General features: G+C 59.1%; 51 protein-coding genes and 1 riboswitch (2 of these 52 running past the window's edge). Of the genes, 23 read left to right on the forward strand and 28 right to left on the reverse strand.

Going from position 1 to position 57,277, the window contains the following annotated elements; genetic code table 11:
* A protein-coding gene (locus F3J41_RS17520) for an SDR family oxidoreductase (RefSeq protein WP_166711907.1) crosses the window boundary here: on the reverse strand, positions 1-78 show its 5' portion. 744 nt of this gene lie to the left of the window's left edge; 78 of the gene's 822 nt are visible here — the first part of the coding sequence; it begins with the start codon at positions 76-78; its stop codon lies off the left edge, out of view.
* 95 nt (positions 79-173) lie between these two features.
* On the opposite strand from F3J41_RS17520, the gene F3J41_RS17525 reads away from it, so the two are divergent.
* Positions 174-1,076: a LysR substrate-binding domain-containing protein gene (locus tag F3J41_RS17525; RefSeq protein ID WP_166711908.1), complete on the forward strand. Its 903-nt coding sequence runs from the start codon at positions 174-176 to the stop codon at positions 1,074-1,076.
* A gap of 1 nt (position 1,077) precedes the next feature.
* Here F3J41_RS17525 and F3J41_RS17530 read toward each other — a convergent pair whose 3' ends face one another.
* A complete protein-coding gene (locus F3J41_RS17530; RefSeq protein WP_021508093.1) occupies positions 1,078-1,719 on the reverse strand; it encodes a hydrolase in 642 nt (213 codons plus the stop codon).
* Positions 1,720-1,972: 253 nt separating this feature from the next.
* On the opposite strand from F3J41_RS17530, the gene F3J41_RS17535 reads away from it, so the two are divergent.
* Entirely contained in the window at positions 1,973-2,890 is a 918-nt protein-coding gene (locus F3J41_RS17535) for a bestrophin family protein (RefSeq protein ID WP_166711910.1), read from the forward strand.
* Between the two features lie 281 nt (positions 2,891-3,171).
* On the opposite strand, the gene F3J41_RS17540 is transcribed toward F3J41_RS17535, so the two are convergent.
* The 4 genes from F3J41_RS17540 to F3J41_RS17555 all read right to left on the reverse strand — a co-directional run bounded on the left by F3J41_RS17540 (position 3,172) and on the right by F3J41_RS17555 (position 7,215).
* Entirely contained in the window at positions 3,172-4,068 is an 897-nt protein-coding gene (locus F3J41_RS17540; RefSeq protein WP_136548029.1) for an alpha/beta hydrolase, read from the reverse strand.
* Between the two features lie 161 nt (positions 4,069-4,229).
* Positions 4,230-4,577, reverse strand: a complete 348-nt coding sequence (locus F3J41_RS17545; protein ID WP_021507870.1) for a hypothetical protein — start codon at positions 4,575-4,577, stop codon at positions 4,230-4,232.
* 26 nt (positions 4,578-4,603) lie between these two features.
* On the reverse strand, positions 4,604-5,953 hold the full coding sequence (locus F3J41_RS17550; protein WP_125310610.1) for a sodium:proton antiporter: 1,350 nt from the start codon (positions 5,951-5,953) through the stop codon (positions 4,604-4,606).
* Positions 5,954-6,006: 53 nt separating this feature from the next.
* Positions 6,007-7,215, reverse strand: coding sequence for an MFS transporter (locus F3J41_RS17555; protein WP_031279767.1), 1,209 nt, complete (start codon positions 7,213-7,215; stop codon positions 6,007-6,009).
* A 93-nt stretch (positions 7,216-7,308) separates the two neighbouring features.
* Here F3J41_RS17555 and F3J41_RS17560 point away from each other — a divergent pair, with 93 nt between their 5' ends.
* Entirely contained in the window at positions 7,309-8,238 is a 930-nt protein-coding gene (locus F3J41_RS17560; RefSeq protein ID WP_104094185.1) for a LysR family transcriptional regulator, read from the forward strand.
* A gap of 162 nt (positions 8,239-8,400) precedes the next feature.
* Here F3J41_RS17560 and F3J41_RS17565 read toward each other — a convergent pair whose 3' ends face one another.
* From F3J41_RS17565 to F3J41_RS17600, 8 genes are all read right to left on the reverse strand, one after another.
* Positions 8,401-8,901, reverse strand: coding sequence for a TIGR00645 family protein (locus F3J41_RS17565; protein WP_021507874.1), 501 nt, complete (start codon positions 8,899-8,901; stop codon positions 8,401-8,403).
* A 54-nt stretch (positions 8,902-8,955) separates the two neighbouring features.
* Positions 8,956-11,631: a two-component system sensor histidine kinase KdpD gene (gene kdpD / locus F3J41_RS17570; RefSeq protein ID WP_059012530.1), complete on the reverse strand. Its 2,676-nt coding sequence runs from the start codon at positions 11,629-11,631 to the stop codon at positions 8,956-8,958.
* A gap of 141 nt (positions 11,632-11,772) precedes the next feature.
* Entirely contained in the window at positions 11,773-12,345 is a 573-nt protein-coding gene (gene kdpC, locus F3J41_RS17575; protein WP_021507876.1) for a potassium-transporting ATPase subunit KdpC, read from the reverse strand.
* Between the two features lie 11 nt (positions 12,346-12,356).
* On the reverse strand, positions 12,357-14,405 hold the full coding sequence (gene kdpB / locus F3J41_RS17580) for a potassium-transporting ATPase subunit KdpB (protein WP_166711912.1): 2,049 nt from the start codon (positions 14,403-14,405) through the stop codon (positions 12,357-12,359).
* A gap of 7 nt (positions 14,406-14,412) precedes the next feature.
* The gene (gene kdpA, locus F3J41_RS17585; protein WP_166711914.1) at positions 14,413-16,092 is read right to left on the reverse strand and encodes a potassium-transporting ATPase subunit KdpA; all 1,680 of its coding nucleotides are present in this window, start codon (positions 16,090-16,092) and stop codon (positions 14,413-14,415) included.
* On the reverse strand, positions 16,092-16,181 hold the full coding sequence (gene kdpF / locus F3J41_RS17590; RefSeq protein ID WP_021507879.1) for a K(+)-transporting ATPase subunit F: 90 nt from the start codon (positions 16,179-16,181) through the stop codon (positions 16,092-16,094). Before kdpF ends, kdpA begins: the two co-directional genes overlap by 1 nt.
* Positions 16,182-16,289: 108 nt before the next feature.
* Positions 16,290-17,453, reverse strand: a complete 1,164-nt coding sequence (locus F3J41_RS17595; RefSeq protein ID WP_021507880.1) for an HD-GYP domain-containing protein — start codon at positions 17,451-17,453, stop codon at positions 16,290-16,292.
* Positions 17,454-17,594: 141 nt separating this feature from the next.
* Positions 17,595-18,989 carry an MFS transporter gene (locus tag F3J41_RS17600; RefSeq protein ID WP_021507881.1) on the reverse strand — a complete coding sequence of 465 codons (1,395 nt, stop codon included), beginning with the start codon at positions 18,987-18,989 and terminating at the stop codon, positions 17,595-17,597.
* Between the two features lie 435 nt (positions 18,990-19,424).
* Between F3J41_RS17600 and F3J41_RS17605 the strand changes: the two genes are divergently transcribed.
* Positions 19,425-20,339, forward strand: coding sequence for a sugar ABC transporter substrate-binding protein (locus F3J41_RS17605; protein ID WP_021507882.1), 915 nt, complete (start codon positions 19,425-19,427; stop codon positions 20,337-20,339).
* 373 nt (positions 20,340-20,712) lie between these two features.
* Here F3J41_RS17605 and F3J41_RS17610 read toward each other — a convergent pair whose 3' ends face one another.
* Positions 20,713-21,207, reverse strand: coding sequence for a GNAT family N-acetyltransferase (locus tag F3J41_RS17610; protein ID WP_166711916.1), 495 nt, complete (start codon positions 21,205-21,207; stop codon positions 20,713-20,715).
* A gap of 63 nt (positions 21,208-21,270) precedes the next feature.
* Between F3J41_RS17610 and F3J41_RS17615 the strand changes: the two genes are divergently transcribed.
* A complete protein-coding gene (locus tag F3J41_RS17615) occupies positions 21,271-23,103 on the forward strand; it encodes an ABC transporter ATP-binding protein (protein WP_166711918.1) in 1,833 nt (610 codons plus the stop codon).
* Here F3J41_RS17615 and F3J41_RS17620 read toward each other — a convergent pair.
* A complete protein-coding gene (locus F3J41_RS17620; RefSeq protein ID WP_104094192.1) occupies positions 23,100-24,224 on the reverse strand; it encodes a GNAT family N-acetyltransferase in 1,125 nt (374 codons plus the stop codon). The two genes, F3J41_RS17615 and F3J41_RS17620, sit on opposite strands and share 4 nt — an antisense overlap.
* Before the next feature lie 185 nt (positions 24,225-24,409).
* Between F3J41_RS17620 and F3J41_RS17625 the strand changes: the two genes are divergently transcribed.
* The 3 genes from F3J41_RS17625 to F3J41_RS17635 all read left to right on the forward strand — a co-directional run bounded on the left by F3J41_RS17625 (position 24,410) and on the right by F3J41_RS17635 (position 26,966).
* The gene (locus F3J41_RS17625; RefSeq protein ID WP_058759361.1) at positions 24,410-25,309 is read left to right on the forward strand and encodes a LysR family transcriptional regulator; all 900 of its coding nucleotides are present in this window, start codon (positions 24,410-24,412) and stop codon (positions 25,307-25,309) included.
* Between the two features lie 98 nt (positions 25,310-25,407).
* On the forward strand, positions 25,408-26,349 hold the full coding sequence (locus F3J41_RS17630; RefSeq protein WP_166711920.1) for a glutathione S-transferase family protein: 942 nt from the start codon (positions 25,408-25,410) through the stop codon (positions 26,347-26,349).
* Positions 26,350-26,360: 11 nt separating this feature from the next.
* Positions 26,361-26,966, forward strand: a complete 606-nt coding sequence (locus F3J41_RS17635) for an alpha/beta hydrolase (protein WP_104094194.1) — start codon at positions 26,361-26,363, stop codon at positions 26,964-26,966.
* On the opposite strand, the gene F3J41_RS17640 is transcribed toward F3J41_RS17635, so the two are convergent.
* Together F3J41_RS17640 and crcB are read right to left on the reverse strand one after the other, a co-directional pair.
* The gene (locus tag F3J41_RS17640; RefSeq protein WP_058759364.1) at positions 26,963-27,760 is read right to left on the reverse strand and encodes a sugar phosphate isomerase/epimerase; all 798 of its coding nucleotides are present in this window, start codon (positions 27,758-27,760) and stop codon (positions 26,963-26,965) included. The two genes, F3J41_RS17635 and F3J41_RS17640, sit on opposite strands and share 4 nt — an antisense overlap.
* 106 nt (positions 27,761-27,866) lie before the next feature.
* On the reverse strand, positions 27,867-28,244 hold the full coding sequence (gene crcB, locus F3J41_RS17645; RefSeq protein WP_021507890.1) for a fluoride efflux transporter CrcB: 378 nt from the start codon (positions 28,242-28,244) through the stop codon (positions 27,867-27,869).
* A 91-nt stretch (positions 28,245-28,335) separates the two neighbouring features.
* Positions 28,336-28,410, reverse strand: a riboswitch (Fluoride riboswitch).
* A gap of 107 nt (positions 28,411-28,517) precedes the next feature.
* On the opposite strand from crcB, the gene F3J41_RS17650 reads away from it, so the two are divergent.
* Positions 28,518-29,435, forward strand: coding sequence for a nucleoside hydrolase (locus tag F3J41_RS17650; protein ID WP_166711922.1), 918 nt, complete (start codon positions 28,518-28,520; stop codon positions 29,433-29,435).
* Positions 29,436-29,443: 8 nt separating this feature from the next.
* Here F3J41_RS17650 and F3J41_RS17655 read toward each other — a convergent pair whose 3' ends face one another.
* The gene (locus F3J41_RS17655; protein ID WP_166711924.1) at positions 29,444-30,472 is read right to left on the reverse strand and encodes a zinc-binding alcohol dehydrogenase family protein; all 1,029 of its coding nucleotides are present in this window, start codon (positions 30,470-30,472) and stop codon (positions 29,444-29,446) included.
* A gap of 135 nt (positions 30,473-30,607) precedes the next feature.
* Here F3J41_RS17655 and F3J41_RS17660 point away from each other — a divergent pair, with 135 nt between their 5' ends.
* The 6 genes from F3J41_RS17660 (at position 30,608) to F3J41_RS17680 (ending at position 38,336) form a co-directional block, all read left to right on the forward strand.
* Positions 30,608-31,510, forward strand: coding sequence for a GntR family transcriptional regulator (locus F3J41_RS17660; RefSeq protein WP_166711926.1), 903 nt, complete (start codon positions 30,608-30,610; stop codon positions 31,508-31,510).
* Positions 31,511-31,681: 171 nt separating this feature from the next.
* A complete protein-coding gene (locus F3J41_RS17665) occupies positions 31,682-33,034 on the forward strand; it encodes an MFS transporter (RefSeq protein ID WP_125310452.1) in 1,353 nt (450 codons plus the stop codon).
* Positions 33,035-33,434: 400 nt separating this feature from the next.
* A complete protein-coding gene (locus F3J41_RS23330; protein WP_211075305.1) occupies positions 33,435-34,808 on the forward strand; it encodes a glycosyl transferase family 2 in 1,374 nt (457 codons plus the stop codon).
* A 13-nt stretch (positions 34,809-34,821) separates the two neighbouring features.
* Positions 34,822-36,096, forward strand: coding sequence for a glycosyltransferase (locus F3J41_RS23335; RefSeq protein WP_211075306.1), 1,275 nt, complete (start codon positions 34,822-34,824; stop codon positions 36,094-36,096).
* Positions 36,096-37,502 carry a radical SAM protein gene (locus tag F3J41_RS17675; protein WP_166711928.1) on the forward strand — a complete coding sequence of 469 codons (1,407 nt, stop codon included), beginning with the start codon at positions 36,096-36,098 and terminating at the stop codon, positions 37,500-37,502. The genes F3J41_RS23335 and F3J41_RS17675 overlap by 1 nt, the downstream gene beginning before the upstream one ends.
* Before the next feature lie 48 nt (positions 37,503-37,550).
* Entirely contained in the window at positions 37,551-38,336 is a 786-nt protein-coding gene (locus tag F3J41_RS17680; protein ID WP_058759370.1) for a hypothetical protein, read from the forward strand.
* A gap of 52 nt (positions 38,337-38,388) precedes the next feature.
* Here the strand turns inward: F3J41_RS17680 and treC are convergent, their stop codons facing one another.
* From treC to mntP, 5 genes are all read right to left on the reverse strand, one after another.
* Positions 38,389-40,053 carry an alpha,alpha-phosphotrehalase gene (gene treC, locus F3J41_RS17685; protein ID WP_166711930.1) on the reverse strand — a complete coding sequence of 555 codons (1,665 nt, stop codon included), beginning with the start codon at positions 40,051-40,053 and terminating at the stop codon, positions 38,389-38,391.
* On the reverse strand, positions 40,037-41,479 hold the full coding sequence (treB, locus tag F3J41_RS17690) for a PTS trehalose transporter subunit IIBC (protein ID WP_058770908.1): 1,443 nt from the start codon (positions 41,477-41,479) through the stop codon (positions 40,037-40,039). Before treB ends, treC begins: the two co-directional genes overlap by 17 nt.
* Positions 41,480-41,749: 270 nt before the next feature.
* A complete protein-coding gene (locus F3J41_RS17695) occupies positions 41,750-42,586 on the reverse strand; it encodes a fumarylacetoacetate hydrolase family protein (RefSeq protein ID WP_104094200.1) in 837 nt (278 codons plus the stop codon).
* Between the two features lie 190 nt (positions 42,587-42,776).
* Complete coding sequence (gene azuC, locus F3J41_RS23690) at positions 42,777-42,854, reverse strand: stress response protein AzuC (protein ID WP_125310475.1); 78 nt, start codon at positions 42,852-42,854, stop codon at positions 42,777-42,779.
* 119 nt (positions 42,855-42,973) lie between these two features.
* Positions 42,974-43,546 carry a manganese efflux pump MntP gene (gene mntP, locus F3J41_RS17705; RefSeq protein ID WP_021507902.1) on the reverse strand — a complete coding sequence of 191 codons (573 nt, stop codon included), beginning with the start codon at positions 43,544-43,546 and terminating at the stop codon, positions 42,974-42,976.
* 285 nt (positions 43,547-43,831) lie between these two features.
* Here mntP and F3J41_RS17710 point away from each other — a divergent pair, with 285 nt between their 5' ends.
* Positions 43,832-44,077, forward strand: a complete 246-nt coding sequence (locus F3J41_RS17710; RefSeq protein ID WP_010615729.1) for a DUF1158 domain-containing protein — start codon at positions 43,832-43,834, stop codon at positions 44,075-44,077.
* A gap of 526 nt (positions 44,078-44,603) precedes the next feature.
* Positions 44,604-46,214, forward strand: a complete 1,611-nt coding sequence (gene mqo, locus F3J41_RS17715) for a malate dehydrogenase (quinone) (protein WP_166711932.1) — start codon at positions 44,604-44,606, stop codon at positions 46,212-46,214.
* Between the two features lie 277 nt (positions 46,215-46,491).
* On the opposite strand, the gene F3J41_RS17720 is transcribed toward mqo, so the two are convergent.
* Complete coding sequence (locus F3J41_RS17720) at positions 46,492-47,079, reverse strand: LysE family translocator (protein WP_166711934.1); 588 nt, start codon at positions 47,077-47,079, stop codon at positions 46,492-46,494.
* A 135-nt stretch (positions 47,080-47,214) separates the two neighbouring features.
* On the opposite strand from F3J41_RS17720, the gene F3J41_RS17725 reads away from it, so the two are divergent.
* Positions 47,215-48,705: a PLP-dependent aminotransferase family protein gene (locus tag F3J41_RS17725; protein ID WP_166711936.1), complete on the forward strand. Its 1,491-nt coding sequence runs from the start codon at positions 47,215-47,217 to the stop codon at positions 48,703-48,705.
* Here F3J41_RS17725 and F3J41_RS17730 read toward each other — a convergent pair.
* Positions 48,672-49,295, reverse strand: a complete 624-nt coding sequence (locus tag F3J41_RS17730; protein ID WP_058780243.1) for a glutathione S-transferase family protein — start codon at positions 49,293-49,295, stop codon at positions 48,672-48,674. The genes F3J41_RS17725 and F3J41_RS17730 overlap by 34 nt on opposite strands.
* 114 nt (positions 49,296-49,409) lie before the next feature.
* On the opposite strand from F3J41_RS17730, the gene F3J41_RS17735 reads away from it, so the two are divergent.
* A complete protein-coding gene (locus F3J41_RS17735; protein ID WP_141496785.1) occupies positions 49,410-50,258 on the forward strand; it encodes a PhzF family phenazine biosynthesis protein in 849 nt (282 codons plus the stop codon).
* A gap of 50 nt (positions 50,259-50,308) precedes the next feature.
* Here F3J41_RS17735 and F3J41_RS17740 read toward each other — a convergent pair whose 3' ends face one another.
* Complete coding sequence (locus tag F3J41_RS17740; protein WP_021507908.1) at positions 50,309-51,067, reverse strand: SDR family NAD(P)-dependent oxidoreductase; 759 nt, start codon at positions 51,065-51,067, stop codon at positions 50,309-50,311.
* A 115-nt stretch (positions 51,068-51,182) separates the two neighbouring features.
* Between F3J41_RS17740 and F3J41_RS17745 the strand changes: the two genes are divergently transcribed.
* The 3 genes from F3J41_RS17745 to F3J41_RS17755 all read left to right on the forward strand — a co-directional run bounded on the left by F3J41_RS17745 (position 51,183) and on the right by F3J41_RS17755 (position 54,758).
* Entirely contained in the window at positions 51,183-52,082 is a 900-nt protein-coding gene (locus F3J41_RS17745; RefSeq protein WP_031279769.1) for a LysR family transcriptional regulator, read from the forward strand.
* Positions 52,083-52,132: 50 nt separating this feature from the next.
* Entirely contained in the window at positions 52,133-53,134 is a 1,002-nt protein-coding gene (yhjD, locus tag F3J41_RS17750) for an inner membrane protein YhjD (RefSeq protein WP_058759376.1), read from the forward strand.
* Positions 53,135-53,423: 289 nt separating this feature from the next.
* Positions 53,424-54,758: an MFS transporter gene (locus tag F3J41_RS17755; protein ID WP_021507911.1), complete on the forward strand. Its 1,335-nt coding sequence runs from the start codon at positions 53,424-53,426 to the stop codon at positions 54,756-54,758.
* Between the two features lie 303 nt (positions 54,759-55,061).
* Here the strand turns inward: F3J41_RS17755 and ilvC are convergent, their stop codons facing one another.
* Positions 55,062-56,537 (reverse strand): ketol-acid reductoisomerase, encoded by a 1,476-nt coding sequence (ilvC, locus tag F3J41_RS17760; protein WP_021507912.1) that lies wholly within the window; start codon positions 56,535-56,537, stop codon positions 55,062-55,064.
* Positions 56,538-56,699: 162 nt separating this feature from the next.
* Here ilvC and ilvY point away from each other — a divergent pair, with 162 nt between their 5' ends.
* A protein-coding gene (gene ilvY / locus F3J41_RS17765; protein ID WP_021507913.1) for an HTH-type transcriptional activator IlvY crosses the window boundary here: on the forward strand, positions 56,700-57,277 show its 5' portion. It continues 304 nt past the right edge of the window; only the first 578 of its 882 coding nucleotides appear in the window; the start codon lies at positions 56,700-56,702; its stop codon lies beyond the right edge, outside the window.

Consider the following 57,277-nt stretch of genomic DNA (forward strand, 5'->3'; position numbering starts at 1 on the left):
ATCGCCGCGCTCAAGTAAACGTTCACTCATCAGTCGGCCCAGTCCGCTGCTGGCACCGGTAATTAACCAGGTTTTCATTTTGCGCTCCTCATGTTGAAAACCTGATGATAGATCGCTTTACTGGTGGTCATAATCTCCCCAATCGCACATGACCTGGTGAGGAAATACCACCAATGAAACGCCCTTCATGGCACGAACTGCAGGCGATCAAAACGCTGGGCGAGCAGCGCAGCTTCCGGCGCGCTGCCGAGCTGCTTGGCCTGAAGCGATCTTCGCTCAGCCACCTGGTGAAAACGCTGGAGCACAACCTCGGCGTGCAGCTGTTTCAGCGCACCACACGCAGCGTGTCGCTGACCGACGCCGGTGAGCAGCTATTACAGCGTCTCGCGCCGCTGCTCAATCAGATGGATGAGGTGCTGCACGACGTCAGCCTGAGCCGCCAGCAGCAGTACGGTACGCTGCGCATCAGCGCCAGCGATGTGGTGATTGGCCTGCTGCTGGATCAGGTAGTGCCCGGGTTCAGCGCGCGCTATCCCGGTATTCAGCTTGATTTCTCCGCCCAGGGCGCGCTGGTGGATATCACCGCCGCCGGGTTTGATGCCGGCATCCGGCTGATTGAAGATGTGCCGCAGGATATGGTGGCTATTGCGCTCGGCGGCCCGCTAACCTTCGTTACCGTGGCCTCGCCCGACTATCTGGCGGCGCACGCGCCGGTGCGTCAGCCGCAGGATTTACTGCAGCAGCAGTGTATTCGTCATCGCCTGCCCGGGGGCAAACGCTATCGCTGGGAGTATCAGAGTGCGGAAGAAAGTCTGGAGATTGACGTGCCGGGTACGCTGACGTTAGACAATAACGCGCTGATGGCGCGCGCGGCCATCAACGGTTCAGGGATTGCGTTCGTGCCTTCACTGTACGTTAGCGAGGCACTGCAGCAGGGGAAATTAGTGGAGCTGCTGGCCGACTGGCGCATTCAGTCGGCGGGAATCGCGCTGTGGTTCCCGCCGAACCGGCATCAGTCGATGGCGCTGCGACTGTTTATCGACGCATTAAAAACCCGCCTGCCGCATCACCGCTGAATCAGCCCTGACGCTGCGGCGCTTTGTGCACCATGGTGTAGGCGTAGTCGACGCCCATGCCGTAGGCACCGCTGTGCTCACGCACCAGATCCATCACCGCATCGTAGGTCTCTTTGCGTGACCAGTCGCGCTGGTACTCCAGCAGCACCTGCTGCCAGGTCACCGGCACCGCACCCGCCTGCACCATGCGCTGCACGGAACGTTCGTGCGCATCAACACTGGTGCCGCCGGAGGTATCGGTCACCACATACACTTCGTAACCGGCTTTCAGCGCCATCAGGGCCGGGAAGGTCAGGCACACTTCGGTCCACAGCGCCGAGATGATCAGTTTTTTGCGGCCGGTTTTCTCTACCGCCTCGACAAATTTCGCGTCTTCCCAGGAGTTCATGGAGGTACGCTCAATCGGCTTCGATTCCGGATGCACCGCCAGCAGTTCTGGCCAGATGTAGCCGCTGAAGCTTTCCGTTTCTACCGAGGTGTAAATCACCGGCACGTCGAAAATTTTCCCCGCTTTCGCCAGGGCGACGGTGTTATTTTTGAGCTGCTGGCGGTCAATATTGGCGACACCAAACGCCATCTGTGGCTGGTGGTCGATGAAGATCAGGGTTGAGTTCTGTGGGTCAAGCAGGTCGAGTTTAGACATGATAGTTTCCTCTAAAGTGGTTTTAAATTTGTGTGTTGTGCTGCTGGAATAAACTTTAGAGAAAGCGCGGACAAAGAGATAACGCAAAGAATTTTACAACTTGTTCAAAGCGTTTTTAGAAGCTTGATTTAAATAGATTAATTAGCCAAAGCGCAGCGTTTTTGCTGGTAAAACAGCGGCTCACCGGCGTTGATTCTGCGCCTGCGACGGGCGTAATCTGTGGCGACAAAATCATAAAAAACACCATCGCAAAATGATCGTACGTCCTCATCAACACTGGTTTCTCCGGTTGTTTGACTGGCACGGCTCAGTGCTGTCTCGCATTGCGTTCCGCCTGTCGCTTAACCTGCTGATGTCAGTGATCGCCATTCTGGGTTATCCCTGGTATTCCACGCTCGGCATTCACCTGACCACCGCACCGTTCAGCCTGATTGGCGTGTCGATCGCCATCTTTCTTGGCTTTCGCAATAACGCCAGCTACGCGCGCTTTATCGAGGCGCGCACGCTGTGGGGCAATATGCACATCACTCAGCGCTCGCTGCTGCGCCAGGTGAAAACGCTGCGCGGACTGCGTGCGGAACAGGTGCAGGAGTTTATCGGGCTGCAGCTGGCGTTTAGCTGGAGCCTGAAACACCGGCTGCGTAAAACCGATGCGCAAGCCGATCTGCAGCGGCTGCTGCCGCCCGCATGGCACGCCGCGGTGCTCGGCCATCCGATGCCGACCTCACAAATCATGTTATGCATGGGCGAATGGCTGGCGCAGCGGCGTGATGAGGGATTAGTGACGGATATCGTCTGGCAGAGTATTGATGACAACCTTAACCATTTGTCGGCGTATCTGGGTGGCTGCGACCGGCTGGCCAGCACACCGATTCCCTTCGCCTACAGCCTGATTCTGCACCGCACGGTGTATCTGTTCTGCACCCTGCTGCCGTTCGCGCTGGTGACGGATTTGCACCTGATGACGCCGCTGGTGTCGGTGTTTATTTCGTACACCTTTTTGTCGCTGGAGTCGCTGGCGGAGGAGCTGGAAGATCCGTTCGGCACCGCGCCCAATCACCTGCCGCTGGACGCGCTGTGCGTGAATATCGAACGCAATCTGAAAGCGATGAACAACGATTTCCCGCTGCCGGCAGCGAGCCAGCCGGACCGGTATTTTAATCTGACGTGAACCAGGTGCGCATGAATGCGCACCCTACAAAACAGCGCATCATGCTGCTGCAAGGGCGCCATTCATGGCGACCAAAAAACGGTGACCTGGCGAGCATCCAGGTGCGCATGAATGCGCCCCCTACAAAATAGCGCATCATACTGCTGCAGGGGCGCCATTCATGGCGACCCAAAAAACGGTGACCTGGCGAATATCCAGGTGCGCATGAATGCGCACCCTATAAAACAGCGCGTCACGCTGCTGTAGGGTCGCCATTCATGGCGACCGCAGCCCATCACACCTTATCCCAGCTTATCCAGCCAGCGGACATACGCCTGGTCCCACAGCGCGGCGGGGGTGCCGGCTTTACCGAGGCCAAAGCCGTGGCCGCCGCTGCTCAGTTCGATTAGCTCAACCGGCACGCGCATACGGCGGCAGGCGTCGCGCATCAGCTCGGTGTTATGAGGGTTGGAGGTATGATCGTCCTCCGCCTGCGCCAGAAAGGTTGGCGGGTAGGCGCGGGTGACGTAATTTTGCACTGACCAGTTGGCTTCCTGGGTCGGCGTGGCGTCATTGCCCACGATCATCTGGTGAGTACGGGTGTGCTGATACGGCGCTTCAAGGGTGATAACCGGGTAAATCAGCCCGACGCTGTCTGCGGTTGGCCGGATGTCATCCAGCGAATCCTGCGGTGAATAGGTGACGAAGTCAGGCCGCGCTGCCGCCATGCCGAGCAGATGGCCGCCGGCCGAAAAGCCCAGCAGATGCACCTTGTTTTCCATCGCGTGCACCATGCGAATCGCGCGCTGCGCATCCTGCAGCGGCGCCATTCTGCCGGCCTGCCACTTTTCACCCGGCAGACGATAGCTCAGTACATAGGCGGTATACCCGTTGGCATTAAGCCAGCGCGCGACCGGCCAGGCTTCGCGCCCCATGCCGATAAAACGGTAGCCGCCACCAGCCGCAACGATCACCGCTTCGCCGTTGGGATTCTCCGGACGAAAGCGCTGAATGGCGGGAGAAACGATATTGGTCCATGAACCGTTAGCGCTGACTTTCAGCAGGCCAGACGGACCGCCGCCACCCGGTGGGTCGTCCGGCCAGAGCGGAATAATGTCATCCCGGGCAAACAGTTTGCCCGCCGTCATGGAGAGTACGGTTGCTCCGCTAGCCAACAGAAAACGACGCCGTGTAATCATCTTGCCCAGTAGCCGGTATGGAAAATGCGCCAGCCCGGAGGCGGCGTCTCATTATGTGATGCAGGTCCTGTTTCAATCTGGCGATAATGTACGCATTTCGTACAAAAAAGCCATAAAAAAACGCGCCAGAAAAGGCGCGTATTCACGAAGAGAAGGGAAAATTAATCCTGCTGCTGGAATTGAGTCATCACCGTCTGCTCACACTGCTGCTGATCGTGACGCAGCTTCGCCCGCTCTTCTTCGCCCAGCTCCAGCCAGCCGTTGACCACTTCCTGCGCGGTTTCCTCGTTGAAGGAAGGCTTGTTCATGGCCGACGGTGACTGGCTGGCCGCCAGCTGTGACTTCATTTTCTCGGTGTAGCTCTGCATGTCACCGGTTTTCTGCTCCCCGCTAACAATGTGGCACAGCTGGCTGGCGTAAATGTTCTCCTGCGCGTCGGCATCCGTATCATCCGCCAGCGCGCTGGCAGACAGCGACAGCCCTACCAGGGCGATAAGCAATGCTTTCATAATAAGCTCCCGTTATTTCCAGAAAATCACGTTTCATCTTGCTGCGTGCGTGCCGCCTGCCGGGCAGCACGCCAGTTCAGTAGCGGCGTCACCGTGATGCCGTGCAGCACAATGCTGCACACCACCAGCGTCAGCGCCATGTCCATCATCTGTTCCGCCTGCGGGCCCTGCAGGCCATGCACCCAGGCATAAGCAATATAATTGATACTGCCGATGCCGCGAATCCCCAGCCAGCCAATCAGCATCCGCCGCATAAACGGCATTTCGCAGCGCCAGGTGGTCAGCCATACCGCCAGCGGCCGCACCACCACAAACAGCAGCAGCGCCAGGCCGATGCCGGTGAGATTCCAGTGATGCGCCAGCGTGATGCCCAGCACCACCATCATCGCTGCCGCCAACAGGCGTTCGATAGTATCACCAAACGACAGCGCATCGCCGACCACCAGGCCGACCGATTTTACCGGGCTGCCGCCCTGCTGCTTCAGACGCTGGTTAGGATTGACCAGCACCTCTGCCGGCAGGTAGCGCTTCTCTTCCGGCAGGTCTTCCAGCGGAAAGCGTTTAGTCACGCGCAGCTCGGCGCGACGTAAGCCGACGCCTGCTGCAAAAGTGGCAAGGAAGCCAGACGCATCCACCGACTGCGCCGCCGCGTAGCTCAGGGCGATCAGTGCCAGCGCGAGAAAATCATTGGGCGCCACGTCGTGATGCGCGCTGCGCAGATGGGTCGCCAGCTGGCCGATCAGCCGGCCGAGCAGGTAACCAATCGCCAGCCCGCCGCCAATCGCCCACAGCACATCGCGCGCTGCCCAGCCGCCCAGCAGCTCCAGACTGAAGGCGCCCGGATGCATCAGCAGCAGCGCCAGCATCAGCAGCGGCAGCGCTGAACCGTCGTTCATGCCGGCCTCGCTGGAGAGCGCCACGCGCAGCGCATCGTCATCGCGCGCATCGTTAACGGAGATCAGACTGGCGAGTACCGGGTCAGTCGGGGCAACAATGGCACCAAACGCCAGCGACAGCGGCCAGCCAAAGCCGGTAATCCAGTGAATCAGACAGGCCATGCCGCCGACGGTCAGCAACATCGCCGGGAATGCCAGCCGCAGCCCGACACGCCACGCGTGCGCGCTCATCGGCAGACGCAGCTTCAGTCCGGTGATAAACAGCGAGGCGGCCATGGTGATTTCGGTGATATGGGCGGCGAGCTCGGCGTGGCCGATAATGTCGATTTGCAGCAGATTAAGCATCCACGGGCCGCACAGAATGCCCGCGAACAGGTAGAGACCAAAAGACGTCACCGGCCCCCGGTGAATCCAGCCGGAAGCCAGTGACATCAAAAGTAGCAGACCGCCAGTGAGGGCGGTCCAGGCCAGGAAGTTCATAACGCTCCGTTTTTAAATAACATTCTCCTTTAAGCCTGGCACAGGATCGTGAATTAGTTTTGCAGATGGCGACTGGCGAGACGAATCAGCAGCGCAAGCACAGCGGCAGCCGTCGCAAGGCTGACCACGCCATTCCAGCCGAAATGGGCCAGCGCCAGGCTGCCGAGCGCCGCGCCGGTCGCCATACCGATAAACACCACGGTGAACATCAGCGCATTGAGGCGGCTGCGCGCTTCCGGCGCCAGGCTGTAGACCAGCGTCTGATGCGCCACCAGCGTGGCCTGCACGCCAAGGTCAAAGCCGATGGTGCTGAGGATAATCAGGCCGAGCTGCGCCGGCACCGGCAGCACCGGCAGCAGGAACATTAGGGCAAACGACACCATCACCAGCGTGGCGCCATACTGGGTGACACGCGCCGGGCCGATGCGGTCGGCAAAACTGCCCGCCAGCGGCGCGGCCAGCGCACCGGCGGCACCGGCCAGACCGAAGGCCCCAGCCACGGCGCTGTCGAGATGGAAGCGATCGCTCAGCATCAGCGCCAGGGTAGACCAGAAGGCGCTGAAACTTACCGACAGCAGGCCCTGCGCCAGCGCCGCGCGGCGCAGCGTCTGGTGATGCTGCCACAGATGCGCCAGCGACAGCAGCAGACGCGGATAGCTCACCGTGGTGCCCGGCGTAAAGCGTGGCAGCGCGCGCCACAGCGCCAGACTGCTCAGCAGCACCGCCGCCGCCGCCATCATGTACATGGTGCGCCAGCCCAGATACTCCGCCACCACGCCGCTCACCACGCGCGACAGCAGAATGCCGACCAGCAACCCGGTCATCACTGTGCCGACGGTTTTGCCGCGGCTGCGCTCCGGAGCCAGCGCCGCCGACGCCGGCACAATGTCCTGCGCCACGGTAGCGGTTAATCCGGTAACAAAGCTGGCGATCAGCAACGCATTGATGCCGCCGGAAAAGCCGCACAGCAGCAGCGCGGCGACCAGCAGCAAGCCTTTAACCAGAATGATGGTGCGGCGATCGTGGCGGTCACCGAGTGGGGCCAGCAGCAGAATCCCCAGCGCGTAACCGGCCTGGGTCAGCATCGGCACCATACCAACGCTGCCGATGCCGACATTGAACTGCTTACTGATGATATCCAGCATCGGCTGGCTGTAGTAAATCGATGCCACGCTGAGACCGGCACCGGCCGCCAGCGTAAACACCAGCGGCGCCGGCAGCTTTTCAGCAGGCATGGCAGAAGATTGAGACATGGCAGACATAGTGGTTTTCCCCCGTGATAATGCGCTTATTAAAGCGCGTTGCGGCCATACGCGGTAGACTGCTATGACACAGAACTGTTATGCATGGTACGTATGAGCACACTCACCAGCGTTGACCGCATCGAACTGATGCAGACGTTTATCCGCATTGTTGAAAGCGGCTCGCTGTCGGCGGCCGCGGCGCAGCTCGGCACCACCCAACCCACCGTGAGTCGCCGTCTGCAGGCGCTGGAACAGCGGCTCGGCCTGAAACTAATTTTACGCACCACCCATGCGCTGAAACTCACCGACGACGGGGAACGCTGCTATGCCCAGGCACGGCAGCTGGTGGCGACCTGGCACGCGCTGGAAGATGAGTTAACCGGCGCGAATGACGACCCGATCGGCACGCTGCGCGTGCGTGCGCCGCATGCGTTTGGTCAGGATCAGTTGATTGCACCGCTGATGGATTATCTGCAGCGCTATCCGCGCCTGTCAGTGGAGTGGATGCTCAACGACCGCACGCCGGACTTTGTCAGTGAAAACGTTGACTGCGCCATTCAGGTCGGCGCGCCCACCGATCCGTCGGTGGTGGCGGTGCTGCTGGCGGAAGTGCCGCGCTTTGTCGTTGCGGCACCGGCGCTGCTGGCGGCTCATGCGCCGGTGAAAGAGGTTACCCAGCTGACACAGCTGCCGTGGCTGGCGCTGACCAGTTTTTATCGTAACGAAATTGCGCTACAGCGTCTCAGCGACGGCCAGCCGATCAACCTGGCGATTGCCCCGCGCCTCGCCAGCGATAGCCTGTATGCGGTGCGCAAAGCCGCGCTGGCGGGCATGGGCGCCGCGATTGTGTCGTCATGGGTGGTGCAGGAGGATTTAGCCAGCGGCGCGCTGGTGCAGCTGGTGCCCGACTGGCAGGCGCCGCCGCTGCCGGTGTGGCTGACCTACCCGTGGGCCAGTTATTATCCGGCCCGCCTGCAGCATTTTTTCGCGATGATCAGGGACGTGATGCCGCAGCTGACCGGCACGCAGCCGGTGCGGTAAGGGGCCAGGTCGCCATTCGGGTTTTTGTAGGGTGCGCATTCATGCGCACCTGGTACGACTGGTCAGGTCGCCATGAATGGCGACCCTACGGGGCACTGCAGGGTTTTTACAGGGTGCGCATTGATGCGCACCTGGTGCAATCGGTCAGCTCGTGCGTGAAGGTCACGATTTCTTTTCAACCTTCGACATATTATCCAGCCAGCCCATCACAAAGGCCGACAGCACGAAGGTCAGGTGGATGATCACGTACCACATCAGCTTTTCGTTAGCGACGTTACGCGCATCCATAAAAATACGCAGCAGGTGAATCGATGAGATCGCCACAATCGAAGCTGCCACTTTGTTTTTCAGCGAGCCGGAATCCATCTTGCCGAGCCAGCTCAGCTTCTCTTTGCTTTCATCGATATCCAGCTTGGAGACAAAGTTCTCATAGCCGGACAGCATCACCATGACCAGCAGGCCACCAACCAGCGTCATGTCCACCAGCGACAGCAGCAGCAGAATCAGATCGTTTTCCGCGATGCTGAGAATGTTGGGCAGCAGGTGAAAAATTTCCTGAAAAAATTTAACCGTCAGCGCCAGCAGCCCCAGCGAAAGTCCAATGTAAACCGGTGCCAGCAGCCAGCGCGATGCATACATCAGGTTTTCGGTAAAACGTTCCATAAGTTCCCATTTATCAACAGACAAGCCATCGAGTATAACCGAACTTATGTGAAGTTATTTCAGTGCTTCTTCAGAAATTTCAGGCGCGGCCGGCAGCGGCAGCGACAGGCGAAACACCGCCCCGCCCTGCGGCCGGTTTTCCGCCCAGATGCGTCCGCGATGCGACTCAATAATGGTTTTGCTGATGGCCAGCCCCAGCCCGACGCCCGGCACGGCCGACTCCTTGTCGCCGCGGGCAAACTTGTCAAAAATGCGCGTCAGATTCTCCGGCGCAATGCCCGGTCCGTTATCCCAGACTGCGATCTCCAGCCGCGCTTTATCGCGCCAGGCACGAATGCCGTGCTGCGCGGCATTGCCGGCATACTTCAGGCTGTTTTCGATCAGGTTAGTAAATACCCGCTCCAGCATCGCGCTGTCGCCTTTTATCAGCACCAGCTCCGGCGGTAAATCCAGCGTGAAGTCGTGCCCTTTCAGCGACGGTCCCATGCTGCTTAGCGCGCCGCCAATCACCTCGTCCAGCGCCACCCACTCTTCGCGCAGGTTGAGCCCGCCGGACTGAATACGCGCCATATCCAGCATGTTACTCACCAGCCGGATGGTGCTCAGCGTCTGTTCGCGGATCTGATTGGCCTGGCCAACGTATTTCGACTGCTCGCTGGCGAGGTCCAGCATCAGCATCTCGGCCTGGCCAAACAGCACCGTCAGCGGCGTGCGCAGATCGTGGGACAGCGCCGACAGCAGCGCATTACGCAGCTGCTCGCGCTCGGCGGCCAGCCGTGACGCGGCTTCGCTATGCGACAGCGCCATGCGTTCCAGCGCGTTGGCAATCAGCACCGTAAAGGTCTCCACCAGCCGCTGCTGTTCGGGAATCATCAGCTGGCGCAGGTTGTCCGGCTCAACCACCAGCAGGCCGCGGCAGTGCGCCCCGCTTTTCAGCGGCAGAATCTGGTACGGCACCGCCGGTAACGTATCGGTGCCGGCACCGGCCGGTTGCCCTTTGCTGTAGCTCCATTTGGCGATGCCGAGGTCGGGCGGCGTCCCGATGGTGCTTTCACCCGCCGACTGCAGCTCACCCTGTTCGTCGGGCAGCAGCAGCTGGCTGCGCGCCTGCAGCGTCACCTCAATAACGCGCTGGCTGGTGGCGGCGATATCCTGCGGCGTCAGCGCGCTGCCGAGCGATTTCGCCATCTCATACAGATGACGCGCGCGCTGTTCACGGTAGCGCGCCACCCGCGCCTGATAGCGCACGCCGGCGGTGAGATTGCCGACAATCACCCCGACCGCCAGCATCACCGCAAAGGTCACCAGATATTGCAGATCCGATACCGCCACCGTGCCGGTGGGGGCCACAAACACCAGGTCGAAGGCCAGAATATTGATTACCGTGGCGAACACCGACGGCCAGCGGCCAAAGCGCAGCGCCACCAGCACCACCGCCAGCAGATAGATCATCACCGCGTTGGCGGTATCAAACTCCACCAGCCACCAGCGGCCAATCAGCGTCACCAGCACGCACAGCGCGATCGCCATCAGACACCCGCGCAGGTGCAGCCGCCATTTCTCGCCGCTGGCACGCTGGCCGCTCAGGGCCGCTGGCACATCGCGCACCGGCTCATCCAGCGCCACCACCAGCAGGTCGAGCTCCGGTCCCAGCTCGCCGAGACGCTGGGCAAAGCTGTCGCGTCGCCAGCGCCGTTGCGGCTGCCGGCCGGTAACAATTTTGCCGAGATTGTGCTCGCGCGCATAGCGCAGCACCGCGCGTGCCTCGTCCGGATCGGACAGCGTGGCGGTTTCCGCGCCCAGCTCCTGCGCCAGCTGCAGCGTGCGCAGAATGGCGCGCCTCTGCGCTTCCGGCAGTCGGTTGAGGCGCGGCGTTTCCACATACACCGCATGCCATTCGCTGCCGAGCCGGGCAGCAAGACGGGCGGCGGTGCGTACCAGCTTTTCACTGCCGGTGTCGTCACCGATGCACAGCAGAATCGCGTCGCGCGTGTGCCACACTTTGTCGCGCCCCTGCTGATCGCGCCAGGCGCGCATCTGATCGTCTACCCGGTCGGCCGTGCGGCGCAGCGCCAGTTCACGCAGCGCGAACAGGTTGCCTTTGCGGAAGAAATTTTCGATGGCGCGCTCGGCGCGGTCGCCGACGTACACTTTGCCCTCTTTCAGCCGCTGACGCAGATCGTCCGGCGGCAGATCCACCAGCACCACTTCGTCGGCGCTGTCGAAAAAGGGATCGGGTACGGTTTCGCGCACCTGAATGCCGGTGACGCCGCCCACCACGTCATTCAGGCTCTCCAGATGCTGCACGTTGACGGTGGTAATCACGTCGATACCGGCATCCAGCAGCTCTTCAATGTCCTGCCAGCGCTTGGGATGGCGCGAGCCCTGTACGTTGGTGTGCGCCAGTTCATCCATCAGGATCACCGCCGGATGGCGCGCCAGCGCGGCGTCGAGGTCGAATTCCGCATGGCGCGACCGACCGGTGGCACGCCGCGCCAGCACCGCCAGCCCCTGCAGCAGCGCGGCGGTCTCTTCACGGCCGTGGGTTTCGACCACGCCAGCCAGCACGTCCAGTCCCTGCGCACGCAGGCGCTGCGCCTCCTGCAGCATGGCGTAGGTTTTCCCTACGCCCGCACAGGCACCGAAGTAGATTTTCAGTTTACCGCGATGGCTGTCGCTGTGATTGAGCAGCAGGGCATCGGGATCGGGGCGCGGTAATTCGTCGTGTATGTCGTTCAAATATTGAGTTCCGTACGAACAATGAAACGGTCGCCATAAATGGCTTTACGCTGTGGTGCGGGCATCGAAACGGTCGCCATGAATGGCGACCCTACGTTTGTAGGGTGCGCATTCATGCGCACCGAATTCACCTCATCCCTGCAAATCATCCAGCGCCATATTCAGCCGCAGCACGTTCACCGTTTCTTCGCCGATAAACGGCAGCAGCGGACGCTCGGTGTTGCGCGCAATCAGCGCCTCGACGTCTTTCAGCGTCATGTTGCGCGCTGCCGCGACGCGCGGTGCCTGCCACAGCGCGGCTTCAGGGGAGATGTCCGGATCCAGGCCGCTGCCTGAAGCGGTTACCAGCTCCACCGGCACCGCTGCCGGCGCCTGCGGATTGGCAGCGCGCAGCGCAGCGACCCGCTCCGCCACCGCTTTATCCAGCGCCGGATTACTGGCGGCAAGGTTGCTGCCGCCTGACGCCTGCGCGTTGTACGGCACGTCGCTGGTGGCGGATGGACGGCCCCAGAAGTGGCCCGGCTGGCTGAACGCCTGTCCGATCTGCTCTGAGCCGCGCACCGCGCCGTCGCGCTCAATCAGCGAACCGTTGGCCTGCGACGGAAACCACCACTGCGCCAGTCCGGTGGTCAGCAGCGGATAGACCGCGCCGGTCAGCAGGGTAAGCAGCACTAACAATACTATAGCCGGACGTAACTGACTCATTTCTCTTCTCCTTACACCAGGCCCGACAGCGTCAGCAGCAGGTCGATCGCTTTAATACCAATAAACGGCACCACTAAACCGCCTACGCCATAAATCCACAGATTGCGGCGCAGCAGCGCCGCCGCGCTCATCGGCCGATAGCTCACGCCTTTCAGCGCCAGCGGAATTAAAAACACAATCACCAGCGCGTTGAAAATCACCGCCGACAGAATCGCGGAGGCCGGTGAATGCAGCGCCATCACGTTCAGCATATTGAGCTGCGGATAGGTCATGGCGAACGCCGCCGGGATGATGGCGAAGTATTTCGCCACATCGTTGGCGATACTGAAGGTGGTCAGCGAACCGCGCGTCATCAGCATCTGTTTGCCGATGTGCACCACTTCCAGCAGTTTGGTCGGGTTGGAGTCAAGATCGACCATGTTGCCCGCCTCTTTCGCCGCCTGGGTGCCGGAGTTCATCGCCACCGCCACGTCAGCCTGCGCCAGCGCGGGCGCGTCGTTGGTGCCATCGCCGGTCATCGCCACCAGGCGCCCTTCCGCCTGATACTGACGAATCAGCGCCAGCTTGGCTTCCGGCGTCGCTTCCGACAGGAAGTCATCGACACCGGCTTCCGCCGCAATCGCCGCGGCGGTTAACGGGTTATCACCGGTGATCATCACCGTTTTGATGCCCATCTTGCGCAGCTCGGCGAAACGCTCCTTGATGCCGCCTTTAACGATGTCCTTTAACGCCACCACGCCCAGCACCTGCGCGCCTTCAGCCACCACCAGCGGCGTACCGCCGGCGCGCGCCACCTCTTCCACCCGGGCGTTAACCTCAGCCGGGAAGCTGCCGTGACTGGCTTCGATATGACGGCGTACCGCGTCGACCGCGCCTTTACGGATCAGGCGATCCTGTACGTTGACGCCGCTCATGCGCGTCTGCGCGGAGAACGGGATAAAGCTGGCGCCCATGCTGCTGAGATCGCGTTCGCGCAGGTTAAATTTCTGCTTCGCCAGCACCACAATGCTGCGCCCTTCCGGCGTCTCATCGGCCAGCGATGCCAGCTGCGCCGCATCGGCCAGCTGCTGCTCGCTGACGCCCGGCGCGGGCAGGAACTGCGTCGCCTGGCGGTTGCCGAGCGTGATGGTGCCGGTTTTGTCCAGCATCAGCACATCCACGTCACCGGCGGCCTCCACGGCGCGCCCGCTGGTGGCAATCACGTTGGCTCCCAGCATGCGGCTCATGCCCGCCACGCCAATCGCCGACAGCAGTCCGCCGATGGTGGTGGGAATCAGGCACACCAGCAGCGCCACCAGCACCGTCACGCTAACCGGCGTGCCGCCCCAGGCGGAAAACGGCCACAGCGTAGCGGTCGCCAGCAGGAACACAATGGTCAGCGACACCAGCAGGATGGTCAGGGAGATTTCGTTGGGCGTTTTGCGGCGTTTGGCGCCTTCCACCATGGCGATCATGCGGTCGAGAAAGGTTTCGCCCGGATTGACGCTGCACTGAATCACCAGCCAGTCCGACAGGATGCGCGTCCCGCCGGTTACCGAGGCAAAATCCCCGCCGGATTCACGAATCACCGGTGCCGATTCGCCGGTAATGGCGCTCTCATCCACCGATGCGCCGCCCTCCAGCACTTCACCGTCGCACGGAATGATGTCACCGGCTTCCACCAGCACCACATCGCCTTTGCGCAGCGTATCGGCCGCCACCGGCCGCCATTGCGCACCGTGAAACGGTTCCGCCAGTTTCTTCGCATCGCTGTGCTTGTTCACCCCTTTCAGGCTGTTGGCCTGCGCCTTGCTGCGCCCTTCCGCCAGCGCTTCGGCGAAGTTAGCGAACAGCACGGTAAACCACAGCCAGATGGCGACCGCCGCGGTAAAGCCGGCGCTGCCGTTCAGCTGCCCCGCCGCCATACCGATGGCCAGCAGCGAGGTGAGCACGCTGCCGATCCACACCAGAAACATCACCGGGTTGCGAAACTGTACGCGCGGATCGAGTTTTTTCACCGCATCCAGCATCGCGGTGCGCGTCAGCGCCGCATCAAACAGCGCCAGTTGTTGACGACTCATGATTCCGTTATCCCTGAATAAGTTGCAGATGTTCCGCCACCGGGCCAAGCGCCAGCGCGGGAACGAAGGTCAGCGCACCCACCAGCAGCACGGTGCCCACCAGCAGTGCGATAAACAGCGGGCCGTGAGTCGGCAGCGTGCCGTTGCCCACCGGCTGAATTTTCTTCGCCGCCAGCGAACCGGCAATGGCCAGCACCGGAACGATGATGCCGAAGCGGCCGACCAGCATGCAGAAGCCCAGCAGCAGGTTCCAGAACGGGGTGTTGGCGCTGAGACCGGCGAAGGCGCTGCCGTTGTTGTTGGCCGCCGACGATACCGCATACAGCACCTCACTGAAGCCGTGAATGCCGGGGTTGGCCATACCGGCGCGTCCGGCTTCGGTCATCATCGCCAGCGCAGTACCCAGCAGCACCAGCGTCGGCGTCACCAGAATCGCCAGCGCGGTCATTTTCATCTCCCACACGTCGATCTTTTTGCCCATGTACTCCGGCGTACGGCCAATCATCAGACCGGCGATAAACACCCCGAGCAGCACGAACAGCAGCATGCCGTACAAGCCGGCACCGACGCCGCCGAACACCACTTCGCCCAGCTGCATCAGCCACATCGGCACCATACCGCCCAGCGCAGTAAAGGAGTCATGCATGGCGTTAACCGCACCGCACGACGCCGCGGTGGTGATCACCGCAAACAGGCTGGAGTTGAGAATGCCGAAGCGTGTCTCCTTGCCTTCCATGTTGATCGCGCTATCAGCGCCCAGGGTCAGAAAGTGCGGATTGCCGCGCAGCTCAGCCCACATCACCGCGACCACCGCCAGCACAAACATGATGCTCATGGCCCACAGCAGCATATGGCCCTGACGGCGATCGCCCAGCTGCTGACCAAAGGCAAAGCACAGCGCGGCCGGGATCAGGAAGATGCTCAGCATCTGCACAAAGTTGGTCAGTGCCGTCGGGTTTTCGAACGGATGCGCCGAGTTGGCGTTGAAGAAACCGCCGCCGTTGGTGCCGAGCATTTTGATCGCTTCCTGCGAGGCTACCGGCCCGAGCGGCAGCGTTTGCTGCGCGCCTTCCAGCGTGGTGAAGGCATGATAGGGTTCAAAGTTCTGGATGCTGCCCTGGCTGACAAAAAACAGCGCCATCAGCAGGCTAATCGGCAGCAGCACGTAGACGGTGATGCGCGTCAGGTCGCGCCAGGCGTTGCCGAGCGTTTCCAGCGAACGGTTGGCAAAACCGCGCATCAGCGCAAACGCCACCGCAATACCGGTTGCCGCCGAAAGGAAGTTTTGCACCGTTAAGCCCGCCATCTGGCTGAAGTAACTCAGCGTGCTTTCGCCCGCGTAGGCCTGCCAGTTGGTGTTGGCGACAAAGCTGATCGCGGTATTAAGCGCCAGATCCCAGCTCAGGCCAGGCAGATGCTGCGGATTGAGCGGCAGCGCGCCCTGCCCCATCAGCATCGCCAGCAGCAGCACAAAGCCGAGCGCGTTAAACAGCAGGATGGCCAGCAGATAGTGCGGCCAGCGCATCGCCGCGCCATCAACGCCGGCCAGACGCCACAGCACGCGTTCGCTGCGCGCCAGCAGGGGTTTATCCGCCACCATCAGCGCCAGCAAGCGGCCCAGCGGCTGCGCCAGCACCATCAGCACCAGCAGATAGCACGCAATCAGTAAAAACGCATTCGCCGCCATCAGAATGCCTCCGCATTAAGCAGGGCATAAATCAGGTAGCCCAGTAATAAAAATACCAGCACGATGCCGGCTATCACGCCCACACTCACAGCAACCTCCAGAGGATTTGGTAGTGCAGCAAGCATGCGCGGCGCGGCATAAAGAAGGGGTAAAAAGGCGCAGAGCGGGCGTAAAGAAAGTATAAAAACGCGGGCGGATCAGGCGCTTTCAAGCGCCCAGATGCGATTCAGGTCAACGTTGTGCCACAAGCCGCTGTCCTCAGCGCCGGTGATGGTATCGGTGCAGAAGCTGTCGCCGAGGTCCAGCGCTTCCGGTTTGACCTCGCGCTGCGAATGCAGCGACCAGAACACATGCACTTTGGGCTTCAGCAGCGATTTTTCCCCGGCCTGCACCACCAGCGCCACGCGCCCGGAAGCCAGCCGTACCAGCGAGCCCACCGGATAAATACCGATGGTGCGCACAAACGCGTGCAGCAGCGCACTGTCAAAGTGGCCGCGCCAGCTCAGCATATTGTGCATCGCCTCAGCCGGCGTCCAGCCTTTGCGATACGGGCGATCGGAGGTCACCGCGTCGTAGACGTCACACACCGCCGCCATGCGTGCGTAGAGCGAGATCTCTTCGCCCTGCAGCCGATGCGGATAGCCGCTGCCATCGAATTTTTCATGGTGATGCAGCGCAATATCCAGCAAATCTTCATCCGCATGGGCTTCCATCAGCATTTGCGCACCGACGATTGGATGCTGGCGCATAATCGTAAACTCTTCGTCGGTGAGCTTATCCGGCTTGTTGAGGATGGTCAGCGGCACCGCGGCTTTACCGACGTCATGCAGCAATCCGCCCATGCCCACGCGACGCAGCTGCTGCTCATCCAGCCCCATTTTCTTGCCCAGCGAAATCATCAGACCGCACACCGCCATGGAGTGCAGGTAAGTGTAATCGTCATGATTTTTCAGCCGCGCCACGCTGAGCAGCGCGGTTGGCTCGCGGGTAATCGATCCGGCAATTTCATCGACCAGCTCAAGGGTAAAGGCAAGATCGAGGCCCTGCCCCATGCGCGCTTCGTTGAACATCGCCAGCACCTGCGGCTTGCCCTGGTTGAAGATGCACTGCGCCTGATCCATCTCGCGGAAAAACGGCGTCTGCGGAATGTCTTTTTTCGGCTGCGGCGTGGCAGGCGCGCGCACCGACCGCTCGGGATCGATCCATACCTGCTGGATCCCCTCGTTACGGATCAGGGCGATCTGACGCTTATCGGTGATCAGCATCTGGTTGCGAATGCGTTTGTCCTTGATCCACCAGACCTCAAGCTTGTGGATAAACATGCCTGGCCGCAGCTCGTCAACGGTAATCAGCTTTATCACGATATCGCTCCTTAATATCAGTGGATGGTAAGGAGTGATATCGGCAGCTGAGCAAAAAATCTTCAGGGCGGCGTGACTGGTCGGGTCAGGCAGGAACGTTTATGCATTGCGCAATAAATTGCGCCGCTACCGCGCAGTGCATTAAGCCACTTTGATGCCAGCCTTTTGCGCCGTTTTCTCTTCTGTGGCAGCGGCAGCGTTGTGCCGATCGCCTACGCGTTCAATCGGGCCCATCACCAGCAGGAACAGCAGTGCCGCGACGACACAGTGCGCGCCGACGAACACCAGGCCAATGCTGTAGCTGCCGGTCAGGCCAACGATCACGCCAAATAACAGCGGCGTGATAAAGCCCGCCATGTTGCCGATGCCGTTGAAGATCGCGCCGGCGAGGCCAACCGCCTCTTTGGGCGCCGTATCGCTGACCACGGTCCAGGTGCCCGCGCCCGCCGCCACGCCTTTGCCGAAGAAGGCAAACGACATGATGGCGATAATGCCGGCGTTGGAAGGGATCACCGCCGCCAGAATCAGCGAGGCGGCCATCAGCATGCCAACGATGTATGGCGTTTTGCGCGCCCACGACAGGCTCCAGCCGCGCGCCAGCAGCTTATCTGAGATGTAACCACCGCTAATGCCGCCCAGAAAGCCAAACAGCGCCGGTGCAATGGTAGCGAAACCGGCATCCAGAATATTCATGCCGCGCGCCTGCACCAGATAGATCGGGAACCAGGTAATGAAAAAGTAGCTAAGCGCGATGGTGCAATACTGGCCGAGGTAGGCGCACCACAGCATGCGGTTGGTGAGCAATGTTTTGAACATCGCTTTGCTGACCGGTGGCCGCGCCCGCAGCGTTTGCGCGGCGTCGATATCCACCAGCGCGCCGCCCTGTTCAATGTAATGTAACTCGCTGGCGGAAACGTGCGGATGCTGACGCGGGCTGCGCATATAGCCCGCCCAGACAAACACCGCCAGCACGCCGATGCCGCCGAGCACAAAGAATGGCCATTCCCAGCCATAACGCGACACCAGCCAGCCGGAGAGCGGTGAGAATATCGCCACGGCAAAGTATTGTGCTGAGGCAAACAGCGACGATGCGCGTCCGCGCTCTGCGCCCGGGAACCACATGATGACTGCGCGGGCGTTGGCGGGAAAGCTCGGCGCCTCAATCAGGCCCAGCGCGAAGCGCAGTGCAAACATCAGCGTCAGCGCCATGGTCATGCCACTGGAAAACTCACCGACAAATCCCATCAGCAGGGTCGAAACCGACCACAGCGCCAGCGTCACGCCGTAAACCTTTTTGGTGCCGAAGCGATCGAGAATCAATCCGCCGGGGATCTGGCCGATGACATACGCCCAGCTGAAGGCCGAAAGGATCAGGCCGAGCTGGATCGCCGACAGGCCAAACTCCTGTTTGATCGCTGAGCCGGAGATCGACAGGATCGAGCGATCGGCATAAGCGACCACTGACAGGAACAGAATCAGGCAAAGGATCCAGATACGCACATGGCTGTTCTGGCTGCGGTTTTTGCGTTGCAACATAGGCTGAATTCCTTGATGGAGGAGCATCCTGCCCCGAAGCGATGATGGTCAGGAATACCGCGCAGATTTCCCTGTTCAGCAACTATAGGAAGCCAGTGTTGCTCTGGTCATTGTGCGAATGAAGGAATCCGCGCGACGAAACGGCGCGGGTTTTGGTCGCTGACACAAAGCCGGGTGCGGTAGCGCACAAAATCTTTAATCCGTGCTGGCTTTCGCCGCGGAATGTGCGCCAGCGCTGAGAAAAGAGTTTGCGCGATCACTATGAGCAGGCAAAGCATCCATGCGCGTCGGGCAAATTGTGCGCTGCACAGCAAATTACCACGCAGCAGATTGCCAGCTCTGCTGCCGGCTCGTAGGCTGAAAATGATTTCATTGAGCCATTTTAAACACCAATGAAAAATTTATTCTAATAAACAGCTTACTCTGGAGTCTGCGATGAAAACCCTCAAGGCGATACTGTTACTTGGCCTGCTGACCAGTTCGGCCTCCGCGCTGGCGGAGAAGATCGGCGTGTCGATGGCCTATTTTGACCAGAACTTCCTTACCATTATTCGTCATGCCATCGATAAAGAAGCCAAAGCGCGCGGACTGGATGCCCAGTTTGAAGATGCGCGCGGCGACGTCGGCCGCCAGACCGACCAGGTGCAAAGTTTTATCAGCGCCGGCGTGGATGCCATCATCGTCGATCCGGTGGATTCTGCCAGCACACCACAGCTGACCAGACTGGCGCAGCAGGCGAAAATTCCGCTGGTGTACGTCAACCGCACGCCAGGCGATAAAACCCTGCCGCCCGGCGTAGTGTTTGTCGGTTCGGACGAACGCGAATCCGGCACGCTGCAAATGGAGGCGCTGGCTAAGCTGGCGAATTATAAAGGTAACGTGGCGATCATGATCGGCAACCTGACCGATGCCGGCGCGCTGCAGCGCACCAAAGATGTCGAGCAGGTGGTGGCGAAATACCCGGGCATGAAAGTGGTACAGAAGCAGCCAGCAAATTATGCGCGCAACGAAGGCATGGATCTGATGCTCAACTGGATTGGCAACGGGGAAGCGATCGATATCGTCGCGGCCAATAACGATGAGATGGCGATTGGTGCGGCAATGGCGCTGGCAAAGAGCAATAAAAAGATTCTGGTGGGCGGCATCGACGCCACGCCGGACGGCCTGAAGGCTCTGGCGCAGGACAAGATGCAGGTGACGGTGTTTCAGGACGCCATCGGTCAGGGCAAAACCTCGGTAGACGTGGCGCAGAAGCTGATTAAAGGCGAGAAAGTGGCTTCACACGTGTGGATCCCGTTCGAGCTGGTGACCAAAGAAAATATGCAAAAATACGTCGAGCGCAGCCAGTAGCAGGCGGACACTGCCGGGGCGCGATTATGGCGAGCTGGGTTGCCCGGTGCGCATCAATGCGCACCCTACAGATATTCTGTGAGCACTGTAGGGGTGTCATTTATGGCGACCTGGATTGCCTGGTGCGCATGAATGCGCACCCTACAGGTAGTCTGTGAAATTGCAGGGGCGCCATTTATGGCGACCTGGGTTGCCTGGTGCGCATGAATGCGCACCCTACGGGTAGTCTGTGAAATTGTAGGGGCGCCATTTATGGCGACCTGGTTCCTGGTGCGCATGAATGCGCACCCTACAGATATTCTGTGAGCACTGTAGGGGCACTATTTATGGCGACCTGGTTACCGGGCGCCCCGGTTCCAGGCCGACGCAACCATCACTCGCGCAGTATCGCCATGACGATGATGTCGTGGTACTCGCCCTCGCGCAGGCAGGCTTTGCGCTTCACGCCTTCCTGCTCAAAGCCCAGGCGCTGATACAGACGCAGCGCGCGCTGATTGTCGTGAAACACTTCCAGCTCAACGCGTATTACGCCCAGCCAGTTAAAGGCATAGTCGATACCGGTGCGGATCAGCCGCTCACCGATGCCGCGACCGCTAAACGCCGGATCGACGCCAATACCAAAACTAATGCTGTGACGCGTACGCGGCCGCTGTTCGGTAAACAGCGTCAGCTCGCCCACCATCTGCCCGTCGATTTCCGCCACAAAACCGATATAGCCTTCGCTGTCCATACGCTCGAATTTTTTCTGCCAGGTGGCGACGCCGGGAAACGGCAGCTGCGTGGTCCAGCGATACACCTCGGGATGACTGTATAAACGTTGATAGGCGGCGGCATCGCCCGGTTCGCGTCCGCGAATCTGCAAATCCATGTCGATAATCCCTGTTCAGTTGCACTAAGCTGTTAACTCTCACCGATCGGAAAGAGTGGCCTTATGTTGTATCGTCGTTTTGAACGTTTTATCAATATTTTTCAGGATGCCCCCACCGATTCCCCACCCGCCAGCGTGTGGCCGTTTTACCTCTATTATCTGCGTCAGGTGTGGCCAAGTTTTGTCGCGCTGCTGATTGTCGGACTGGCGCAGGCGCTGATCGAAGTGGCGCTGTTTAGCTATCTCAGCCGTATTATCGATCTGGTCAATCACACCACGCCCGCTACGCTGTTCAGCGATAACTGGCCGATTCTGCTGTGGATGGCGGCGGTGGCGCTGGTGCTGCGGCCGGTGGTGATCGCGCTGCACGATATGCTGGTGCATCAAAGCATTAACCCCAGCATGACCAGCATGATTCGCTGGCAGCATCACAACTATGTGCTGCGGCAGAGCCTCAATTTCTTCCAGAACGATTTTGCCGGCCGTATCGCCCAGCGCATCATGCAAACCGGTAACTCGCTGCGTGACTCGGCGGTTCAGCTGGTGGATGCCATCTGGCACGTAGTGATTTACGCCGTGACCTCACTGGTGCTGTTCGCGGAAGCCGACTGGCGCCTGATGATTCCGCTGATCATCTGGATTGTGGCGTACAGCCTGTCGCTGCGCTTCTTTGTGCCGCGCGTCAAGCAGCGCTCGGTGGTGTCATCCGAGGCGCGCTCGAAGCTGATGGGCACCATCGTTGACGGTTACACCAATATCGCCACCCTGAAACTGTTTGCCCATAACGATCTGGAAAAACGCTACGCGCGCGACGCCATTCAGGAGCAGACCGACAAAACCCAGCACGCCAGCCGCATGGTGACCAGCATGGATATCACGCTGTCGACACTCAATGGCCTGCTGATTGTCAGCACCTCCGGCCTCGCGCTGTGGCTGTGGAGCCAGTCGCTGATCAGCGTAGGCGCCATCGCGCTGGCCACCGGGCTGGTGATTCGCCTGGTGAACATGTCCGGCTGGATCATGTGGGTGGTGAACGGCATCTTCGAAAACATCGGCATGGTGCAGGATGGCCTGAATACTATTGCGCAACCGCTCAGCGTGCAGGATGCGCCGCAGGCGAAAAAGCTGCAGGTGACGCGCGGCCAGATCCGCTTTGAGGATGTGCGTTTTGACTATGGCGGCGGCCGCCAGGTGATTAACCGCCTGAATCTCAATATCAAGCCTGGCGAGAAAATCGGTCTGATTGGCCCGTCCGGCGCCGGTAAATCGACCCTCGTGAACCTGCTGCTGCGGCTGTATGACATCAACGGCGGGCGCATTCTGATTGACGATCAGGACATCGCGCAGGTCACACAGGCGAGCCTGCGCAGTCAGATTGGCATGATCACCCAGGATACGTCGCTGCTGCACCGCTCGATTCGCGAAAACCTGCTGTACGGTCGCCCGGATGCCAGCGAAGCCGAACTGCAGGCGGCGATTGTGCGCGCCCGCGCCGACGAGTTTATCCCGCTGCTCTCTGATCCGCAGGGCCGCACCGGGCTGGATGCGCACGTCGGCGAGCGCGGCGTCAAACTCTCTGGCGGCCAGCGCCAGCGTATTGCCATCGCCCGCGTGCTGCTGAAAGATGCGCCGATTCTGATCATGGATGAAGCCACGTCGGCGCTCGACTCGGAAGTGGAAGCGGCGATTCAGGAGAGCCTGGAGACGCTGATGCAGGGCAAAACGGTGATCGCCATCGCCCATCGCCTGTCGACCATCGCGAAAATGGACCGGCTGGTGGTGCTGGAGAACGGCGGCATTGTTGAGATGGGTAACCATCGCGAACTGCTGGCGCACGGCGGTCTGTACGCGCGCCTGTGGCAGCATCAGACCGGCGGATTTGTCGGCGTCGATTAATCGCCGCGCCGGTAAGGCAGGGCGTCGCGCGCTTCCTGTGCCCAGGCGCGTACCCCTGCCCGCTCCTGCTGCAGAAAATCCCCGACCGCGTCACGCAGCCCCGGATGGCACAGATAGTGCCAGGAGTGGGTGAGTTGCGGTTCAAAGCCGCGCACCAGCTTGTGCTCGCCCTGCGCACCGGCATCAAAGCGCTGCAGCCCTTCGGCGATGGCGAAATCCATGCCCTGGTAGAAACAGGTCTCGAAGTGCAGCCGGTCAAACTCTGCCAGACAGCCCCAGTAGCGGCCATACAGCGTGTCGTCATCCACCAGACAGAAGGCCATGGCCGCGGGCTGCTGCTGTAGCGTGGCGATCACCACGCGAATCGCCTGCGGCATCCGCTCCGCCAGCAGGCTGAAGAAGGAGCGCGTCAGATAGGGATGCTGGCCGCGCACCGCGTAGGTGTTGGCGTAGCAGGTATACACAAAATCCCACTGATCTTCACGCAGCTCATCGCCGCGATACCAGTTAAACGCAAAGCCGCTGCTGGCCACCTGTTCGCGCTCTTTGCGCAGCTGCTTGCGTTTGCGCGACATCAGCGTGTCGAGAAAGTCGTGAAAATCGCGGTAGCCGCGATTGTGCCAGTGATACTGCACGCCGAGGCGCGCCAGCCAGTCCGGCTGGGTTGCCAGCAGCGCGTTGGCGTGCGGCGTGGTGAAGTTGATATGCGCCCCGCTTAAGCCGTGCCGCTGCAACGCATCGGGCAGCGCTTCCAGCATCGGGATGATGGCCGTCTCGTCGCCCAGCAGACGCGCACCGGTCACCGGGCTGAACGGAATGGCGCCGAGCCATTTGGGGTAATAGGCGATGCCGGCACGCTGGCAGGCATCGGCCCATGCGTGATCGAACACATATTCGCCCCACGAGTTGCGTTTACGGTAGCCCGGCAGCGCCGCCCGCAGCCTGCCGTCTTCGCGCCACAGCAGATGATCCGGCTGCCAGCCGTTTTCCGCGCGCACGCTGCCACTCTCTTCCAGCGCGAGCAGGAAGGCGTGACGCAAAAAAGGTTGATTGTCAGGTAACAGCGCATCCCATTCGGCAGCGGTGATCTCCGCCAGCGATGACAGGTGAAGCAAAGGCATTGGTGGCTCCCGGCCAGCTTAAGGCGAATGCCTAGTTCAGCAGGTTTTGCCGCCGTGCGAAAGGTGCGGCGCACTGAATGTAAAGCGGATCGTTGCGCCATGCTGCGCACATTGCTGTCGCGGCCCGTGCCACGATTTTTCACTTCGCCTGTGTATACTCACCCTTTTCCCTTGCAGGAAATACCATGGATCGTCTTGATTGTGATCGCATGTTTGTCGCCGTACTCGAAGTCGGCAGTTTTGCGGGTGCCGCCGCCCGGCTCGGCACCAGCAGCGGCCAGGCGTCAAAGCTGGTGTCGCGTCTGGAGCAGCAGCTTGGCGTGCAGCTGTTCAAGCGCAGCACACGGGCGCTGTCGCCCACCGAGATCGGCCGCGCCTATTACGAGCGGGTGAAAACCCTGCTGGAGGCGTTCGACGCGCTGGATGCCACGGTGCAGGAGAATGCCCGCTCGCCCACCGGCCGCCTGAAGATTAGCGCACCCGGCACCTTCGGCACCGCGGTGCTGGCCAGCGTGCTGGTGGCGTTCGCGCGTCACTATCCGCTGATTGAGCTGGACGTCAACTTCTCCGACCGCGCCGTGAATATCGTCGATGAAGGCTTCGATATGGCGATCCGCATCGGCAAGCTGGACGACAGCAGCCTGATTGCGCGCCGTCTGGGCGAGGTGCCGATTCGCCTCGCCGCCGCGCCCGGCTATCTGCTGCAGCACGGCACGCCGCAGCACTGGCGCGATCTGGCGACGCATCAGTGCATCAGCGACACCAACTTTCGCGATCCCTGGCACTGGCCGTTCGTTACGCCGTGTGGCGACAGCGTCAGCATGCCGATTCGCGGCCGCCTGTGCTTCTCCAACACCGAAGCCTGCCTGCAGGCGGCGCTGGCCGGCCTCGGCATTGCGCGTCTGCCCGGTTTTATCGCTGCACCGGCGCTGCAGCGGGGCGAAATCGTCACGCTGCTGGAGGACTTTGCGCCGCCAGCCATGGGCCTGTTTGCTCTGTATCCGCCCGCGCGCCATCTGGCGCAGAAAACCCGCCTGCTGATCGACTTTCTGGCCGAGCACTTCCGCCTGCATCCGCCCGGCTGATTCCTTCCATTATGGAAACAATAAAAGCCGTTTTGCCCGGATTATCAGCATAACGGCAGCACGGTAAGCTGCTGACATCACTTCAGAGGAGCAGAGCGATGTTGGTAAACGGTAAGTGGAGCGCAGAGTGGCATCCGGTTCAGGCCACCGATAAACAGGGTGGCTTTGTACGCCAGACTTCCAGCTTTCGTCACTGGATTAGCGCCGATGGCAGCAGCGAATTTGCCGCCGAGCCGGATCGCTATCATCTGTATGTCGCGCTGATCTGCCCATGGGCCTCGCGCACGCTCATTGCGCGCAGCCTGAAAGGGCTGGAGCAGATTGTCAGCGTGTCGGTGGTTGAGCCGCAGCTTGGCGCGCAGGGCTGGCGCTTCGGCGATTATCCCGGTGCCGATCGCGACCCGCTGAACAACGCTGAGTATCTCCACCAGCTGTATACCCGCGCCGACGCCGACTTTACCGGGCGCGCGACCGTGCCGGTGCTGTGGGATAAAAAAACCCAGACCATCGTTAACAATGAGTCGTCGGATATTCTGCGCATGTTCAACAGCGGCTTTGGCGATCTGGCAGACAACCGGCTCGATCTCTACCCTGAGGATCTGCGCCCGGAGATCGACGCGCTGAACGCAACGATCTACCCGCGTCTCAATAACGGCGTTTATCGCACCGGTTTCGCTACCACCCAGGTAAGCTATCAGCAGGCGTTTAATGAGGTATTCGAGCAGCTGGATGAGCTGGAGCAACGGCTGAAAGATGGCCGCACTTTTTTGCTGGGTGAACGACTGACCGAAGCCGATATCCGCCTGTTCGTGACCCTGATACGCTTTGACGTCGCCTATCACGGCCTGTTCAAATGCAACCTGCGCCGCCTGCGCGATTACCCGCTGCTCGATCGTTATCTGAAGAGTGTGCTGGCGGTCTCCGGCGTGCGGCAAACGGTGAACATCGACCACATCAAACAGGGCTATTATTCGATTAAAGCGCTGAATCCCAACGGCATCGTGCCAGCGGGACCGGATATGGCGGACTACGGTTTTTAAGGAGCAGGGCAATGGCAAAAGCGTTAGTGGTGTTTTTACATGGCGTCGGCAGTAATGGCGCGGATTTGGCGGTGCTGGGGCAACACTGGTCAGCGCTGCTGCCCGACGTGGCATTTGCCACGCCCGATGCGCCCTTTCCCTTTGAGCACGCCATGGGCTATCAGTGGTTCAGCCTGACCGGCATCACGCCGGAAAACCGTCCGGCACGCGTACGGGCTGCGCGCGACGCCTTTGACGCCACGCTGCAGCAGCTGATGGCGCAGCACGCGATGGCCGGCGCGTGGCAGAAGGTGATTCTGGTGGGATTCTCGCAGGGCTCGATCATGGCGCTGGATGCGCTGGCCTCCGGACGCTATCCGCTGGCTGGTGTGGTGGCCTTCTCCGGTCGCCTGGCCTTTGACGAGGCGCTCACGCCGCCGCCGCATGCCTCCGCGCTGCTGATTCACGGCAAAGCCGATGAGGTCATCCCGTTCAGCGAAACCGTCTCCGCCGCGCAGCGCCTGCAGAGCGCGGGCGTCGCGGTCACCGCACAGTATGAACCCACCACCGGTCACACCATTTCCAGCCACGGCGCGATGCAGGCAGCGGCCTACATCGCCCAGTGCCTGCAGGATTAAGGCCAGTAGCGCTGCAGCGCCTGCCACGCCTGACGCGCGACCGCTTCCGGCGGCTGTGCTTTGAGGCGATCGTTAAACACTTCGATGCCCACCGGACCGCGATAGCCTGCGCTTTTCAGCTTATCGACAAAGCGTTCCACTTCAATGATGCCGTCGCCGGGCAGTAAGCGCTGATGGCGCGCATAGTCGCTCAGCGCCTGCTTTTCCTGCGGTGGCATCTGCGCCATATCGCACAGCTGCACTTCATAAATGCGGTCGGCCGGAATGCCGTCGAGCTGAGAGGCATCGCCACCGCGTGCGCAGATGTGGAACAGATCGACCACCAGCCCGATATTGGGCTGATCCAGCCGCTGCAAACGCTGCCACGCCAGCGGCAGCGTATTGTCGACGCTGCACCACGCCATCGGTTCATACATGATGCGCATGTTATAGCGCGCGGCTTCCGAGGCCAGCCAGCGCAGATCTTCATCAATGCGCTCCGCAACGCAGTCTTCGCGCGTGGTTGCCGGCGCCTGAATGGTATCGCAGCCCAGCGATTGCGCGACGCGAATGAAATCACGCAGTTCGGCGCGCTTTTGCAGCCGTTCGCTGTCCGGCGCGCCGGTAAAGTCACGCAGCACCTGCAGATTGGTAAAGCCCAGGTTTAGCTGCGCGGCCAGCGCCGCCGTATGCTCAGTAACCTCTTCCCGCCACATTTCAACCTGATCGAACCCGGCGGCACGCGCCGCCTGCAGCTTATGCGCCGATTCACCGTTTAACAGCACCAGGTTAAGGAATTTCGGGTTTGCAGACATCAACAGCTCCTTAATCGTCCGGATAAAGCGGTGACAGAGGCTGTGCGCCACCCGCACAGCATCCTGATCAGTATCCCCCTCTCAAGGGTGATTTCAAGCGTGTCGTTTAGCCCAGCAGGTTCACCACGGCGAAACCGGCAAAGGTCATCAGCAATGAACCGATGACATGCACCATCACGCTCGACATTGCCCACAGGTATTTTCCTGATTGTAGCAACACCACGATCTCGGCCGAGAAGGTCGAAAACGTCGTCAGCCCGCCGCACAGGCCGGTGACGATCAGCAGTTTCCATACGGGATCGATGTGCGGATTGCGCACAAACCACGCCATTGCCGCACCAATAATAAAGCCACCGACCAGATTAACGATCAGCGTACCTGGCGGCAGGTTGGGGAATAACGTATTGAAACGCAAAGAGATAAGCCAGCGCAGCGTGCAACCGATGGCACCACCGATCATGACCGCGAACAGCGACTTCAGCATAGTCTGGAGCTCCTGAATTGAGATACGCGCAGGGCCGCGGCAGGACAGAAACTACACCTGACACACCGCCGTCTCCCGCGCAGGGATAAGCAAGTTGTCAGGCGTCATCAGCCGTCTGTAACCAGAGGGCGGTTGGGTAAGGTGGCACGCCATCACCTCAGAGGCACGATAATACGCTGGCGCGCCGAAGGTGACAATATTCACCTGCCGTCAGCGTATCGTCGGGGACGATTATGTTTTACCGTGGCAGACATCATCAGCGAGGAGATTCCGATGCGTACCCTGATTTTTGACACTGATATCGGCGTGGATGACGCCTTTGCGCTGGCGTATGCGGCGCGCACGCAGCAGCTGCTGGGCATCACCACGGTGTTTGGCAATGTCGCGGTTGGCCAGGCGGTAAAAAACGCCCGGCTGTTCTGTGCAAAGATGAACATCAGCGCGCCGGTGTATCGCGGCTGTTCGCGTCCGCTGGCGCTGGCCCCTTCCGCACCGGCTACCCTGCACGGCGCAGATGGTCTCGGCGATGCCTTCGATAACCCGTATAGCGATGCCGCCGACAGCGCGGTGCAGTTCATCATCGACAGCGTACGCGCGCAGCCGCACGCGATTACCCTGGTGGCAATCGGGCCGCTGACCAACATCGCCTGTGCCATCAACCAGGCGCCAGACATCATTCCGCTGGTGAAGGAGCTGGTGATCATGGGCGGCGCGTTTGGCACCGACGGCCACGCCGGTAACGTGACGCCGTTCGCCGAGTTCAATATCTGGAAAGATCCGCATGCCGCCGATCAGGTGCTGGCCTCGGCGCTGCCGGTGGTGATGCTGCCGCTGGATGTGACGCACAAGGTGCTGATCAGTGGAGAGGAAGTGCGCCAGCTGAATCAGCCGGTGTTGAGTGCCATCTGCCGGCCTTATCTGGCTTATAGCCTGCAAAAAGAAGGATTTGATGGCATGGCGCTGCACGATACCCTGACGCTGTCGTGGCTGGCGCTGCCGCAGGCGTTCAGCGTGACGACAGCGCCGGTGCGCGTGGTGACCGAAGGCATCAGCCGCGGCCAGACGCTGCAGCGCGTGAGCACCCTCGCCTCGCGCGACGATCCGTTCGCCGGCCTGCGCGCCCAGCGGTTGTGTCTGGGCGTCGACGCCGAGGCGGTACGGCAACATTTTTTTGCCACGCTGCGCGCCTGACACTCGCTCTAGCGGGCGAAATGGATGACGCCTTTGATCAGCTCAGGGTTGTTGATCACCCCGGGCTCAAAAGTCTCGGCCAGCGTCGAGAAGTCGTAATGGCGGTTGAGCATCATATCGGCCCGCAGCTGACCGCTGGCCATCAGGGCGCGCACTTTGTCGAAGTCTTCCCGCGTGGCGTTGCGGCTGCCCAGCAGCGTGGTCTCCTTTTTGTGAAACTCGGTGTCGGGGATCACCAGATCGCCTTTGTGCAGGCCGACAAACACGATGGTGCCGCCGTGACGAATCAGCTGCACGGCGCTGTTCATCGCCGCCGGACTGCCGGTGGCGTCAATCACTTTAGCGGCCAGCCGCCCACCAAACTCTGCGCGCAGCGCGGCGATAAAATCATCGGCCAGCGGATCGATCGTCGCCAGCTGCAACTGCTGCGCAACGTGCGCGCGCCGCTGAGCGCTGGTATCGGCCACCACCACCTGTGCACCGGCTGCGGCGGCAATCGCCGCGACGCCCAGGCCAATCGGTCCGGCCCCGACCACCAGCACCTGCTCATCGGCGACCAGCGCCGCGCGTCGCACCGCATGGGCGCTGATGGCAAAAGGCTCGATCAGTGCCGCTGCTTCAGGCGCCACATCGTCAACCGCCAGCAAATTAGTGTCCGGCACGCTGAGAAACTCGCAAAAGCCCCCGTCCTGATGCACGCCAATCACTGAAATCTGTTCACAGCAGTTGGTTTTGCCGCTTAAGCAGGCATCGCAACGCTGACAGGCCACGTAAGGAATCAGCGCCACGCGCTGCCCTGGCTGAAACCCCTGCGCCGCCGCGCCCAGCGCCACTACTTCACCGCACAGCTCATGACCGAGCACGCGCGGATAGGAGAAAAACGGCTGATTGCCGGCCCAGGCGTGAATATCGGTGCCGCAAATGCCGGCGGCAATTGGTTTAATCAGGACTTCGTGCGCGGCAGGCGTCGGTACGCTGCGCTGCTGCCACACCATGCTGCGCGGTTCGGCGACCACCAGCGTTTTCATGTTCTTCATCGTTTCCTCCTGGGCTGTTCACGCAGTTATGGCGAAAATCGACCGCGGCGGGAGGTTGCGCTGTACGAAGTGTGAGTCAGCGCGATTTTTTTGGGCTTTGTGTGGTTTTTAATGCATAAAAAACCGGAGGGCCGTATGAGCCGAAGCCAGAATCTGCGCCAGAATGTCATCAATCAAATGCTGGAAGCTATTGCCCGCCGCCATGTGCGCTCGCCGCTGCCTCCGCAGGCGGCGCTGGCCGAGATGTTTAATATCAGCCGCACCACGGTGCGACACACGCTGCAGCATCTGCATCAGCGCGGCGTGCTGGAAAAAGTGGCTGAGACCTACGTGATCGTGCGCGATCCCTGCGAGGAGGATGGGTTTAGCGTACTCAGCCCACCGATCGACCAACAGGCGGTGCACTTTGAGCAGGCGTTTTTTAACCTGATTAACCAGCGTTTGCTGATGCCAGGCGACAGTTTTACCGAGCTGCAGCTGGCGCAGCAGGTGCGGGTCAGCCCGGTGGTGGTGCGCGAGTTCCTGCTGCGCTTTATGCGCTATAACCTGCTGGAACCGGTTAAGCGCGGCCACTGGCGGATGAAGAAATTCGATCAGGAGTACGCCGAAAAGCTGTTTGAACTGCGCGAAATGCTGGAAACGCACGCGCTGACCCGCTTTCTTAATCTCGCCGCCGGTGATGAACGCTGGGTGCAGGCGCGCGATCTGCTGGATCGTCATCGCGCGCTGCGCGACACCATCGCCAGCAACTACCGCCAGTTTGCCGCGCTGGATAAAGAGATGCATACGCTGATTCTCTCCGCCGCCAACAACCCGTTTTTCAATCAGTCACTGGAAATTATCTCTGTGATTTTTCACTCGCATTATCAATGGGATGAAAGCGACCTGAAACAACGCAACATTATCGCGCTGGAGGAGCATATGGCGATTCTTACCGCGCTCATCAGCCGCCAGGATGTGGACGCGCTGTGCGCGCTGCATGCGCATCTCAGAACCGCCAAACACTCGATGATCCGCTCTATCCGGCAGTACAATTAAAAACCGATTAAAAACCACAAAGCATAAGCGCCCGCACGAATCAGAAACATGTTTGCAACATCTCCCGCGGTTTACTTCTAGTCTCGAAGGCAGCCCCTTAGGGCAGCCCGTTTCGCTGCCGCAGGAACCCCAAGACTGATAACGATAAGTACCCGAACCTGGGAGGTTGCAATGGAAAATACATCAACGCGCGGCGGCACCACCGCGCCAGCACCCGAGCACGCCGGGCAGGATTATGTGCCGGCGCGCGCCGATGTGGTGCGCTCTCCGCGCATCCGTAAGATTCAAATCACCGCCATGCTGTTGCTGCTGTTCGCCGCCATCATCAACTACCTTGACCGCAGCTCGCTGTCGGTGGCCAACATGACCATCCGCGAGGAGCTGGGCTTATCGGCCACCGAGATTGGCGTGCTGCTGTCGGCGTTTTCGCTGGCCTACGGTTTAGCCCAGCTGCCGTGCGGCGCGCTGCTCGATCGCAAAGGCCCGCGCATTATGCTGGCCATCGGCATGTTCTTCTGGTCACTGTTTCAGGCGGCGGCCGGGCTGGTGCATAACTTCACGCAGTTTGTGCTGGTGCGCATCGGGCTGGGCATTGGCGAAGCGCCGATGAACCCGTGCGGCGTGAAGGTAATCAACGACTGGTTCAACATCAAAGATCGCGGTATGCCGATGGGGATGTTTAACGCGGCGTCGATGATTGGTCTCTCGGTGGCACCGCCAATTCTGGCGGCGATGATGCTGGTGATGGGCTGGCGCGGCATGTTTGTCACCATCGGCGTGCTGGGTATGTTTCTCGCCATTGGCTGGTATCTCACCTATCGCGACCGGGATAACAACAAACTGAGCGGTGAAGAGATCCACTATCTGCAGGCGGGCAGCGTGGCATCAAGCAAAGAGCCGCTGAGTTTCGCCGAGTGGCGGGGGCTGTTTAAGCAGCGCACCATGTGGGGCATGATGATTGGCTTCAGCGGCATCAACTATACCGCGTGGCTGTACATCGCCTGGCTGCCGGGCTATCTGCAGTCGACCTATCATCTGGATCTGAAAAGCACCGGCCTGCTGGCCGCCATTCCTTTCCTGTTCGGCGCGGCAGGCATGCTGCTCAACGGTTACGTGGTGGATACGCTGGTGCGTCGCGGTTTTGACGCGGTGAAAGTACGCAAGGTGTCGATTGTCAGCGGCATGCTGCTCTCCGCGGCCTTTACCACCTTTGTGACGCGCGCCACCGACACCACCAGCGCGGTAACGCTGATTGGTATGGCGCTATTCTGCATTCACTTTGCCGGTACCTCATGCTGGGGCCTGATCCACGCTAACGTCACGGCGCGCATGACGGCGTCAGTGGGCAGTATCCAGAACTTTGCCAGCTTCGTTTTCGCCTCTTTTGCGCCAGTAATTACCGGCTGGGTGCTGGATACCACCAAATCGTTCAGCCTCGCGCTGATGATATGTGCGGGCGTCACGGTGGTCGGCGCGCTGGCTTACCTGCTGCTGGTCAGAAAACCGATCACCGATGGGGTGTAACGCCAGGGTTTCTGCTTAATGCTCTTCTCCGGGTGCGCAGGTTATGCGCACCCTTTCTTCATCCGCCCGCCACACCTATTCCAGCCGCCGCGTTATCGCCTGATTCTGCATCTGATCAGATAAATTAAACTGCATGATGGCAATTACTATCCAGCACTATTAAGCCCAAAATAAGGAAAATATACCGCTAAACACGCCGGTAATAGTTATTATTTTAAGACAAAACTCAAAGACGAATATTATAAATCACCATCCTCAGTGCATTATTATCCATTAATGCATTAACGAAGGTGAATTAATTAGATACAGTAAACTTTTGTGGATTGGATCAAAGTTTGACCGCATAATTTAACTTACCGTTCAGTCACTATTAATGTTCAGGTATGAGCGTGGTGACCAAATGGATTTACAACGCAGGGCCCTTTTTATCTCTTTTGATGCCGTGGCATTATCGGGTATTACGGTAGAAGCTACTAAAATTGCCGTTCGTTTACGCGAGCAGGGAATCACCTCCTTTCTTGATATCGGCTACGACATAAAAATTGATAAGGGAAACTTCGGACGTCCCTATTCCGAAAATGAAATTAATTCGCTAAAGCATCATTTTACATTAGTCCGGCACGATGAGATTCGTCAGGTGGAAGGTTATAACCCGGCCTTTCTGCAATATATTCATGACGTACTGATTAATCATAGCCAGACGCTGGATGCCGCCGCAGAAAAAATCCTGGTGCAGCAGACGGAAAAGATGGCACAGGCGGTGGCAAACGCGCTGTGCGCAAAATGGCAGGCGCTGGATATCAATTATTTAATTATTGAGAACGGGACGCTGCCGGATAATATTATTTTTACCCGCGCGCTCTATCTGGCGATTGCGCAATACGGCGCCGCAAAACAGCTCGGCCGGTTTGTGTTGTGGCGCGACCACGACCTGATGTGGAACAGCGAATCCACCTCATCGCGTTACGGCAGCGCGCCCTGGCCACATGCCGTCAGGCCGCAGCCCTCGCCGCATATTACCTATGTCACGCTGAACCAGGCACTGGCCTCACAGCTGGCGGCCTGGTGCGAACATCAGGTCGAAATCGAGGTGATGCGTAATACCTATCCTTTTGACCCGAGCCATCCGCGCAAAGATTTACGCCGCCAGTTTGGGTTGCTGGCGCAGGACAAGGTGATTGCCCGCACCACGCGAATTATTCCGGCTAAGCGACTCGATCGGGATATTCACCTGTTGCATGCGCTGAACAGTGAACTTATCGCGCAGCATCAGCCACAGCGCGTTTATTTAATGGTCGCCGGCGATCCGCTGGAAGACAGCGTACATTATCACGCATTAAAGCAGTTAATTAGCCGGTTCCAGCTGGAGCGTTACGTCATCTTTTTTGGCGCGTTAAATCACGACTTCATGGAGCGTAATCCACAGGCCACCACCATTCAGGATCTTTATCACGCCTGCGATGTGGTGTCGTTTTTAACCGCATGGGATTACGACAGCTACGGTAATCCGATTGGCGAGGCGATCAGCCATCAGCGCTGTTATATCGCCACCCGCTATGAATATTATCACGAGGTGTATGGCCAGTACGGTTTTGAAGGCGAACTGATGGAAATTTCCGCCAGCCATGATGGCCTGCCGGATGCCGATTTTATTAAGCGCGTCAGTGCCTTGTTACAGGATGACGCACGCCGCGACGCCATCGCCACGCGCAATTATCAGAAAGGAAAATCCCTGTTGTCGGATCATATCTTCCGGCAGATATTTAATGTGTAGTTAAGGAGTGACTATGGATAACCGTTGTTTTATTTCTGTCGTGCTGCCGGTTTATAACGAGGCAGCACGTATTAACGCGGTGCTGGAATCAATATTGCAGCAGCGTTCACCCGGCGGATTGTTTAATTTTGATAATCTGGAAGTGATCATGGTGGATAATAATTCCACCGATAACTCGGTCGCGCTGATTGAAGCCTTTGCCGCGCAGCATCCGCAGCTGACGATTCATCAGCTGCAGGAGACGGTGCAGGGCGTCTCTTCGGCGCGGAAAAAAGGCATGGATTTCGCCTCACAGCGCGCCGGTCTGCGCGACGAGGCCAGCGGCTTTCAGCGCAAGCACTACATTCTTTCGGCCGATGCGGACTGCACCGTTGATGCACTGTGGATCGACGAACTGGTCGGCACCATGATTGCGCAAAACGGCGATCTGGGCACCTGTAACTACTACTACGAAACCGCGGATTTCCACGAGCGCCCGCGGCTGTATGCGGAGATTGATAAAACGCTGCGCTGCCGCCACGCTTCCTTCTCCCTGTTTGGCGGCTTTCCGGACGGCAAAGGCTTTGGCGTCGAAAAGCAGCTGTACGATGAAGTGGGCGGCATCGAGATTTTTTACCAGCTGAAAAACGGTGAGTTTGTTGAACATCTGTCAGACGACTGGGATTTTGGCATCAAGGTGATCGCCGCCGGCGGCAAACCGGTGTATGCGCCCAATTCCCGCGTGCAGATCAACAGCCGCCGGGTGGATAACCTGCTGCACGAAGTGATTGAAGGCGTGGCCTACGGCCATAACGGCACCATCATCATGAAAGATGTGCGACCCGCGCTCACCGCACTGACGCCGTTCACCGATGTCAGCGCAGAGCAGGCGCAGCAGGCGTGGCACTACTCGATTAAAGATTACGTGCCAAAAAATCTGGTGCTGCCGGTGTTGCTGAATCCGTCGCTGCTGCGCGACGATGCCGCGGTGATTGATTTCTTCACGCCAGACGTGGCTGAACGCCTGTTCGCCCGCATTCACAGCATGATGCAGGAGATGAGCGTGACCGATTTCCTGCCGATCCACAGCTACAAAACCCCGGCGTTTCGCCTCTATTTTGTATTCCGCCATGAGCTGTTTGCCGCGCTGCGTCGTGCCGTCGGCGCAGAGATTGGCGAGCCACCGCCGCTGCCGGCCTGCTTTGCCCGGGTGACGGAAAATGATTTCGCCCGCTTTGTCTGGTATTACTGCGAAGATCGCGAATCCGGTGAGGCGCATAACTACTTTGCAAACGGCGGGGTGTTCTGATGCGTGCTGCCTGGCTGCAATCCCTGCAGGATATCGATCGTCACTATCCTCGCCCGGCCATATGCGAGGTGCTTAGCCGGCCGGAAAACGCCGATTTGCTGGAATACGTGGTGCATGATCCTTTTGGCTGCCATGTGTTTCCCGGTGATATCGACGATTTTCCGCTGCCGAATTTTTTCCGCGCCATGCAGCACAGCCTGAGCCATGCGCCGCAAATTCATCTGTGGGCGTATATCCCCACCTGCCGCTACAAGTGCCATTTCTGCCAGTTTCCTACGGTGATTGTAAATCCGCAGTCGCCGCGCGCGCCTGCGCTGTTCCGCGATATCGTCGATCGCAACATTCAGGAGGCGAAACTGTGGCTGGCGCAGCTGCCGGCACTGGGTGAAGTGCCGGTGGGTGAGTTCAACCTGTTCGGCGGCACGCCCTCGCTGCTGCCACCGGATGAGCTGCGGCGCTTAATGGATTTTTACCGCAACCATTTCAACTTCCGCGAGGCCACGCTGCGCTTTGAAGGCGAGCCCGGCACGCTGACGCGCGAATTCCTCGCGCAGCTGCGCGAACTGGGCTTCAGCAAACTGTCGTTTGGCGCGCAGTCATTCTCAGATCGCCTGATCAAAGGCTGTGGTCGCCTGCACAGCGCGGATGCCTGCTACAAGGTGATTCGTGATGCGCGCGAGCTGGGCTTCGCCCTGGTCAGCGTCGACCTGATGTACGGCCTGCTGGGACAAACGGTGGACGACGTGCGTGACGATCTGCAGCAGGCGCGCGCGCTTGACCTGTCGCATCTGGTGTTCACCAAGCTGCACATGAAGCCGTTCGCCGAGAGCCGCACCGGCGTGTCGGCGGAGGGAGAAAATGCCTGGCAGCGTAAGAATGCGGCGATGCCCAGTCTGGGTCAGCAGTATCAGATGCGCGCGCTGGCCGAGCAGTGGCTGGATGGCGATTACCTTGAACATCCCACCATGTATTTCCACCATCGCAGCGCACCGCCGGAGAAGTGGAAAGCGATCATTACCGATCTCGACCAGCAGGCGCCGGAAGTGGCGATTGGCCTTGGCGGCAGCTCCAAATGTGCCGGCGCGGAGCTGATTAACCTGACCGACTACGCCGATTATCAGCGCGCACTGGATAACGGTGAGCTGCCGATCGCTTCGGTGCGCGGCATGTCGCCGGATCAGCAGGCCATCAACGGCTGCAAGATGGCGCTGTCAACGCTGATTCCGCTCGACGATGTGCTGTTTCAGCAGAAGTTTGGCGTCAGCCTGTTTGCCCAGCCGACCATCGCCCGTGCGCTGCGTGAGTTGCAGCAGCGCGAGTTAGTGCACAGCGATGGCCGCTACGTCACGCTCACCCCCGCCGGCCGCGTGCTGGTAGAAGCCATCATCAACACCCAGTTCGACTAAACCGCCCTTACCTCTCAACGGCACGCGACGGCGTGCCTGGAGCCTGTTATGTCCCAGTCTGTTTATAGCTTTTTTTATATCGCCATCGACACCGAAGCGGGCGTCACCGCAGAACAGTTTGAAACCTTCGTGCGCGAAAAAGGCGTGCATCTGCCGTGCTATCCCGGCTGGCGCTGGACGCTGTTTCGCGGTCTGCGCGGCGAGCGCGTCGATCAATACCTGATGCTGTTTGAAATGAAAGATGCGGCACAGCGCGCGCGCTTTATGCAGGATGACGGTGAACTTACCGCCGAGGCAGAGCACTTCTGGCACCTGCATCCCGACGCGGACGCGCTGCTCAGCGAGTGGCGCCAGCTGGCGACCTTCGCGCGGCGCCCGACAATTTTCACCCATTTCGATCTGCTGGCAGAGAATCCTCACAGTACGCTGCCGGGTGGCCCGCGATTTGATGCCCGCAGCGGCACCGCGCGCATTCTCGGTACCCACTATCTGGCGCTGCGACCGGGCGTGCAGCCGCAGGAATTTGAGCAATTCATCGCGCAGAATGCCGCGCGTATCGTTGATTATCCCGGCTGGAAGTTTCATCTGCTGAAAGGTCACAGCGGCAACCGGCTGGACGGCTATGTGGTGATGATGGAGATTGAGAGTGAAGCGGCGCTGAATGTGTTTTATCCGCAGCCTGATATCGCCACCGCCAGCGCGGCTGACTTTGCGCGCGCGCACCGGGATACCAAACAGATGTATGAAGAGTGGAAGCAACTGGCGTCCTTTTCCGGTTCGCCGCAGCTGTATACCGATTATCTCGCCGTGGCGGAATGCGGCACGCTGAAGTGAGTGCAGGCGGCGCGTTCTGCTCATTGCTGAAACGCGCCGCCGGTTTTCTCCGTTACGACTGGTAATAATACACCGCTTCAAAAGGCCGCAGGTACGTCAATGCCCCAGGCGGCGATGCCTCATTGTAATTACTCATCAGCACCTGCCAGTTGCCTTCAACTTCCGGCAGCAGCAAGGGCTGCGCGCTGTGACTCAGGTTCGCCACCACCAGCAGGCTTTCACGCGGCGAATTGCGACGATAACACCAGATGTGTGACGCTTGCGGTGCCAGATCCTGATAATCGCCCTCGGTGAAGATAGCGTAACGCTTACGCAGCCGAATCAGCGTTTGGTAGCCATAGAACACCGAGTTGCTGTCGAGCAGCGCGTTAGCCGCGTTGATCAGCGTATAGTTATCCGCCACGCCTATCCACGGCTCACCCCGCGTGAAGCCGGCATTGGCGCTGCTGTCCCACAGCATCGGCGAGCGGCTATTGTCGCGCGATTTGCTGGCCAGAATCGCCAGGATTGCCGCCTCCGGCTTGCCCTGCGCCAGCCACGCAGCGTGGATGTTGTGGCTCTCAATGTCCTGATACTGCTCAATGCGGGTAAAATGAGGGTTGGTCATCCCCAGCTCTTCGCCCTGATAGATATAGGGCGTGCCCTGCATGCCGTGCAGCAACATCGCAAAGCATTTTGCCGAGGCGATGCGCAGCGCACCTTCATCACCAAAGCGCGTGACGATACGCGGCTGATCGTGGTTACACCAGAACAGCGCATTCCACGCCACGTCGTGCATCCCGCGCTGCCACTCCGCAAAAATTGCCTTAAGCTGAACGAAGTCCGGTGCCGTCAGCGTCCATTTGTCGCCCTGGGGATAATCCACCTTGAGATGGTGGAAGTTAAAGGTCATCGACAGCTCGTTTTGCGCCAGCGAAGCATAGCGCTGGCAGTTGGCCAGCGTGGTCGAGGACATTTCCCCCACCGTCATCAGCCCGCGCGGCGTGAACACATCGCGGTTGAACTCCTGCAGGTAGTCATGGATGCGCGGACCATCGGTGTAAAAGCGCCGCCCGTCATGGCCGGGCAGATCGTCGCTAAAATCCTGGTGCTTCGACACCAGGTTGATCACATCAAGCCGCAATCCATCGACGCCTCGATCCGCCCAGAAATGGCACACCTGCTTTAACGCCTCGCGCACCGCCGGGTTTTCCCAGTTGAGATCGGCCTGCTCCGGCGCGTACAGGTGCAGATAGTATTGCTGACGCCGTTCGTTCCACGCCCAGGCGCTGCCGCCAAACTTAGACTGCCAGTTATTGGGCGGCGTGCCGGGCACCCCGTCGCGCCAGATATAGAAATCGACGTACGGCTGCTCACCGGCTTCGGCACGCTTAAACCAGGCATGCTCGGTCGAGGTGTGGTTAAACACCATATCCAGCACCATGCGCATACCGCGCCGGTGCGTCTCCGCCAGCAGGTGGTCAAAGTCGGCCATGGTGCCGTAGGCGGGATCGATGGCGGTGTAATCCGCCACATCGTAACCGTTATCGATCTGCGGCGACACATAGATCGGCGTCAGCCACAGCGCATCGACGCCCAGCTGCTGCAGATAATCCAGCCGCTGGATCACGCCGTTGAGATCGCCGGTGCCGCGCGCCCCGCTGTCCTGAAAACTTTTGGGATAGATTTGGTAGATCACCGCCTGGCGCCACCAGGGATATTCAGCGTGCCTGTTCATGTTGCACCTCGGCCTGGCTGATGATGGCGGTTGCCGCTTTACGTTTGGTGATGATGATGGTTAGCAGCAGCGGAACCAGAATCGCCACCAGAATCGCCAGCGAGTAAACCGTCCAGTACTGTGGCTGAATCGACAGAATGCCCGGCAAGCCGCCCACGCCGATGCCGTTGGCCATCACGCCGTTGAGGCCACACAGCAGCGCCGCCAGCGCAGAGCCAATCATGGCGCACAGCATAGGGTAGCGGTACTTGAGGTTGACGCCGTACATCGCCGGCTCCGTTACGCCGAGCCACGCTGAAATAGCGGCCGGCACGGTGAGGTCGCGTTCAGCACGATCTTTGTTAGCGATAATGATGCCGACCACCGCTGCGCCCTGTGCAATATTGGACAGCGCAATCAGCGGCCACACCGGCGTGCCACCCATGCTCTGAATCATCTGCAGATCAACCGCCAGCGTGGTCTGATGCACACCGGTGATCACCATCGGCGCATACAGGAAGCCAAACAGCGCGGCACCAATCGGCGCGAAGCTGCCGGTCATCAGGTGGCGCACCGCAAAGGCGATGCCGTCGCCGATCAGACGGCCAAACGGGCCAATCAGGCTATGGGCGAGGAAAACCGACAGCAGCAGCGCACACACCGGCACCACCACCAGCGTCAGATAGGCGGGCACGATACGTTTTAGCGCCAGTTCGATTTTCGCCAGCGCCAGCCCGGCCAGCAGCGCCGGGATCACCTGCGCCTGATAGCCGACCCGATCAATACTGAACCAGCCGAAGTTCCACACTTCCGGCACCTGGCTGCCAATCAGATACGCATTCATCAGCTGCGGTGAAACCAGCGTAATGCCCAGCACAATCCCCAGGATTGGCGTACCGCCCAGCTTGCGCACCACCGACCAGCAAATCCCCACCGGCAAATAGAAGAAGATCGCTTCACCGATCAGCCAGAGGAAATCGTACAGCCCTTTCACACCGGGATAGAGCTGCACCAGGGTTTTATCATCCGCCACGGCAATATCGCCGAGCACGTTACGGAAACCGAGAATTAAACCGCCGCTAATTAACGCCGGTAATAACGGGAAAAATATCTCAGCAAAATGGGATAATAATGCCTCGTGCCATTTCATCTGGCTGCGCGCCGCAGATTTAATCTGCTCCTTTGAGGTCTCACTAATATTTAGTGCTTCAACTAACGCTTTATAATAAGTGTCAACTTCGGTTCCAATAATTACCTGAAACTGTCCGGCAGAATTAAAGCATCCTTTAACGCCGGGCGTGGCGCGGATGGCCTCTGGATCGGCCTTGTCGACATCCTGCAGCACAAAGCGCAGGCGGGTAATACAGTGCGAAAGTGACAGAATATTTTCCCGACCGCCCACGCGGTCAATGAGATCGTTAATGATCTCGCGACTGATGGTTTTCATTATCATCCCTTATTTCCATGCCGGAATCGGCAGTGGACGATAATACGCCGCTGCTTTTAATTTTAACTATAGCAAAGCGAGGGAATTAGTTGGCGATCACAAAAATATTTACGCAATACATCGCAGGAAAATTAACTTAACAATAATTATTTAACCTGATAACTAAATCTGCGCCATTTAAATATAAATTCGGGACATTTCGTATTGTTGAATAATTATTTAAGCGGTAGCGCGGTGGCAGTGCAACGTTCGCCACCGCGCAGCAAAACGTCAGACGATGCGGTGGCGCAGACGACCAATCTTCTCAATTTCCACTTCGATCTCATCGCCAGGGAACATAAACAGCGGTGGCGTACGCTTTTTCCCCACGCCGCCCGGTGAGCCGGTGATGATGACATCGCCCGGTGACAGCGGACTAAACGCCGAGATGTATTCAATGATCTTCGCCACCGGATGCACCATGCTGGCCGTGGTATCGTTCTGCACTTCGCGCTGATTCAGCCAGGTTTTGATCGCCAGCTGCTGCGGGTCCGGGATGTCGTCGGCGGTGGTCATCCACGGGCCAAAGCCGCCGGTTTGCTGCCAGTTTTTGCCTGCGGTAAACCAGGTGAACTGCATGTCGCGCACCGTGGCATCCATAAAGCAGCTGTAGCCCGCTACATGCTGTAGCGCATCGGCGGCTTTTACCTGATAAGCAGCCTTGCCGATGATCACCGCCAGCTCGCCTTCGTAATCAAATTCAGCCGTGGTCGCCGGTTTCAGCAGGGGCTGCTCGTGTGCTGCCAGCGAATCGGCAAAGCGTACGAACAGCGTCGGCGCGTCGAGCGTGGCGGCAAACTCCTGGCGCTTGTCGGCATAGTTCATACCAACGCAGAAGACTTTGCCTGGGTTTTCCACCACCGGCAGGAAGCGAATCGCGCTGAAGGCATAGTCCACCGGCTCGCTCAGGTACACCTGCAGGTCACTCAGGCCACCGCGCTGCAGCAGAGTTTTCAAATCCGGACAGCTGTCGCCCAGCCGCGCACCGAGATCGATCACGCCGTCGGGTTGCACGATGCCATAACTTTTTCTTGCCTGGTCAATAAGAGAAAAACTGCACAGCTGCATGATGGCCTCAATGTTATAGAGAATTTGCGCGCAGGTTATCAAAAGCCAGACGGAAAAGCGGTATGACCTGAGGGTAAAGTAATTAATGTTTGTGAGTTTTGGTGACAGAGATGCGCAGAGGGGAACGGCGCCGGGTGATAACCACAGGTCGATCCCTGACCGCGATTATCGAGGGTTTCTGGCGGAGCGCTTAGTTTAAGGCGCCCGGCGGTACGTGTTTGAAGGTCTCAACATAAGAGCGAAACACGGAGCGGAAAAAACGTTTCATGGTGCACCTGATACAAAAATTGTTGAAGAATTACGCGAAAATTATAACGCCCGCGCATTTTTCACGCAATTATTTTTGAACCAGATCACAAAAATGCGCCCACCTCAGGGTGCCAGACGTTAACGGAACAGCCCTAAGTGCTCAATCAGGATGGTGCAGCCAATACTGATCAGTACCACGCCGCCCAGCACTTCCGCCCATTTGCCCATTACCGGACCGATAAAGCGGCCGACCAGCACACCGGTGGTCGCCATGATAGTGGTAGCCGCACCGATGGTGAGCGCGGTGAGCACAATGTTAACCTGCAGGAACGCGAGGCCAACCCCCACCGCCAGCGCATCAAGGCTGGTCGCAACCGCCGTCAGTGCCAGTACCATAAAGCCGTGGCGCTGCGGCGCTTCGCACGGCTCATCGGCCGTCTGACGGAAACCTTCCATGATCATTCGTCCGCCAAGAATGCCCAGCAGACCAAATGCCACCCAGTGATCCCACGCCATAATGTAGTGGCTGGCGGCCAGCCCGATGGCCCAGCCCACCAGCGGCGTCAGCATTTCAATGACGCCAAAAATCAGCCCTGTGCGTAATGCTTCTTTGAAGCCCGGACGATACAGCGACGCGCCTTTGCCCAGTGCTGCAGCGAAAGCGTCCATCGACATACCAAAGGCCAGAATCAGGGTTGCGATAAATGTCATGGTTTTCAGTCAATGCGGTGAAATAAGACGATTAAGCCTGCACTTTGTCCGCATATCGGGTTCAGTAATGAAAAAGTGCGCGCAGTCTAGCACGCCAACCCGCCAAAAAAAAGACAACAAAATCATGGGTTTAAGTATAGCAAAGGCTATAACTCTTAACTGCCGCTATTTCTGCAGCTAAGTGGATGGAATAGAAGAAATTTCTTAGCGCGCGCTGCTGCGGGGATTGCACCGCGCCGCGGTTTTATGCGCTAATGCCCGCGCTAACTGATTTGGAATGATGCGATGAAAAACCCATTTGAAACGCTGATCATCCCGGGCGGCATTCTGCTGCTGGGCTTTCTTTCGGCGCTACTGCTGCCCGCCCCTTCGTTTGGCGTGGCGCTGGCAAAACAGCTGCAGCAGGCTCTGCATCTGCAGGATGTGAATCAGCTGTACACCATGGTGTTCTGCGTCTGGTTTTTGCTGCTGGGTACCGTTGAGTTTTTCATTATCCGCTTCGTCTGGCGCCGCTGGTTCCAGCTGCGCTGAACGGTGCACGTGATGCATTTTTCTTCTGACGGGCGCCTGACACGGTGCCTAAATCAAAAGTCACACAAATGTAACATTATTTTTACACAATCTGGCGAAACATCAGGCAACATAAAATCCGCATAAAAAATCAATTTCTCTAAAACCTATCTTTTTCAACGCGTTAACTTGTGATCCAGCTCACCGTGTGAAATCAACCCTCTCCATTTCCCTCACACTGCCGCAACAACTACGTTACTATAACTGCCTGATTAGGGGATAAAAATCCCTTATGACAGCGTCGTCGGGCTGATTAATTCTTATGCTGAATCATTTCTGCATTTAAAAAATAAACAAACGTTTAATTCCGATACGAGAATGTTATATTCGAATGCATATGCATAACGTGCAGTTAACCGTTATCACACCTATGGCTTAAACCTGAGTCTTAACCTTTGAGAAATAGCGCAACGCGCTTGCAAAAAGCGTGGCTGTTTCGCCTGCGAACCTGTTGAGCTTCAGGGCAACAGAGAGGAGATGTCGCCTCATGAGCAACACTGCGGTAAATCTGGCGCTAGCCGCCGCTGGCATGGAAAGCACACACCTTCAGGAACGAAAAGACGTAGATGTCCTGCTGATCGGCGCAGGCGTGATGAGTGCTACCTTAGGCACCTGGCTGCAGGATCTCGAGCCAGACTGGTCGATTGAGATGGTCGAGCGGCTGGATGATGTCGCGGTCGAATCCTCTAATGGCTGGAACAATGCCGGCACCGGCCACGCGGCGCTGGCCGAGCTGAACTATACGCCCGAAAGAGCGGATGGCAGCATCGACATTGCCAAAGCGGTGGCGATTAACGAATCCTTCCAGATTTCCCGCCAGTTCTGGGCATATCACGTACAGAAAGGCAACCTGACTAATCCACAAAGCTTTATTCACAGCACGCCGCACATGAGTTTTGTCTGGGGCGAGGCCAACGTGGCTTTCCTGCGTAAGCGCTTCCAGGCGCTGCAGAAAAGCACCCTGTTCCGCGGCATGAACTATTCCGAAGATCGTGACCAGATCGCTGAGTGGATTCCGCTGGTGATGAACGGGCGCGACCGCAAGCAGAAAGTGGCGGCCACCTGGACCGACATGGGCACCGACGTTAACTTCGGTGAAGTGACGCGCCAGCTGATTGCTGCGCTGGAGAAGAAAGAGAATTTCCGCCTGCGTCTGCGTCAGGAAGTGCGCGATATCAAGCGCCTGAGCGATGGGCGCTGGCAGGTAAGCCTGCACAACCTCGCCAGCGGTGAGCCGCGTGTGCTGACCGCGCGCCAGCTGTTTATCGGTGCCGGCGGTGCGGCGCTGCCGCTGCTGCAAAAAACCGGCATCCCGGAAGTAAAAGGCTACGCCGGTTTCCCGGTGGGCGGCTCGTTCCTCGTCACGGAAAACCCGGACGTAGTGGCGCAGCACATGGCGAAGGTGTACGGCAAAGCCAGCGTGGGCGCACCGCCGATGTCGGTACCGCACGTTGATACCCGCGTGCTGGATGGCAAGCAGGTGCTGCTGTTTGGCCCGTTTGCGACCTTCTCCACCAAATTCCTCAAGCAGGGCTCGCTGCTGGATATGTTCGGCGCGATGAACAGCAGTAACCTGCTGCCGATGATGCAGGTTGGGCTGAAAAGCTTCGATCTGGTGAAATATCTGGTCGATCAGGTGCTGCAGAGCGATGACGATCGTATGGAAGCGCTGCGCGCTTATGTGCCGCAGGCAAAACAGGAAGACTGGAAGCTGGTCACGGCCGGTCAGCGCGTACAAATCATCAAAAATGATGAAAAAGAGGGCGGCGTGCTGCGTCTCGGTACCGAAGTGGTCACCTCGGCCGACGGCTCGATCTCTGCGCTGCTGGGCGCGTCACCGGGTGCCTCCACCGCAGCACCGATTATGCTGGAGCTGATGGCGAAAGTGTTCCCGGAGCAAATGCGCTCGCCCGAGTGGCAAACCAAAATCCGCGCGGTAATCCCGTCATGGGGCCGCAAGCTGAACGGTGACGTGGCGCTGACCGAGAAGGTGCTGGCCGAAACCAGTCGCGTGCTGCAGCTGGATTACGCACCGGTCATCACGCCGGAAGCCGCCAACGACGAAGGCCGTGAAACCGCCCATGTGGTGGGCAAGTAAGCGGCGACGCCTGTCCCTTCAACCGGTAAATACAGACCTGACTGAGGCCGCAATCGCGGCCTCTTTTTTTGATTACGGTGTCGCCCTTTGGATGACGCAATCCCTGACGGTTCAGCCTGGGATTTATTCACCAGGAAGCGCGCGTTTGTTAGCGGCACAATACATTGCACATTGCGCGATAAATCGCGCCGCTACATCAGGGTGCGTCGTACGGCTTCGTTAACTGACCAGCCCCCATATTGTGCCCCTGCTTACCGCGCCATCCAACGCCGTGGCATCAGCTGAATAGCAGCGCGTCATACAGCATCCAGCCGGTGGTCGCCACCAGCGACAGCGCCATTAGCGTGTTGAACGCCTGACGTTTCCACGCAATCTGCAGGTGATGGCGCAGCCGGTCGCCCAGCGCTGCCCAGATTAAAATGCACGGCAGGTTGAGGGCGGCAAAGCCGAGCAGCACCGCCAGCACACCGTTGCTGTTGGCGTACATCAGCGCCACGTTGGTGACCATCAGCCAGGCTTTGGGATTCACCGCCTGGAAACACACGCCGCCCAGCAGGGTCATCGGACGCGGACGTTCGCGCAGCTGCGGCGCACCGGCGCGGAAGATTTTCCACGACAGCCACAGCAGATAGCAGCATCCCACCACCGTCAGCGGCAACCGCACCGACGCCATCCAGTGCAATAGCAGCTCCAGCGCCACGCTCGCCAGCAGCATCTGTAACGCACAGCCGAGCAGGATGCCAAACAGCATCGGCAGCGTGCGTCGGAAGCCAAAATTGACGCCGGACGTGGCCAGTAACAGATTGTTCGGACCCGGTGTAATCGACATCACCGTAACGTAGCTAAAGAAGGATGGATCGAGCATGGTGCGTTTCCCTGAGAATCAACGAAACACCATGCTAATGCGCAAATTACAATGGCAACAGAGACACAAAATCACTATTGTGATGAATACAGTTAAGGCAATTTTAAATTGTACCTATCGCGCGCGGAGGCTTTTGTGTCCCTTCCTCTCTCATCCGGCCAGACGCTGTACCAGCAGCTGGCAGACAGTTTTGCCGAATCTATCCATCAGGGCACGCTGAAGCCGGGTAAGCGCCTGCCGGCCATCCGGCGCGTGGCACAGTCGCACCAGGTCAGCATCAATACCGTGTTAAGTGCCTGGCATATTCTTGAAGATCGCGGCCTGATAGAAGCCCGTCCGCAGTCGGGCTACTACGTGCGTGGCGTGCTGCCCGCGGTGACGCGACCGCTCAGGCCAATGAGCGCCAGCGTTAATGACCCCAGCACGCAAAAACTGGAACTGATCGAGCAGGTGTTCGCCGCGCAGAATCACCCGGACTACACCAATATTTCGCTGGCCTGCCCGCAGGATAGTGAGCTGTTTCCGGCGGCGAAACTGGGACGCATTACCGCCTCCCTTATTCGCCGCGATAACGACATCATTGGTCGTTATGCGCTTCCGCCGGGTAGTGAGCGCTTACGGGAGGAGATTGCGCGCCGTAGCCTGCACACCGGCCTGAATCTCACTGTCGCGGACATCACCCTGACCCACGGCTGCATGGAAGCGCTGCAGCTGGCGCTGCGTGCGGTGACGAAGCCGGGCGACTGCGTCGGGCTGGAATCGCCGACCTACTTCTTTTTGTTCCCGCTGCTGGCCTCACTCGGGCTGAAGGCGCTGGAAATCCCCACCGATCCGCAAAACGGCCTGTCGCTGGACGCGCTGGAGATGCTGCTGCAGGAGCAGCGCATTCAGGCGCTGATCGCTATGCCGGGCGCGCAGAATCCGCTGGGCTACGTGATGCCGCTGGAGAATAAAAAGCGTCTCGCGAAGTTAGTGAACACTTACCACATTCCGCTGCTGGAGGATGGGCTGTATGACGAATTGCAGTTTGACTGGCCGCTGTCGCCGCCGGTCAAAGCCTTTGACCGCGACGGCTGGGTGATTTACTGCACCAGCTTCACCAAAACCGTCGCGCCCGATTTTCGCGTGGGCTGGACGGCTGCCGGCCGCTTCCACCCGGCGATTGCGCGGCTGAAAGCGGTATCGTCGATGACCGAATCAAAACTGCTGAGCGAAACGCTGGCCGAATTCCTCGCCAGCGGCGGTTATGATCACCATCTGCGTTCGCTGCGGCGTCGCTACGCCGCCAATCTGGATGCGGCGCGCGGCATCATTGCCCGTCACTTCCCGCAGGGCACGCGCGCTACCCTGCCGCGCGGCGGCTTTGTGTTTTGGGTCGAGCTGCCGGGCAAAGTTGACACGGTGGAGATGTTCCATCGCCTGTTGCAGGAGCAGATTTGCGTCACGCCGGGCGCGCTCTATTCACTGAGCGATCGCTATCGCCATGCGCTGCGTCTCTCCTGCTGCTATCCGTTTGATGAGCGTTACACCTGGGCACTGAAACGCACCGGCGCGCTGGCCTGTGAAATCACCGGTCTCGCGCCGGGTCAGGATCAGGGCTTACCGTTGCGGCCCCAGGTGGTGTAACCCTCGCGTTCCGTCAGGCGCTCGTAATAGGTTTGCACGGCAGGAAAGTCCGGATGGTCGAGCGGGGTTTCAAACCAGCGGTTCACCGCCAGGCCAACCGGGATATCGGCCAGGGTAAAGTTACGGCCCGCGACGTAGCGCCCGGTTTTTTCCAGCTGCTGATTAAGAATACCCATGGTGTGGCTCCAGCCTTTGACGGCGGCAGCCAGCAGGCGCGGATCCTGATGGGCTGGCGAATTGCGCACCAGCGACATAAAAGCATAGCGCCATGAGGTGTTGAGCTCGGTGGCCTGCCAGTCCATCCACTGATCGACCGGCGCACGCGCGCGCGGATTATCCGGGTAGAGCCATTCACCGCCGTTGCTGTTGGCGAGATAGCGCAGAATCGCGTTGGACTCCCACATCACGAAGTCATCTTCGATGATCACCGGCACCATGGCGTTGGGATTGAGCGCCATAAACTGCGGTGAGTGCAACGACTGCGGGTCTTCGCCCCACGGCTCGTGCTCCCAGGCAATATCCAGCTCTGAACAGAGCCACAGCACTTTACGAACGTTGATTGACGAGTTACGGCCCAGAATTTTTAACATAGCGGACTCCGCTGGCAGAATTGTTAATCTATTCATAGTCCTGTTAGACGCCTTAAGCAATCAGCAGGATGTAAATCCGGATTTCAGACAACCTCAATGAGGAAAGGAGCGAACATGCAGGTGGCGTTTAAACAAGTGGATGTGTTCTCCACAGGCGCGTTCAGCGGCAATCCGCTGGCGGTGATTATGGATGCCCGGGGTCTGAGCGACGCACAGCTGGCGGCCATCGCACGCTGGACCAATCTGTCGGAAACCACCTTCGTGCTGCCACCACAGGATGCCACAGCCGACTATCGTGTGCGCATTTTTACGCCCGGCGGCGAACTGCCGTTTGCCGGACACCCCACGCTTGGCACCGCGCATGCCTTGCTGGAAGCCGGCTGGCCCCTGAAAACAGCGGGTAAGATTGTGCAGGAGTGCGGCGTGGGCCTGGTTGAGGTGCAGATTGGCGCTGACGGTACGCTGGCCTTTGCCGCGCCGGACGCCAGCCTGACGCCATTCAGCGATGCGCTGATGAGCAGCGCGCTGCACAGTGACGCGTTCGATCTCAGCCAGACGCCAGCCGTGGCGGATATGGGGATTCGCTGGCTGTTGATTCCGATGAGCAGCGCGCAGGCGGTGCTGGAGGTGGTCACCCAGGCGGACGATTTACTGCGGCTGCAGCAGCATGCGGGCGTGAACGGCATCGCCCTGTTTGGCCCGCTGCCGCAGGACGCAGAGGCGCAGTACGAGGTGCGCGCGCTGCTGGTCGAGAACGGTAGCCTGGTCGAAGATCCGGTCACCGGCAGCGCCAACGCCTGTCTGGCACGCTATCTGGCGGCGCAGGGCCAGCGGCAGGATTACTGCGCACGTCAGGGCAGCGCCATCCAGCGTGCCGGTCGTATTGTGGTGCGTTTTGCCGGTGAGACAATCTGGATCGGCGGGCAAACCCTCACCCTGATTGATGGCACGATTGAGGTGTAAAACGGGCGCTGCTCCGTTCTTTTACACGATCCGGTCGCAGCGCGATGTTTTTACAGTGCCTGACCGCCGGAGGCCTCGATACGCTGGGCGGTAATCCAGCCGGTTTCGTCGCTCAGGATCGCGCTGATGGCATCACCGATATCATCCGGCAGACCAACGCGGCCCAGCGCGGTCACTGAAGCAATATGCGCGTTCAGATCTTTCGTGTCGCGCACGCGACCGCCGCCAAAGTCGGTTTCAATCGCCCCTGGCGCCAGAATGTTGACGCGAATGCGGCGCTCGCCCAGCTCCTTCGCCTGATAGCGCGTCAGCACTTCCATCGCCCCTTTCATGGCGGCGTAAGTACCTGAACCCGGCAGCGTCATGCGCGTCAGGCCACTGGAAATGTTCAGGATGCGTCCACCATCGGCGATCAGCGGCAGCAGTTTCTGCGTCAGGAAATACGGCCCTTTAAAATGCACATTCACCAGCGCATCAAACTCCTCTTCACTGGTTTCGGCCAGCAGCTTGTAATGACCGTGGCCAGCGTTGTTCACTAAATAATCAAAGCTATCGCGCTGCCAGGTCTCGTTCAGCGTTGCTTTGACCCGCGCCGCAAAGTCATCAAACTGTTTACTGTCGCCCACATCCAGCTGCAGCGCCACCGCACGCGCGCCCAGCGCCTCAATCTCCTTCACGACCGCCTGCGCTTCTTCAGCATGACCGCGCCAGGTAAACAGAATATCGACGCCCTTAGCGGCCAGTTTTAGCGCGCCATTCTTGCCCAGACCGCGGTTACCGCCGGTAATCAATGCAATTTTATGAGACATGTTTCGCTCCGGTTGGAAAATTGAACACGGATTAAGGATATTCGCGAATAATTGATCTATAAACGCAGGGGAATACACAGCACTGTTTCACTAACAACAACAATCGGTGAACAACATGGATAAAATTCACGCTATGCAGGTGTTTGTGCGGGTGGCAGAAATGGGCAGTTTTACCCGCGCGGCTGAGAGTCTGGGTTTACCCAAGGGCAGCGTGTCCCGCCAGCTGCAGGCGCTGGAAAACCAGATGGGCACTCGCCTGCTGCACCGTACCACGCGCCGTGTGCATCTCACCCAGGATGGGCTGGTGTATTACGATCGCTGCCTGGATTTGCTGTCGATGCTGGATGATATGGACAGCCTGTTCCAGCACGATCCTGCCACGCTGAGCGGCAAGCTGCGCGTCGATATGTCGGTGGCAATGGCGACCGGTTTTATCCTGCCGCGCCTGCCGGAGTTTTTGCAGCACTATCCGGGCGTGGAGATTGAACTGAGCAGCAGCGATCGCCAGGTTGATGTGATTCGCGAGGGCTTTGACTGCGTGTTGCGCGTTGGCGAACTGAAAGATTCCGGCCTGATTGCGCGAAAAATTGGCTCGCACGCCTTGATCAACTGCGCCAGCCCTGGCTACCTTTCCCGCTTCGGCATGCCGGTGCGGCTGGACGATCTCGGCCAGCACGCCATGGTGCACTATACCCAACAGCTGGGGCAGCCCTCGCCGGGCTTTGAGTACTTTGATGGCAAACAGTGCCACTACGTGCAGACCGGCGGCGTGGTGACGGTAAACAGCACTGAGACCTATCGCGCCGCCTGTATTGCCGGGCTGGGCATTATTCAGGTACCGGCGATTGGCGTGCAGCCGCTGCTGGAATCCGGCCAGCTGGTCGAAGTGCTGCACCACTTCCCGGCCAAACCGATGCCGATTTCCCTGCTCTATCCTCACCGTCGCAACGTGGCGCGCCGCGTGCGGGTGTTTATGGAGTGGCTGAGTCAGGTGCTGCAGGAATACGTGACCTGAACGGGCAGGCTATAATTTTATTTTCGCTGTGAACAGGATGCAGAAGGTCTATGACGGACAAAACCACAAAAGCCTCAGCGGCTGAAGCTAAGCCGCTGATTGATATCAAAACCGGGAACAAAACCGTAGATGGCTCAATCAGGCGCGTCTCACGCTTTGCCGCCTGGTTCCAGGCGATCCCGGCGGTGGCGCACTTTCTGCGCGCGCTGGAACGCTTTAACGATCGCCTCGGCAGCCAGTTTGGCGCGGCGATCACCTATTTTTCGTTCCTTTCGCTGATACCGATTTTGATGGTCTCCTTTGCGGCGGTCGGCTTTGTGCTGGCGTCCAATCAGGACCTGCTTTCTGAGTTGATCAACAAAATCGTTAACAGCATCAGCGACCCGACGCTGGCCACCACGCTGAAAAATACCGTGAATACCGCGATTCAGCAGCGCGCGACCGTGGGCCTGACCGGTTTGCTGCTGGCGCTCTACTCCGGCATTAACTGGATGGGTAACCTGCGCGAAGCGGTGCGCGCCCAGTCGCGTGACGTATGGGAACGCACGCCCGATGACCAGGAAAAGTGGTGGAAGAAGTATCTGCGCGACCTGGTTTCGCTGCTGGGTCTGATGCTGGCGCTGGTGATTACGCTGTCGCTGACCTCGATTGCCGGCGCAGCGCAGGCGGCGATCGTGAATGCGCTGGGGCTGGGCGATATTGAGTGGCTGCGGCCGGCGATGACCATCATCGCGCTGTCGATCTCCATCTTCGCCAACTATCTGCTGTTCCTGTGGATTTTCTGGATCCTGCCGCGCCATAAGCCGCGCAAAAAAGCGCTGCTGCGCGGAACACTGCTGGCGGCGATTGGGTTTGAGGTGATCAAGTTTGTTATGACGCTGACGCTGCCGAAGCTGGCGACGTCGCCCTCCGGTGCCGCCTTTGGATCGGTGCTGGGGCTGATGGCCTTCTTCTACTTTTTCGCGCGTCTGACGCTGTTCTGCGCCGCGTGGATCGCCACCGCAAAATACAAGGATGATCCCGAGATGTCGCAGCCGCACCACTCTGCCTAACGCGACAATTCAGTTACATTTGCCGCAACAGCAAAAAATGTTTCCTGCTGGCTACTAAAGCAGCAAAAACCAGCAGGAAACGCTAAAGGGTCACTTTTATTTGGCCCTTTTGCAGAGAATCACGCCAGAAAAGCCGCGCTTCCCCTTCCCATCCGCCGCCGATTGCCGTAACTCAGAAATTATCCTCTTTTTCGCCGCCAAAGCCCGGTGTGACGCGGTTTTTCGTCATTGAATGCGGCAAAACAGGTGCGTAAGATTCTTTGTTTACATTTACAATTAAGAAACAGTTATGCAAGCCTCCATCTCCGAAACACCCGACCAACCACACGACGGCACACCGGTTAACTCACGCAGTAAAGTGGTAGTTGCCTCGCTGGTTGGCACTGCGATCGAATTCTTCGATTTTTATATCTATGCCACCGCCGCGGTAATCGTTTTTCCGCATATCTTCTTCCCGCAGGGTGATGCTACGGTTGCCACACTGCAGTCGCTGGCCACCTTCGCTATCGCCTTTGTTGCGCGCCCTATTGGCTCCGCGCTGTTTGGTCACTTTGGCGACCGCGTGGGCCGTAAAGCGACACTGGTTGCCTCGCTGCTGACCATGGGCGTTTCTACCGTACTGATCGGCCTGCTGCCGGGTTATCAGACCATTGGCGTGGCGGCACCGCTGCTGCTGGCGCTGGCGCGTTTTGGTCAGGGCCTGGGACTGGGCGGCGAATGGGGCGGCGCGGCGCTGCTGGCCACCGAGAACGCCCCGGCGAAGAAACGTGCGCTGTACGGCTCGTTCCCGCAGCTGGGCGCACCGATTGGCTTCTTCTTTGCCAACGGCACGTTCCTGCTGCTCTCGTGGCTGCTGACCGATGAGCAGTTCATGAACTGGGGCTGGCGCGTGCCGTTTGTGCTCTCTGCGGTGCTGGTGATTATCGGTCTGTATGTGCGCGTATCGCTGCATGAGAGCCCGGTATTTGCCAAAGTGCAGAAAGAGAAGAAGCAGGTGCGGATCCCCATCGGTACGCTGCTGAGCAAGCATATGACCGCGACCATTCTCGGCACGTTTATCATGCTGGCGACCTACACGCTGTTCTACATTATGACGGTGTATTCGATGAGCTACGGCACCGCGCCGGCGCCGGTCGGCCTCGGTTATTCGCGCAACAGCTTCCTGTGGATGCTGATGGTGGCGGTCATCGGTTTTGGCGTGATGGTGCCGATTGCCGGCCTGCTGGCGGACCGTTTTGGCCGTCGCAAAACGATGATCACCATTACGCTGATGATCATCGCCTTTGCGCTGATGTTCCCGCTGCTGCTCGGCTCCGGCTCGCAGATTCTGGTGATGGGCTTCCTGCTGCTCGGCCTGAGTATTATGGGTCTGACATTCGGCCCGATGGGCGCGCTGCTGCCAGAACTGTTCCCGACCGAAGTTCGTTATACCGGTGCGTCGTTCTCTTACAACCTGTCGTCAATACTTGGTGCCTCGGTAGCGCCTTATATTGCGACCTGGCTGAATGCGAACTACGGCTTGCAGGCGGTGGGCTTCTATCTGGCCTCCATGGCAGTGCTGACGCTGATCGCGCTGATCGCCTGTAAAGAGACACGCCATCAGACGCTGTACGAAGCGGTGTGATTGATTGCGTGTTGACAGAACCCGGCTCCGGCCGGGTTTTTTATTGGCGGTGTGGGGATGGTGCGGTGTGTCCCCTCACCCTGGCCCTCACCCCGGCCCTCTCCCGTAAACGGGAGAGGGAGTATCCGCGCGGTGTTGATGGATAAGTGCAGAAACATCAGCCCGCACCGAACGGTTCCCTCTCCCGCCAGCGGGAGAGGGCCAGGGTGAGGGTGAAAAAACCCTTCTGCCCCCAGACATAAGGTATAAAAAAACCCCGGCAAGCCGGGGTTTGATTGGGCTGAAAACTGTGTCTCGCGTGCCTTAGCCCGCGACGGCGATGCGTTTCATGTCGGTCATATAGCCACGCAGTTTGCGGCCAACGGCTTCGATTGGATGCTGGCGGATCGCTTCGTTCACGTCGCGCAGCTGCGCGTTATCCACCTGCGTGCCTTCCACCGCTTTGCCCAGATCGCCAGGCTGCAGCGTGGTCATGAACTCTTTCAGCAGCGGAACGGCTGCGAAGGAGAACAGGTAGTTACCGTATTCTGCGGTATCGGAAATTACCACGTTCATTTCATACAGACGCTTACGGGCGATGGTGTTGGCAATCAGCGGCAGCTCGTGCAGCGATTCATAGTAAGCCGACTCTTCGATGATGCCCGCGTCAACCATGGTTTCGAATGCCAGCTCAACGCCCGCTTTCACCATCGCGACCATGACCACGCCTTTGTCATAGTACTCCTGCTCGTCGATTTTGCCTTCGAACTGCGGGGCATTTTCGAACGCGGTTTTACCGGTCTCTTCACGCCAGGTCAGCAGGTTTTTGTCGTCGTTCGCCCAGTCAGCCATCATACCGGAAGAGAATTCACCCGAGATGATGTCATCCATGTGCTTCTGGAACAGCGGTGCCATGATGGTTTTCAGCTGCTCAGACAGCGCGTAAGCACGGATTTTTGCCGGATTAGACAGACGATCCATCATCAGCGTGATGCCGCCAAACTTCAGCGATTCGGTGATGGTTTCCCAGCCGAACTGAATCAGTTTCTCGGTGTACGCCGCGTCGTGACCTTCAGCCACCAGCTTGTCGAAGCACAGCAGTGAACCGGCCTGCAGCATACCGCACAGAATGGTCTGCTCGCCCATCAGGTCTGATTTGACTTCTGCCACGAAGGACGATTCCAGCACGCCTGCACGGTCGCCGCCGGTGGCTGCAGCCCAGGCTTTGGCAATCGCCATGCCTTCGCCTTTTGGATCGTTTTCCGGGTGAACAGCGATCAGCGTTGGAACGCCGAAGCCACGTTTGTACTCTTCACGCACTTCGGTACCCGGGCACTTCGGTGCCACCATCACCACGGTGATGTCTTTACGGATGGTCTCGCCCACTTCGACGATGTTGAAACCGTGAGAGTAACCCAGCGCGGCACCGTCTTTCATCAGCGGCTGAACGGCCTGCACAACGGCAGAGTGCTGCTTGTCTGGCGTCAGGTTAACCACCAGATCCGCCTGCGGGATCAGCTCTTCGTAAGTACCCACTTTAAAACCGTTTTCGGTGGCTTTACGGAACGACGCACGCTTCTCAGCAATGGCTTCAGCGCGCAGTGCGTAAGACACATCGAGGCCAGAGTCACGCATGTTCAGACCCTGGTTCAGGCCCTGCGCGCCGCAGCCGACGATGACCACTTTCTTACCTTTCAGGAAGCTAGCGCCATCCGCGAATTCATCGCGCGACATGAAGCGACATTTGCCTAACTGCGCTAACTGATTGCGCAGATTCAATGTGTTGAAGTAGTTAGCCATGGGTACTCCGCTCAGATGTTGTGTTTGCTTTTGTTCAGTAACGGTGCCGGATTTAGCGCCGCGAATGACCCCATCATATGACAGGAAATCTGTTGCTTAAATTGATATATTAACAACGTCACATTGCAGAATTTGCAACATCACGCTGAGGGCAAAACGCGCATGGATTTACGAGACCTGAAACTGTTTCTTCACCTGGCGGAAAGCTGCCACTTTGGCCGCACCGCGCGCGCCATGCACGTCAGCCCGTCGACATTGTCACGCCAGATCCAGCGGCTGGAAGAGGATGTCGGACACGCGCTGTTCCTGCGCGACAACCGCACCGTGACGCTGACCGAAGCCGGCGAGCGGCTGCGTCAGTTCGCTCAGCAGACCCTGCTGCAGTATCAGCAGCTGCGCCATGTCATGGACCTGAACGGTCCGTCGCTGAGCGGCGAGCTGCGCCTGTTCTGCTCGGTAACCGCCGCCTACAGCCATCTGCCGCCGATTCTCGACCGCTTTCGCGCGGAGCATCCGCAGGTGGAGATCAAACTCACCACCGGCGACGCTGCCGATGCCATTGAAATGGTGCAGTCCGGCGAAGCGGATCTGGCCATCGCCGGCCGGCCGGAGTCGCTGCCCGCCAGCATCGATTTTACACCACTGGGTTTGATCCCGCTGGTGCTGATCGCCCCGGCGCTGCCCTGCCCGGTGCGCAGCCAGGCGACGCAGGAACAGCCGGACTGGTCGCAGATTCCCTT

The organism is Pantoea sp. Ap-870, assembly GCF_011752515.1.
Classification (GTDB): Bacteria; Pseudomonadota; Gammaproteobacteria; order Enterobacterales; family Enterobacteriaceae; genus Pantoea; species Pantoea dispersa.

Bases quoted from the DNA above. Each gene is read 5' to 3' on its own strand.
- F3J41_RS17525 (WP_166711908.1), top strand. From the start codon at position 174: ATGAAACGCCCTTCATGGCACGAACTGCAGGCGATCAAAACGCTGGGC.
- F3J41_RS17530 (WP_021508093.1), bottom strand. From the start codon at position 1,719: ATGTCTAAACTCGACCTGCTTGACCCACAGAACTCAACCCTGATCTTC.
- F3J41_RS17535 (WP_166711910.1), top strand. From the start codon at position 1,973: ATGATCGTACGTCCTCATCAACACTGGTTTCTCCGGTTGTTTGACTGG.
- F3J41_RS17540 (WP_136548029.1), bottom strand. From the start codon at position 4,068: ATGATTACACGGCGTCGTTTTCTGTTGGCTAGCGGAGCAACCGTACTC.
- F3J41_RS17545 (WP_021507870.1), bottom strand. From the start codon at position 4,577: ATGAAAGCATTGCTTATCGCCCTGGTAGGGCTGTCGCTGTCTGCCAGC.
- F3J41_RS17550 (WP_125310610.1), bottom strand. From the start codon at position 5,953: ATGAACTTCCTGGCCTGGACCGCCCTCACTGGCGGTCTGCTACTTTTG.
- F3J41_RS17555 (WP_031279767.1), bottom strand. From the start codon at position 7,215: ATGTCTGCCATGTCTCAATCTTCTGCCATGCCTGCTGAAAAGCTGCCG.
- F3J41_RS17560 (WP_104094185.1), top strand. From the start codon at position 7,309: ATGAGCACACTCACCAGCGTTGACCGCATCGAACTGATGCAGACGTTT.
- F3J41_RS17565 (WP_021507874.1), bottom strand. From the start codon at position 8,901: ATGGAACGTTTTACCGAAAACCTGATGTATGCATCGCGCTGGCTGCTG.
- kdpC (WP_021507876.1), bottom strand. From the start codon at position 12,345: ATGAGTCAGTTACGTCCGGCTATAGTATTGTTAGTGCTGCTTACCCTG.
- kdpB (WP_166711912.1), bottom strand. From the start codon at position 14,405: ATGAGTCGTCAACAACTGGCGCTGTTTGATGCGGCGCTGACGCGCACC.
- kdpA (WP_166711914.1), bottom strand. From the start codon at position 16,092: ATGGCGGCGAATGCGTTTTTACTGATTGCGTGCTATCTGCTGGTGCTG.
- F3J41_RS17600 (WP_021507881.1), bottom strand. From the start codon at position 18,989: ATGTTGCAACGCAAAAACCGCAGCCAGAACAGCCATGTGCGTATCTGG.
- F3J41_RS17605 (WP_021507882.1), top strand. From the start codon at position 19,425: ATGAAAACCCTCAAGGCGATACTGTTACTTGGCCTGCTGACCAGTTCG.
- F3J41_RS17610 (WP_166711916.1), bottom strand. From the start codon at position 21,207: ATGGATTTGCAGATTCGCGGACGCGAACCGGGCGATGCCGCCGCCTAT.
- F3J41_RS17615 (WP_166711918.1), top strand. From the start codon at position 21,271: ATGTTGTATCGTCGTTTTGAACGTTTTATCAATATTTTTCAGGATGCC.
- F3J41_RS17620 (WP_104094192.1), bottom strand. From the start codon at position 24,224: ATGCCTTTGCTTCACCTGTCATCGCTGGCGGAGATCACCGCTGCCGAA.
- F3J41_RS17625 (WP_058759361.1), top strand. From the start codon at position 24,410: ATGGATCGTCTTGATTGTGATCGCATGTTTGTCGCCGTACTCGAAGTC.
- F3J41_RS17630 (WP_166711920.1), top strand. From the start codon at position 25,408: ATGTTGGTAAACGGTAAGTGGAGCGCAGAGTGGCATCCGGTTCAGGCC.
- F3J41_RS17635 (WP_104094194.1), top strand. From the start codon at position 26,361: ATGGCAAAAGCGTTAGTGGTGTTTTTACATGGCGTCGGCAGTAATGGC.
- F3J41_RS17640 (WP_058759364.1), bottom strand. From the start codon at position 27,760: ATGTCTGCAAACCCGAAATTCCTTAACCTGGTGCTGTTAAACGGTGAA.
- crcB (WP_021507890.1), bottom strand. From the start codon at position 28,244: ATGCTGAAGTCGCTGTTCGCGGTCATGATCGGTGGTGCCATCGGTTGC.
- F3J41_RS17650 (WP_166711922.1), top strand. From the start codon at position 28,518: ATGCGTACCCTGATTTTTGACACTGATATCGGCGTGGATGACGCCTTT.
- F3J41_RS17655 (WP_166711924.1), bottom strand. From the start codon at position 30,472: ATGAAGAACATGAAAACGCTGGTGGTCGCCGAACCGCGCAGCATGGTG.
- F3J41_RS17660 (WP_166711926.1), top strand. From the start codon at position 30,608: ATGAGCCGAAGCCAGAATCTGCGCCAGAATGTCATCAATCAAATGCTG.
- F3J41_RS17665 (WP_125310452.1), top strand. From the start codon at position 31,682: ATGGAAAATACATCAACGCGCGGCGGCACCACCGCGCCAGCACCCGAG.
- F3J41_RS23330 (WP_211075305.1), top strand. From the start codon at position 33,435: ATGGATTTACAACGCAGGGCCCTTTTTATCTCTTTTGATGCCGTGGCA.
- F3J41_RS23335 (WP_211075306.1), top strand. From the start codon at position 34,822: ATGGATAACCGTTGTTTTATTTCTGTCGTGCTGCCGGTTTATAACGAG.
- F3J41_RS17675 (WP_166711928.1), top strand. From the start codon at position 36,096: ATGCGTGCTGCCTGGCTGCAATCCCTGCAGGATATCGATCGTCACTAT.
- F3J41_RS17680 (WP_058759370.1), top strand. From the start codon at position 37,551: ATGTCCCAGTCTGTTTATAGCTTTTTTTATATCGCCATCGACACCGAA.
- treC (WP_166711930.1), bottom strand. From the start codon at position 40,053: ATGAACAGGCACGCTGAATATCCCTGGTGGCGCCAGGCGGTGATCTAC.
- treB (WP_058770908.1), bottom strand. From the start codon at position 41,479: ATGAAAACCATCAGTCGCGAGATCATTAACGATCTCATTGACCGCGTG.
- F3J41_RS17695 (WP_104094200.1), bottom strand. From the start codon at position 42,586: ATGCAGCTGTGCAGTTTTTCTCTTATTGACCAGGCAAGAAAAAGTTAT.
- azuC (WP_125310475.1), bottom strand. From the start codon at position 42,854: ATGAAACGTTTTTTCCGCTCCGTGTTTCGCTCTTATGTTGAGACCTTC.
- mntP (WP_021507902.1), bottom strand. From the start codon at position 43,546: ATGACATTTATCGCAACCCTGATTCTGGCCTTTGGTATGTCGATGGAC.
- F3J41_RS17710 (WP_010615729.1), top strand. From the start codon at position 43,832: ATGAAAAACCCATTTGAAACGCTGATCATCCCGGGCGGCATTCTGCTG.
- mqo (WP_166711932.1), top strand. From the start codon at position 44,604: ATGAGCAACACTGCGGTAAATCTGGCGCTAGCCGCCGCTGGCATGGAA.
- F3J41_RS17720 (WP_166711934.1), bottom strand. From the start codon at position 47,079: ATGCTCGATCCATCCTTCTTTAGCTACGTTACGGTGATGTCGATTACA.
- F3J41_RS17730 (WP_058780243.1), bottom strand. From the start codon at position 49,295: ATGTTAAAAATTCTGGGCCGTAACTCGTCAATCAACGTTCGTAAAGTG.
- F3J41_RS17735 (WP_141496785.1), top strand. From the start codon at position 49,410: ATGCAGGTGGCGTTTAAACAAGTGGATGTGTTCTCCACAGGCGCGTTC.
- F3J41_RS17740 (WP_021507908.1), bottom strand. From the start codon at position 51,067: ATGTCTCATAAAATTGCATTGATTACCGGCGGTAACCGCGGTCTGGGC.
- F3J41_RS17745 (WP_031279769.1), top strand. From the start codon at position 51,183: ATGGATAAAATTCACGCTATGCAGGTGTTTGTGCGGGTGGCAGAAATG.
- yhjD (WP_058759376.1), top strand. From the start codon at position 52,133: ATGACGGACAAAACCACAAAAGCCTCAGCGGCTGAAGCTAAGCCGCTG.
- F3J41_RS17755 (WP_021507911.1), top strand. From the start codon at position 53,424: ATGCAAGCCTCCATCTCCGAAACACCCGACCAACCACACGACGGCACA.
- ilvC (WP_021507912.1), bottom strand. From the start codon at position 56,537: ATGGCTAACTACTTCAACACATTGAATCTGCGCAATCAGTTAGCGCAG.